Below are 56382 nucleotides of genomic sequence, written 5' to 3'. Positions count from 1 at the left end.
CTCCTGGGGGACGACGGAGACGAACCTGCGGAAGCTCCGCAGGTCGAGCCCGGCCATGTCCTGGCCGTCGAGGAGGACCCGGCCCTCGGTGGGGCGGTGGAAGCCGAGCACCAGGTTGAGCAGGGTGGACTTCCCGGCGCCGGAGCCGCCGACGATCGCGAGGGTGGTGCCGACCGGTACGTCGAGGTCCACCTCGCTCAGGGCGGGCCCGTCGCCGTCGGCGTGCCTGAGGCCGGCGCCCTCGAACCGGAACGTCCCGGCGACCGACTCCACCCGCCGCTTGCCGTCGTTGACCTCCAGGTCGGGCGCCTGGAGGACCTCGCCGACGGACTTGAGGGACTCCACCCCCTTGCCCACGACGGGGGCCAGCGCGAGCAGGCTCGTGACGGCGCCGGTGAGGGTGGAGAAGTAGGCGCTGAGCATGACGACCTCGCCCGGGGTCACCGACGTCCACCCGTAGTAGGCGACGAGCGCCGCGCCCGCGAGGCAGGCCGTGCCGAGTCCGTTGAAGGCGACCCAGGACAGGGAGCCGAAGCGGGCGTTGAGCAGGTCGAGCCGGGTCCCCTCCCGCTGCACCTCGTCGAGCTCGCGTCCGACGCGGCCCAGGGCCGTGCGCTCCAGGGCGTGGGCGCGGGTGATGGGGATGAGGGTGGTCATGTCGCTGACGGAGGCGGACATGCGCTCGACCGAGCGGCGGTACGAGGTGTTCCCCTCCCCCAGCCTCGCCCGCAGGGCGCCGATCAGCAGGACGGCGACGGGGACGAGGACGAGGAAGACCGGCAGGAAGACCGGGGTGACGACGGCGATGACGGCGAGGCCGCCCGCCAGGGTCGCGACGGCGGTGAGGCCGTTGTCCGCCGTCTGCTGGAGTCCCGTCTCCAGCGTCTCGACGTCCCGGACCACCTTGGCGTGCAGCACGGACGAGCTGGTGCGGCTGTGGAAGCCGATGGAGAGCTGCTGCATCCGGGTCACGAGGGCGGACCTCAGGTCGCGGCCCAGCCGGCGGATCGCCCCGTGCGTCCAGCGGACGTACAGCAGGTGCAGGGGCGGGTTCAGGAGGAGGACCGTGAGCATCACGGCGCAGTTCCACCACAGTTCGGCGATCGGCCGGTGCTCGACGACGACGTCGATGACGTTCGCCGTCACCGGGGGGAGCAGCCAGACGGGCGCGTGCTTGGCGAAGAAGACCGCGACGGCCCCGGCGAGCCGTGCCCGGTCGGGGCGGAAGAGGTAGTGGGCGGTGCGGATCGGGTGTTCGCCCCGGTAACGGTGGTCGAGCGGGCTGTGATTCATGGCTTCTGCGGCTTCCTTCGTCGTGGCCGGCCGCGCCTCTCCCCGTGGCGCGCGTCCGGTGGCGGCGCGTGGACCGGGGCGGAGCCCGCCGCGTACGAGGGCCGCCCGGTTCCGCGGCCGCAGGGCGGTCGGGGTCTCCCTGGGGTGAGGACGGCGGCGTGCTCTCGTAGAAGCATGCGGCGCGCGGTCCCTTCGATTCCAGCGTTGACGGTGCCGCTCGGAAGATTTGCGAAACCCTGGCTAAACCACTGATGTCCCTTGCGGGTTCGCCCCGGTCCGGGGTGCCGGGCAGGCACAGGGCGCGGTGTCGTTCCGCTCCGGTTGGGCACGGAAGTTCCTTTTGCCCATGCCCCTCCGAGTGGGGTCAGCGGTCGGCCGGGGCGCGGGACGGGTGACGGGTGACGGGTGACGGGTGACGGGTGACGGGTGACGGGTGACGGTGTGCCCGTGCCCCGGTGGGTGAACCCCGCGCTTCGCGGGAGGACCGGAGCCGCCGGTTGGAACGCGCACGGTTCAGCCGCCGTGTGGTCTCGAAGCGGGCGGTCCACTGGCTGGTCCCCGTTCCCCGCTGGACGTCAGGCTCCGCGACGCGGCCTTCAAGGCGTTCCTGCCCCGCCGTCCCCCGTTCGTGCTGGGCAACGACCTCGCGGGGAAGGTCGTCCGGGTCGGCCCGGCCGTCACCCGCTTCGCGGTGGGCGACGGGGTCCACGGCCGGCCCGAGAAGGGCCGCATCGGCACCTTCGCCGAGCGTCACGCCGTCCACCAGGACGACCTGGCCCTCAAACCGGCCGCCCTCACGATGCCCGAGGCCACCCCGCCCTCCCGGGCCGCCCTGACCGCGTGCAGGCGCTGGTCGAGCGGGCACGTGTGCGGCCGGGTCAGAAGGTGCTCGTCCACGCGGGTGCCGGCGGTCTCGGCTCCGTCGCCGTCCAGCCGGCCAAGGCACGGGGCGCGCACGTGGCCACCACCGCGAGCGCCGCCACGGCCGGTCTGGTCGAGGAGCTCGGCGCGGACGAGGTCGTCGACCACCGCGCCCACGAGTCGTCGCGGGGGCGGAAACGGCCGTACGGCACAGGGCGTCGACGGCTGGTGCCGATAGATTCCCCGGCCGTCCACGTCCACCGGCACGCGGCGGGCCCGAGGAGGGCGATCCGGCACTCGGCCGGTCCGGAGGCGGCCCCCGACGGACGGGCCCACCTCCTCGCCTCGTTCCCGGCACGGGTGTGACAGGCGACGACAGGTTCCGGTCGATGTCGGCAGGCGCCCCACGATCCAGCCTCGCCTTGTGGCTCTCGGTCGCCCCGATCCTCTACCGTCTTGGATTCCAGCAGTCAACGAGCGGCCCAGGAGGCTACGTTGCCCTCGGCACCGCCCTCTACGAGCAGCGGCTCCGACCCGGTCCCCGACCCGGTTCCCGGGCCGGAGCCCGCGCCTTCACGGCGACCGCGCACGGGCAGGGCACGGAGGTGGTTCGGCGGTCTGAGCGAGGCCGGCAAGGTCGCGCTCGTCACCGCTGTGCTCACGACCTCCATCGGCGGGGCGTTCAGCGTCGTCAACGCCGCCACCTCCGCGTGGGGCGGCAAGGGCAACCAGGCCGGCACCGGGACGTCGCCGAAGACCGATCCCGCCGTCACGCCTTCCGCGCGCGACATGACCGACGGCAGGCCGGACGCGTCGGGTGCCGTCCCGTCCGCCCGGTCTCCCGAGTGCGAGATCCGCTCGGACGACCTCTCCTGCACGAATACGGCGGGGATCACGACGTACAGCCAACGCGACCGCGCGTCCCGCCCCGCCTGGCCACTCGGCCCCGAGAGCCTTTTCGTGTGCTGGGGGAGGGGGAAGGGCGGTGAGATCTGGTACTGGGTGGAATTCAAGACGAAGGACGAACCCTGGGGCAATGTTCCGGCGAGGGTGGTGAGTACGGACCCGATCCCCGCCACCGGCCTGAACGAGTGCTAGATCCTGACGTCAGATGTCACGCTCACATCAGGAGTGCGCGAGGGCGACGGCTGCCTCGTAGGACTCGGCGGTCTTGTCGTAGCGGGTGGCGATGCCCCGCCACTGCTTCAACCGGGTGAAGCACCGTTCCGCGGTGTCGGGGTGCTTGTCCCGTCGCAGGCCGAGGAACCCCTGCCGACGGTGATCACGTACCTCGACACAGCGGCGGGCGGGGGCTGGTGACCGACCACCTCCTGTACGCCTCCGCCGGCTACGCCCACCTCGTCGTCGACGGCCGCGGCCAGGGCCACGACGCCCTCGGCCCCCACCCGGACGCGGGCCCCCACCGGGTGCACGGGTACATGACCGGGGGATCGAGGATCCGCACACCCATGGCTACCGCCGACACCGGAACGCCCCGGGCCCGGCGGCCTTTCCGTCCCGGTCGACGGCGACACCTCGACCGTCCCCTCCGCGGAGCGGACGTGGGCGGGGAGGCCCCGCGGGAAGGGGCGGAGCGTCGGGGTCAGCCGGCCGTCCAGCCGCCGTCGAGCGGCAGGGAGGTGCCGGTGAGGTAGCCGGAGTGGGGGCCGCAGAGCCACAGGACCGCGGCGGCGACCTCCTCCGTCTCCAGGAGGCGCTTCACGGGCGAGCGGGCCAGCATCACGTCGGCCAGCACGTCGCCCTCGCTGATGCCGTGCGCGGCGGCCTGGTCGCGGACCTGGCCCTCGACCAGCGGGGTGCGGACGTAACCGGGGTTCACGCAGTTGCTGGTGACCCCGTGCGGGGCGCCCTCGATGGCGGCGACCTTGCTGAGGCCCTCCAGGGCGTGCTTGGCGGCGACGTAGGCGGCCTTGTAGGCGCTGGCGCGGAGCCCGTGGACGCTGGAGACGTTGACGATCCGGCCCCAGCCGCCGCCGTACATGTGCGGCAGCGTCCTGCGCATCAGCAGGAACGGGGCGGTGACCATCACCTTCTGGATCAGTTCGAACCGGTCCGGCGGGAACTCCGTGAGCGGGGCGACGTGCTGGAGGCCCGCGTTGTTGACGAGGATGTCGGCGTCGGCGGGCAGCAGGTCGACGGCGCTCGCGTCGGCGAGATCGGCGACGTGCGCCCGGCCGCCGGTGAGCTCGGCGACGGCCTTCGCCGAGTCGGCGTCCCGGTCGACCACGTGGACGAAGGCCCCCGCCTGCGCCAGGGCGAGGGCGCAGGCCCGGCCGATGCCGCTGCCGCCGCCGGTCACCAGCGCGGTGCGCCCGCTCAGGTCGAGCGCGCCGCCGGGTGACGGCAGCCGGTCCGGGGTGGGAAATGTGTTCGTCATGGCCCGAACAGTAGGGAGGGCTCTCCCGTCGGCCCATGTGCGAGCCATCCACAGTGCCGGGCGGTTCCATGGTGCGATTCCCCATGCAATCGCTCCCGCGCGGAGGCCGCACGGCTCAGGAGGGCACGTGGACGGCCTTCGCGGGGTCGAGCGGGCACTCGTTCGCCAGGGTCACCGCGTCCTGGCCGGCGGGCCGCGCGACGGTGCGCGAGGCGGGCGGGCGGGTTCCGCCGGCGAGCCAGCCCTCCAGGGCCGTGAAGGCCGTGCGGTGGCAGGGCGCGAGCGGCCGGAGGCCGCCGTCCGGGAAGACGTCGACGAGCGAGTCGGTGTGGGTGCCGCCCTCGATGCGGTAGTAGCGGTGCAGCGCGCCCCGCCCGGCCTCGCGCACCATGCGGGCGTACACGTCGGAGTCCCGGCCGATCGGCAGGAGGGCGTCCAGGGTGCCGTGCAGGGTGATCAGCGGCTTTCCGATCCGCCCGGTGAGGGCGATCTTCCGCACGGCCTGCCGCACTTCGGCGGGCCGGGCCGCGTAGTCGTAGTCGGCGTCGCAGGCGGGCGTGCCGGGCAGGCAGTACGGCGTGCCCGCCTCGACGGGGCCGTCGAAACCGGGGTCCAGCTCCTCGCGGTAGACGCGCTGGGTCAGGTCCCAGTAGACCTTGTGGTGGTACGGCCACAGGAACTCCGAGCCGGCCGGGAAACCGGCGGCGTGCAGCTCCCGCCGCGCCTCCTCCGCGCCCGCGCCGCCCGCGGCGTACACGGGATAGGCGCGCATCGCCTTCGGCAGGAAGTCGAGGAGGTTGGGGCCGTCGCTCCGCCAGAGGATGCCCTCCCAGTCGACGCCGCCGTCATAGAGCTCGGGATGGTTCTCCAGCTGCCAGCGGACGAGGTAGCCGCCGTTGGACATGCCGGTCGCCAGGGTGCGGGCGGGAGGCCGGTGGTAGCGCTGCGCCACCACCGCTCGCGCCGCACGGGTGAGCTGGGTGACGCGGTCGTTCCATTCGGCGATCGCGTCGCCGGGGGCCTTTCCGTCGCGGTGGAAGGCGAGGCCCGTGTTGCCCTTGTCGGTGGCGGCGTACGCGTACCCCCGGGCCAGCACGCCGTCGGCGATGGCCCGGTCGTTGGCGTACTGCTCGCGGTTGCCGGGCGTGCCGGCGACGACGAGGCCGCCGTTCCAGCGGTCGGGCAGCCGGATGACGAACTGGGCGTCGTGCTGCCAGCCGTGGTTGGTGTTGGTGGCGGAGGTGTCGGGGAAGTAGCCGTCGATCTGGATGCCGGGCACCCCGCTGGGGACGGCGAGGTCCTTCGGGGTGAGCCCCGCCCAGTCGGCCGGGTCGGTGTGGCCCGAGGCGACGGTGCCGGCCGTCGTCAGCTCGTCGAGGCAGGCGGACCGCTGGTGCTCCGCGCCGGGGACGCGGAGCTGCGCCTGGCGGGCGCAGTGGGCTCCGGTGGCGGCGGGGGCCGGGGCGGCCTGGGCGGCGGGGACGGCGGTGAGGGCGAGGGCGGCCACGGCGAGGGCCGTTTGTACGCCGCGCCGCCGGGGGCGTGGTGAGGAGCGGAAGGTGGGGCGACGACGCATGGGTGCGTACCTCCGGGGTCGGGGACGGGACCGGCGGGGCCCGCCGGGCGAGGGACCGGTCCGTGGCGGACTCGCGGGAGGCTATGTCGCCCTCCGGCCGCCCGACATGGCTGCGCGGCCCACCGTCCCGGGCCGTGCGGTGGGCGCCGGCACCACCCTCCCGCCCCGGCGACGCGGCACGGGCCCGGCGTACGGAGGCAGCGGTGGGCGACATGAGGGAGGGGGGAGGTGTGTGCACGACAGCCATGGTCGCCGCCGACGCCCGCTCCCTAGGGTCGGTGCCTGTCGCTGGTACCGGCACCGGTTCCGACCTGCGAGGTCGTCCGGCTGCCCGAGGGAAGGGATCCGTCCTCATGGGTCTGGACAAGACGGTCGCGAGCGCGGCGGAGGCGGTGGCCGACATCCCCGCCGGAGCATCGCTCGCCGTGGGCGGATTCGGGCTCTGCGGGATACCGGGCACGCTCATCGACGCGCTGTGGCAGCGCGGCACGGAGGGCCTCCGCGTCGTGTCGAACAACTGCGGTGTGGACGACTGGGGCCTCGGCCTGCTGCTGGCCGCAGGCCAGATCGCCCGGATGACGAGCTCGTACGTCGGCGAGAACAAGGAGTTCGCCCGCCGGTACCTGAACGGGGAGCTGGAGGTCGAGCTCGTCCCCCAGGGCACGCTCGCGGAGCGGCTGCGGGCGGGCGGCGCGGGCATCCCGGCCTTCTACACCCCCGCGGGGACGGGGACGCAGGTCGGCGAGGGCGGGTTGCCGTGGAGGTACGCGGCCGGGGGCGGCGCGGTCGCGGTCGCGTCGCCGGCCAAGGAGACGCGGGAGTTCGGCGGGCGTCCGTACCTCCTGGAGGAGGGGATCACGACGGACTTCGCGCTGGTACGGGCGACGATCGGGGACCGGCACGGCAATCTGGTCTTCCGTTCCTCGGCCCGCAACTTCAACCCGCTGGCCGCCATGGCCGGACGGGTCACCGTCGCCGAGGTCGACCACCTCGTCGAACCGGGTGAGCTCGACCCCGACGAGGTCCACCTCCCCGGCGTCTTCGTCCAGCGGGTGGTCCGGGTCACGCCCGGCGACCCGGCCGCCGAGCGGCGCGTCGAGCGCCGTACCGTACGCCGGGAAGGCGACGTCTGATGGCCCTCACCCGCGAGCAGATGGCGGCCCGCGCCGCCCGGGAGCTCACCGACGGCAGCCACGTGAACCTCGGCATCGGCCTGCCGACGCTCATTCCCAACCACCTCCCGCCCGGCATCGAGGTCGTGCTCCAGTCCGAGAACGGCATCCTCGGCGTCGGCCCGTACCCCACCGAGGACGAGCTCGACGCCGACCTGATCAACGCGGGCAAGGAGACGGTCACGACGCTGCCCGGCGCCTCGTTCTTCGACTCGGCGCTGTCCTTCGGGATGATCCGCGGCGGTCACATCGACGCGGCCGTCCTCGGCGCCATGCAGGTCTCCGCCTCGGGCGACCTCGCCAACTGGATGATCCCCGGCAAGATGGTCAAGGGCATGGGCGGTGCGATGGACCTCGTCCACGGCGCCGGGCGGGTCATCGTGCTCATGGAGCACACCGCGAAGGACGGCACGCCCAAGCTCGTCGAGACGTGCGGGCTGCCCCTGACCGGGCGCGGCGTCGTCCAGCGCGTGGTCACGGACCTCGCCGTCGTGGACATCGCCCCCGACGGCTTCCTCCTGGCCGAACTGGCTCCGGGGGTCACCGTCGAGCAGGTCGCGGCGGCGACGGCGGCGCCCCTGCGCGTGCCACCGGGCCTCACTCAGGGAGCCGGCCCGGCTGCCTGACGGCGCTTCGGGTCCTCCAGGGGGAGGGGGCTCCGGTCGGTGTTCCGGGGGCGGTACGCCGGATGGATCCGGGTGAGCGCCTCCGCGAGCCGGTGCCGCCGTTCCACGGGCCGGCCGCGTCGGCCGCCCGCCGGCATGCCGGCCGGAAGCCCGCTCCGGTCCGGCACGCGGGCGGCCTCGGCGACCGACAGGTGGTGGTGGAGCGTGCCCGGGACCCGCCGCGTCCGGGATCCGCCGCGTCGGTGCCCGCCCGGCCGCGGCCTTCCCGCGGTACCGCGGTCCGGCGGGCCGGGTCACCCGCGGTCCCCGGCGCCTCGGCGAGGCCGCAGCGGGCGAACGGGAGGCCCGGCAATCCGCTTGACCGCGGCCCGTCCGGCCGTGGCACCATCCGTGGGATGTCCCCCTCCCTCCGGATCGGCCCCTACACCGTCATCGCCCTCACGGACGGCGAAGGCCCCTTCTTCTCCCCCAGGGCGGAGGCGTTCCCCGACGCCACCGCCGCACAGTGGTCCGCGGCCGACCGGTTCGATCCCGGTGCGCTCGACGCCGAAGGGCGCTGGTGGCTCCGGTTCCGGGCGTTCGCGATCCGCAGCGACCGGGGTGTGACGCTGGTCGACGCGGGGATCGGGCCGGCCGGCAGCCCGGCGGCCGCGTGGGCGCCCGTGCCCGGAGTGCTTCCGGCGGAGCTGGCCGCGGCGGGCATCGAGCCGTCCGAGGTGGACACCGTGGTGCTCACGCACCTCCACACGGACCACGTGGGATGGGCCGTCGTCGGCGGCGAGGAGGCCCGCCCCTTCTTCCCGAACGCCCACTACCTGCTCCAGCGGGCGGAGTTCGACGCCCTGGAGCGGATCAACCCCCCGCTGCGATCCCGCGTGATCGATCCCCTCCGGTCTGCCGGCCGACTCCGGCTGCTCGACGGCGAGGCCGCGCTGCACAGCGGCGAGCGCCTGATCGCCACGCCCGGTCACACACCCGGCCACCAGAGCGTCCTCGTCGAGTCCGGAGGCGAACTCCTGGCCGTGACCGGCGACTTGCTCGTCCACGCGATCCAACTGCTCCACCCGGAACTCGCCTACGCCCACGAGATGGACCCCCACCGGGCCAGGGCCTCGCGGGAGCAGGTGTTGCGCGCCCGGGCCACGCACACCCTCCACCTGGCGACACCGCACCTGACCGATCCGTTCGTCGTGGCGGGGCGCTGAGTCCCCGGTCGCCCGACCGCGGATCAACACCCCTCCCACCGGAAGAGCGCGGAGAGGCGGTGGTCGTGCTCGTAGGCGGGGTGAGGGGGCTGCCCCAGCCGCCCGATCGCGTCCCCGGTGCGCGGATCGCCGCGCCTCAGAAGCCCGTAGGCGGCACTGAGCCGGGTGTCGAAGTCGTGGTCGTCCAGGAGGGCCGCGAGGGCGTCGGCGAGTTCCGGCGAGCGGTCGTCGCCGGCCGCGGCGGCTTCGGCGACGCCTGCGCGCACCTGGACCTCCGGATCCCGGAGCAGCCGCGCGACGACGTTCGTGAACGCGGCACCGCCGTCGTGTTCCGCGCCCATCACCCGGCCCGCGGAGGTCCGTACCGCCCGGTCGTCGTCCCCGGCGAGTACGAGCAGGGCGGCGCGGACCGCCGCGTCGGGAGGCGCGGGCGGGGTGGCCCGGCTCCGCAGGAGCGTCGGGACCCGGGCTCGGACGCGCGCGTCCGGGTGCGTCGCGTAGCGCAACCCCAGGGCGTCCGGTTCCTCGCAGTCCGTCTCGTCGAGGACGCGGAGAACCTGGGCCAGGACTCCGGGGTCGTCGTCTCCGTCCCGCGCCCAGGCGGTGAGCAGTTCCGTCACCTCCGCCTCGTAGGAGTTCATCCAGCCCCCGAAGGAGACGAGGTGGCCGAAGGCGACGTCCACGACGAAGCTCCGGTGCTCCGGACGTGGGCTGTGCCGGTACGCCGTCACCGCGGTCCACGTCTCCTTGCTGCGGCGTTCGCTCAGGATGAAGCCGGCGGCGGACCGGTCGACGTGGTCCGGGTCCGCGACGACCGCGACCGGCGCCGGGTCGTGCTGCGCGTCGAACCGGAGGCCATCCGTCTGGGGCAGGACTTCTTCGGCCCCGTCATCGACGGGCTGCTGGACGTGCTGGATTCCTTCGACCCCGTCGAACGGGACGCCGTACGACGCTTCCTGACGGCCGCCCACACCGCCCTCGGCCCGCAGCGGGGGCGATGATCGTCGCACAGGCCCCGCCCTCCGCCCGTCCCTTCACCACCGCCCACGGTGGCTCCGGCCTGTGACAACCGCCTGCCCTCCCGCACGGCATGGGGCAGACGAGGCCGACGTGTCACGACACCACGTGAAGACGCGCAGGTCGCGGCCCGTCCGGATCGGGCCCGTCGACGCCCGGCGGGGGAAACCGCCGAGCCGCGAGCGGATTCCCGCCCGGCGGAACGCCGGAACCGGCGGCGGGTGGCCCCGACCCGTCGCGGGTCGCCGGACGCGTAGGGTGCCCGGATGATCGATGTGCCCGAGGAGTTCGTACACAGCACCGTCGGCCGGGAGGGCGAGGCCGGGGTGGCCTGGCTCGCCGAACTGCCGGGCCTCATCGAGGATTTGCTGGGTCGGTGGCACTGCGCTCCGGACGGTGCGGTGATGCACGGGGGTGTCGGCGTCATCGTTCCGGTGCGACGGGGGTCCGGGGAAGGAGCGGTGCTGAAGGTGTCGTTCCCCCATCCCGGGAACGTCCATGAGCCGGACGCGTTCGTCGCGTGGGGCGGGCGCGGGGCCGTGCTGCTGCACGAGCGCGACGACGAGCGGTTCGCGATGCTCCTGGAACGGGCCCGGTCGACGACCCTGGCGGAGGTGGAGGACGGTGACGAGGTCGCGGCGGTCGCCGGTCGGCTCAATCGCCGCCTCGCCGTTCCCGCGCCGCCCGGTCTGCCCCGGCTGCGCGAGCAGGCCGACGCCTGGGAGGCCCGGCTCCGCGAGGACGCGCGGCGGTTGCCGCACGCGATGCCTCCGCGCGTACTGCACGCCGCCGTGGACACCGTCCGGGAACTGGGCCCGGAGCAACCGGACACCCTCGTCCACGGCGATCTGCACGGACGGAACATCCTGCGCGCCGAACGGGAGCCGTGGCTGGCCGTCGACCCCAAGGGACGCGCGGGCGATCCCGCCTACGACGGCGGCACGCTGCTGAAGTCCCGGGCACTGACGCTCCTCGGAGCGGACGACCTGCGCGGGGCCGCCGACCGGGTCCTCGACGTCTTCGCCGAGGCAGCGGAACTCGACCGGGAACGGGTACGCCGTTGGGCGCAGTTCCACGCCGTCGAGGCCGCGTTCTGGGGTCGTCGACACGGTTTCCGCGTCGCCCGCGGCGGTCCGCGGCTGGACTCGCTCACCGAGTTCGCGGAACGCTTGGCCGGGTTCCTCACCGAAGGCCGGTAGGGGCGAGGCGTCCCCCGTACGGTTCCAGAGGCCGGTCGGGGACCCGCCGGCTCAACCGTCGGCGTCGGTCAGGTCCGCGGTGATCCGGGAGCAGAGCAGCATGTCGCGTCGTTCACCGCCCACCGACCGGTAGCCGCGGAGGTGGCCTTCATGGGTGAAGCCCGCGTGGACGGCCGTCTTGCGGGAGGCGGTGTTCCAGGGTTCGACGTACAGCTCCACGCGCGCGAGGGCGAGGTCGCGCAACGCCCAGGCCGCGACCGCGCGCAGGCCCACCGTGGCGATGCCCTTGCCACGGGCGGAACCCGCCACCCAGTAGCCCACGGAGGCACGGCCCTGGCCGCCTGCGTCCGGCCAGAGACCGATCGCGCCGAGGCCGCGGTCTCCCGCCGCCTCGGCCATGACGAACGGGTAGCCCGTGCGGCTGAGCGCCCGGTCCTCCTGGCGGGCGATGAAGGCGACGCCCTCGGCGTGGGTGTAGGGGCTGGGCACGGTGGTGACCAGCGGAATGTACGCGTCCTCCGCCGCCTCCCGCACCAGCGGCAGGTCGTCGAGGCGCCAGGGCCTCAGCACCAGGCCGTCGCTTGCGGCGATCCGGGGAACGATGAAGGGTGTCGACACGCTCCTTACCATGCCCGCATCAGGGCACGCCGGCGCAAGCCGGACCGCCGGAACGCGCCATCGCCACCGCCCCAGTACCCGGACCGGCACCGGCACCGGCACCGGCACCGGCCCTACGCTCGGTCGACGCTGCCCGTCATCGACCTCAAGGAGCTCCCCCATGACCACGCATCCCGATGTCGCCGCGCTGCTCGATCTCGTGCCGGCGGAGTTCGCCGGCGGCGAGCGGATCGACTGGGACGCGGCGGAGGACGCGCTGGGGACCGCGCTGCCGGGCGACTACAAGGCCCTGCTGGACACGTACGGTGTGGGCGACATCGGTGACCTGGTCATACTGCCGCCGCTCCCCGGTGACGTGCGCGGGTGGGAGGGGTGTCACATCGGGGCCAGGACGGAGGAGCTGCGCGGGCTCTGGGCGGAGGACGCGGGAGTTCCGGGAGTGGCGTCGGGAGCCGACGCCGTGTTGCCGTGGGGCACGGGAATGAACGCGAACGAGATGGGCTGGCTCATGAACGGCCCGGACCCGGACGAGTGGCCCGTCGTGGCCTGGCGGCGGCACCACGCGTGGGGCGAGTCGCCGTGGGCTCTGTTCGACCGCACCATGGTCCAGTTCCTCACCCGCATGATGCTGGGCCGGTTCGACGCCTGTCCGCTCGGGGACGCGTCGCTCTGGAAGCGGACCGGCGCTTTCGTGAGCCGGCGGGAGCAGGAGCGACGGTTCAGGGCCGGCCTGGATCCGTTCACGGGCGAACCGGACCCCTACGCCCGCATGTTCCCTGCCGTGGAGGATCCGCTCCGGTAGCGGGGTGGCGGGCCCTGGCACGGCCGTCTCGCCACGGAACCGCGGGAGCCTGCTTCTTTGCGCCGGTGAATGGCCGGGTCCGTCCGCCGAGTGCCGTCGCCGGCGTCGGAGGGACGGGCGGCGACGGGCTCCGGACCGGCGGCCCTCGACCTTCGGCCTCCGGCCTTACGCGACGACGAAGTTGTGGGCCGGGACGATCGTGGGCCGGACGTCGGCGTGGCCGAGCTCGGCCAGGATCGGACCGAAGGCCTTCGCGTGGGTTTCCAGGGCCTCCTGGCTCTCCCAGACCTCGGTCACGCGGAACACGCCGTCGGCCGTCCCCGCCGCGTGCGAGACGAGACCCACGACCGGGAGGTCCGCGAAGCGGGTGAAGCCCCTGCCGTTCGTCATCCGCTCGACGACCGTGTCGTAGAGCTCCTGTCCGGCGCCGGGGAAGTCGAAGGTGACGATGATGGCCATCGGTGCGTCCCTCTCTCGGGCCGCCGCACGGTCGCGGCGGCAACGCCCGCGATCCTAGCGGTGGGTGATCGCGTGAACGCACAGAGCGAGGCGTGACGGTGAAGCGGCCGCCGGTCGTTGACGGTCGATTGTCAGTGCCCGCTGAGATGCTGGTCCGAGAGTCGCCCCCCGGCCCTGTCGCGTTCGGGGCGGGGCGGCGTCGGCCGTCGCGGGAAGGGGCCTGCTTGAGGATCATGCTGGACAACAACATCTGGTCGTACCTGGGGGACGAGCAGGCGGGCGACCGGTTCAAGGCGCTCGTCCGCTCCCTGGGGCACCGTGTGGTGACCCCGCCGGGTGTCCTGCTGGAGGTGCTCCAGCACCCCCGGCCCGACAAGCGGGAGGCCATCGTGAGGGCCCTCGTGACCGGTACCGACGAGCGGTTGCGGAGCGAGGCCGACCTGGAGGCCGAGGAGGTCGTCGGAGAGGTACGGCGCCTGCGCCCGGAGTGGGCGCGTGCGGTGCCCGACACCGGCCGCGAGGCGAGCCTGCGCACTTTCTGGACGAAGACGGTCTGGCGGCGGGCCCTCGACTCCCACGACCTCTTCCGCGAGATCGCTCCGGCCCGGCACGCGGACCGTACGGCGAAGCACCTGGTCGACGTCCAGAAGACGCAGCAGAAGGAGTGGCGCGCGGGGAAGTTCGACGTCGGCGACCTGTCCCGCATCACCGCGTTCCCCTCCGAGGAGACCGCGCCCGGGCCGCGGCTCGGGTGGCGGCCCGGCGACCGGATCGCGGCGTGGCGGCCGCTGACACAGGAGGTGTACTGGCGTTACTTCGCCGTGGGCCGCCGTTCGGTGCTGACGCACGAGGACGCCACCGGCGCGGACTGGGTCGGGGCCCGTGTCGACCTGCGTGCCATGTGCGCCTCCCGCGAGGAGTTCAACCGCTTCTGGCTGTACGGGGTGGATGCCGCGAACATGCCCCGCAACTGGCTCCGTTGGGCGGCCCAGACCGTCCAGACGGACATGAAGGTCACCGGTGGCAATCCCCGCGACGTGCAGCACGCCTCCCATCTGCCGGACTGCGACGTGTTCCTGACGGCCGACAAGAACTTCGCGCGGGTCCTGGACCGGATCGGGCGGCAGGCGCCCGTGCCCGTGGGCCGTGGCCTTCGGGTCGCCCCGGCCGCCCACGGAGGCGTCGTCGAGGCCGTCGAGGCGGCGCTCCGCACCCTGTGAAGCCGTCGCCGGTCGCCGTTCCTCGGACCGTGCGCCTGTGCGGAGCGGCCGGTCGGGCCACCCGACTGCTTTGCGATGGCGACGGGTTAGGGTGCTGTGTCCTGCCGTCGATCAAGGTCTGGTGTTCCGCGTGTCGCAGCAACCGATGCCGCCCGTGCCGCCGTCGCACTCGCACTCTCCCTCTCACTACGGCTCGTACCCGCCTCCGTTCCCTCCCCCTCCGCCGTCGCAGCCGCCCGGTCCGTCTCCCCGGCGCGGGTGGCGGCGGCCGGCCGTGCTGGTCGGAGCGGCGGCGGTGGCGCTCGCGGTGGTGGCGGGCGGTCTCGTGTGGGCGACGGGCGGTTCGGGAACCCGGGACGACTCGGGGAAGGGTTCCGTCCCGCCGTCGGCTTCGAGCGCGCCGACGTCCGCGTCGGCGTCGCCGTCGCCGACGCGGCCGAGTACCGAGGGGAAGGTCGCCTGGAAGATCGGCGCTCCGGCAGCCGAGCGGGACGGACGGAGGGTGTCGGCGCCGGGGGCCTGGCTCTCGGGGACGACGTACGCGACCGGCGTGTCGGACGCGGTCACGGGCTACGACGCCGCGACCGGCCGCGTGCGGTGGTCGGTTCCGCTCGACGGCGACATCTGCGGAGCCTCCCCCACGCAGTCGGCGAACGGCCTGGTCGCGGTCGCGTACCGGAGCGGCAAGGAACCGAAGAGCCCCTGCACCCGCTTCGCCGTCATCGACATCGCCCGGGGCGGCGTCGTCTGGCGCACGGCGCTGAAGACGTCGCTCCGGCCCCTGGGGCTGGGCCTGACGGTCGCCGTCACCGATCAGGTGGCTGCCGTCGGCTGGCCCACGATGGGTGACGAGGCCGCCGCGGCGGGTGGCTCCTTCGGGTTCCGGCTGTCCACGGGGAAGCCGGTGTGGACCGCGCCCGCCCAGGGGTGCTCCGGCGAGGAGCACAAGGGCGGCAAGGCGCTCGTCACCCACGCCCTGTGCGGAGGGGACTGGAAGGGCGGCACGCACCGGGTCGGCCACCGCGACCCTTCGACCGGGAAGGCGAAGTGGCTGTACACGGCGTACGCGACCGACCTGTGGATCGCGTCCGCCGACCCCCTGGTCGTCGGCGTCAACCCGGGCCCTTCCGACGCGTACGCCCCCGACCGCCTGGTCTCCCTCTCCCCCCAGGGCAGGGCGCGCGCCACCTGGAAGGTCAAGGAGACCCACGCGACCGGTTGCGAGAACTACCAGCGGCGCTGCGGCGGCGTCCTCGCCACTCGCGACACCCTCTACCTGGTGGCGACCCACGACGCCGGGGAGTCCGACTCCCTCGAGGCGTTCGACATCGCCACCGGCAGGCGGAAGTGGTCCTTCTCCCCGCCGGAGAAGAGCTGGCGGAACCTGTCCCCGGTCCGGGCCGACAGCGGCGGCCTCACGGTGTACATGCAGCCCTCCAGCATGCGCGGCAGCAAGGTGCTGCACCTCTCGGCCGCGGACGGCGAGGCGACCCGGCTCATGGAGATGCCGGACCAGGGGATCCACACCGCGCCGGACAAGGAGATGGTCGACGCGGCCATGGAGGACCCGTTGCACTACGCGGATCAGAGGCTGTTCCTCCACCGTCGCGGCCAGTTCAACTACGCCATCGAAGCTCCCATGACGCTGGTCCTCACGACCCGTTGACGTCACCGCCGCGGCGAGGCCCCGCACCCGGGGCCTCCGCGCGGAGGGGCGTGGAGTGCGCCGCGGACGCCTCCGCCTCGACGGCGGTGTAGGCGGAGGCGAAGGTGAAGGCACGGGGGGAAGGGCCGTGGGCGCGCAGCTCCGCCAGGCGCTCCAAGGCCTCCTCCGTGGTCGGGCGGTGGCCGGCGGGGACCCACCAGAGGACCAGGTGGGCCTCGACGTGCCGCGCGAACCACGCGCGGCGCTGCCGCATCACTTCCAGGTGCCCGCTGCGGTAGGTGAAGTCCCACAGGGCTTCCCGGGTCTCCCAGACGGTGAGGTTCACGATGACGTCCTCGCCCGCGGGACGCGCGCCGGTGGCGTCGGCCGTCCCCTCCTCCACGAACCGCCAGACGAAGCCGGGCGCGCCGTCGGCGGCGGTGTTGACCGGTTCGAGCATCTCGACGAACGGGGCCATGCGGGGATCGTCGAGGGGGTGGAGGAGCGTGGCCACGTTGAGCTGGGCGAGGTGGTGGGCACCGGCGGGCGGGTGCGGGGATGCGGTCATGGCCTCATCCCAGCACGGCGCCCATTTCTATGTCAATGATCGTTGTTTTTAGAAGGTTCGATCACGACGCAGCACTCCCCCGGCCTGGCGTCCATCCGGGCGCGGAGCGCGTCCGACCCACCCAACAGCCCCTCCAGGAGGGCCAGGTTCATGCCGCAGACGAGCGGCGGGAACCGCTCGGCGACGGCGTGGAAGGGGCAGTTGCGCATGCGGATGACGGGGGCGGTGGACGTGGTACCGGCGGCGCCGCCGGTGGCGGTGACATCGGCGGCGGAGCCATCACCGGAACCCGCGTCGGCGTCGCCGCCTTCGAGGCGCGGCTCGTAACCCCGGGCCGCCAGCAGCTCCATGGCGTCCTCGAGGCTTCCGCACGGCCCGGCCGTCTCGCGCAGGGCCTCGCCCCGGCGGCGGGCCGCCGCGCAGAGACCGGCGTCCAGGCCGGCCAGTTCGGCGGCCTCGGCGAGCAGTTCGGCGGCGGTGCGGTAGTCGCGGGCGGGCAGCGAGACCGAGCGCTCGCCGGGCGCCCTCCGGTAGACCTTGGCGGGGCGGCCCGCTCCGGGGCCCGAACGGCCCGTGAGGCGGCGGCTGCCGCTCTCCAGCAGCCCCGCCTCCGTCAGGCGGTCCAGATGGTGCGCGGCGAGCGTGCGCGCCACGCCCGCCGCCTCCGCGGCCTCGTTGCGCCCGACGTCACGGCCCTGCGCCGCCACGTACTCGTACAGGCGACGGCGTACCGGATCCTGCAGCGCCGCGATTGCTTCGATGTCCTCCATCCGGCCATTCTAATGACAATGGAAGTTGGAGATAGAGAAGGCCGGAGGGGAAACGGCCCGGTCAGGCGATCGTCGCCATGCGGTCCTTGTCGCCGACGGCGGCGGGCCGGTGCGTGGCGGCCAGGGACCGTTCGAGGAGGTCGAGGCTCTGCCGCATCTCGGCGATGCGCTCCGCCAGGTCCGCGGGACGCGGCTCCCCGGGGGCCGTCGCGCTCGCACTCACGCCCTCCTTCTCGGCCGCGCCGCCGCGGGAGTTCCGGCCGTCGGCGTCCAGTGCGGCCCTGTCGAGTTCGCGCGCCTCGTCCAGGCTGTTCAGGACCACCCCGATGAGGACGTTGACCAGGACGAACGAGGCGAGCAGGACGTACGAGCCGTAGTAGAGGAGGCTCAGCCGCGAGACGGCCAGGCCGTTGTAGATGGCGTCCTGGAGGCCCTCCAGGGTCATGAGCAGGAAGAGGGTGAGCAGGGCGCGGCCCAGGGAGCCGAAGTGGGCGGGGTCGTGGGAACCGAAGCAGACCCAGCCGATCATGGCGTAGACGTAGAGGATGACGGCGCCGACGAAGAGGAAGCTGACGGTGCCGGGCAGGCTGCGCGAGACCGCGATGAAGAGGACGCGCAGCTGGGGAAAGAACCGGGCCGTGCGGAGGACGCGTACCAGCCGGAGCAGCCGGAGGACGGTGGAGTTCTCGCGCACGAAGGGGATGTAGGCGCACGCGACGACGATCAGGTCGAAGACGTTCCAGCCGTCCCGCCAGAACTCCTTGGGCCGGTCGGCGTGGGCGCCGACGCGCAGCACCATCTCCAGCGTGAAGAAGGCGAGACAGGCGAGTTCGGCCCCGTGCAGTCGGGCCGCGTGCTCGCTGACGAAGCCGCGGTAGGTCTCGGCGCCGAGGAGGACGGCGTTGAGGAGGATCACGGCCAGGACGACGAAGGAGAAGGCGGGGGCCTCGGTCACGGCGCGGCATGCTGCCGCGATCCGGACCCGGGTGGGAGCCGGGGCGGTGGTCATGAGGGTCTCCGGGGGCGCTTGCGCCGGGCACTGGCTCGGGTGCGGGCGCGCGACGGGATACGGGGGTGGGAGGGGAGCCGAGGGAGTGGGTTTCCTGCTGTCCTAACGGGCCGGGAACACGTCGGGCTGCGGGATGGGCGCGAAATGGCTGAACGATTCATCCGCTGCGGGGAAAGACCGCGCATTGGGTCCCCTCCGGGCCGCCGGGTCCGTGACCGGCCCCGCCCAAGATCGTTAACTCCGGTCCCCCGGCGCGGGCTCCCCCGGCACGGACTCCGACTCCGTGCGGGCGACACCCGCCGGCCGGAGGGCGATACCTCCCGGGCAGAGGACGACATCCGCCGGGCGAAGGGCGAGATCCACCGGATGGAGGGCGACACCCCCGCGGCCGGGGGCGACGCCCGCCCGCCTCACGGCGCCCCCGCCCGACGGGGGCGCCCCGCAGGCGACCTCGACCGTCCGCCCGTCGAGCCCTTGCCCCCTCGGGGCGGAGCCCGGCCGTCCAGGAGGCGCGCGTCGGCTGCCCCTGAATCGCCGTCCGCGATGTCGACGGGCGCGGGTCAGTAGACATCGCGGACGTAGCGCTTCTCCGCCGCCAGCTGCTTCACGTACGCGGCCGCCTCCTCCTCGGTCATCCGCCCGTGGCGGGCGACGACCTCCCGGAGGGCGCGGTCGACGTCCTTCGCCATGCGGGCGGCGTCGCCGCAGACGGCGACGTGGGCGCCGTCCTGGAGCCAGGACCACAGGGCGGCGCCGTGCTCGCGCATGCGGTCCTGGACGTAGACCTTGGCGCGCTGGTCGCGGGAGAAGGCGGTGTCGAGGCGGTCCAGGTGGCCGCTCGCCAGGTGGGCTTCGAGGTCCTCCCGGTAGTAGAAGTCGGTGGCCTCGCGCTGTTCGCCGAAGAAGAGCCAGTTGCGGCCCTTGTGGCCGCGGGCGAGGCGGTCCTCCAGGAAGCCGGCGAAGGGGGCCACGCCCGTGCCCGGGCCGACCATGACGAGCGGGGCGGCGGGGTCGGCGGGCGGGCGGAAGTGCGGGGAGCGCTGCACGAAGACCTGCACCGGGCCGTCGTCGGCGTGGTCGGCGAGATACGCGGAGCAGACTCCCGTGCGCTCCCGGCCCCGGCCGTTGGCGTAGCGGACGACGGAGACGGTGAGGCTGACCTCGCCCGGCTGCGCGAGGGGGCTGGAGGAGATCGAGTACAGGCGCGGCTGGAGCCGTTTGAGGACCCCCGCCCACTCGGCGGCCGAGGCGCGGACCGGGTGGGCGGCGAGGAGGTCGGGGGCCTGGAGTCCCCAGCTCCACTTCGCGAGTTCGTCCTTGTGGCCGGGGCGGAGCAGCCGCCTGAGCTCCTGGCTCCCGGTGCGCTCGGCGACGAACCTGAGCAGGTCCGGGGTGATGCGGGTGATGTCGAGACGGGTCCGCAGCGCTTCGGCGAGGGGCAGGGTGTCCGCCTCCGCTCCCGTGCCGGTGCCCGTGGTCACGGGTTCGGCGGGGTCGAGGCCCGTGAGGGCCAGCCACTCCGCGACCAGTTCCCCGCTGTTGGCCGGCCAGACGCCGAGGGCGTCGCCCGCCTCGTACGCCAGCTCGCCGCCCCGGGTGTCGAAGGTGAAGCGGCGCACCTCCTTCTGCGAACCGGGCAGGCTCAGCAGCCGGTTGCCGACGAGGAGCGTCGCGAACGGCGAGGACTTCGAGTACGCCGGGGGGTCGGTGCGCGCGGCGGAGGCCGGCACGGGGACGGTGCGGGGCCGCTCGACGGGTATCGGTGCGCAGGCTTCCGCCGCCTCGGTGGGCAGCAGCGGCAGGAGGGCCGTGAGCCAGGCTCCGGAGGTCTCCTCGTGGTCGGGTTCGCAGTCGGTACGGGGGAGGAGGCGGCCCGCGCCGAGTTCCGCCAGGCGCTCGTCCAGCCGTCGGCCGTGGCCGCAGAAGTCGTCGTACGCGGAGTCCCCGAAGGCGAGCACGGAGTAGCGCAGGCCGTCGAGGCGCGGGGCGCCGGGCGCGTTCAGGGCCGCCCAGAAGGCGGCGCCGTTGTCGGGGGCGTCGCCGTCCCCGAAGGTGCTGGCCACCACCAGCAGATCCGTGTCGGCGCCGAGCTCCGCGAGGTCGGCGCTCTCCATCGGGAGGAGCTCCGGCCGGTGACCGGCGTCGGCGAGCCGGCCGGCGGCCGTCGCGGCGAACTCCTCGGCGGTGCCCGTCTGCGAGGCCCAGAGGATCAGGAGCCGGCGGGTGGAGGGGGCCGGCCGCCGGGGGTGGTCCTCCGAGGCCGCCGGGGCGATGGAAGCCCGCGCCGGGAGCGGCGCGGACGCGTCCGCCGGGGTCCGGGAGAACATCCCGGCGAGGACCCCGTCGACCCAGAGGCCGTGGTCGGGGCTGAAGGGGGCGGTGGCGGGCAGGACCGGGACCTGACCGTCGGCGGGGGCGGCGGCGAGCCCGGAGAGGTATCCGGCGAGGTAGCGGCGCTCCGGTTCGGTGAGCGGCGGCGGTACGAGCTCCGCGACGCCGAACAGGGCGGCGAGGGCCGTCGCCGCGGGCCCGGTGCCGGGGTCCGCCTCCGCGGCGGGCTCGGTGGCGGATCCCGCGGTCGGCGCCGGGACCGGCACCGGCGCCGCCGTCCTCGTCAGGCTCACGGCGCACACCTTGAACTCGGGCTGGAAGGAGAGGGGGTCGACGGCGTCGTTGGTGACGGCGTTGACGCTCAGGTACTCGCCGAAGAGGTCGTTCCAGTGGAAGGGGGCGAAGCAGGTGCCCGGCAGGACGCGGTCGGTCACCACGGCGGGCAGGACGGCGCGGCCGCGCCGGGAGGCCATCTCCAGGTGGTCGCCCTCGTGGACGCCGAGGGCCGCCGCGTCGTCGGGGTGGACCTCGACGAACGGTCCGGGGTTCAGCTTGGTCAGCTTGGCGACCTTGCCGGTCTTGGTGAGGGTGTGCCACTGGTGCGGGAGCCGACCGGTGTTGAGGACGAACGGATAGTCTTCGTCGGGGAGTTCGGCGGCCGGGAGGTACGGCCGGGCGAAGAAGCGGGCCCGGCCGTCGGGCGTCGGGAAGGCGAGGTGGGGGCGGGTGCCGTCCGGGCGCTCCAGCAGGGTCTGGCTGACGCCGTCGTTGAGGTAGCGGATCGGGTTGCGGGCGGGGCCTTCGGCGCGGGGGGCGGGCCACTGCACGGGGGTGGCGCGCAGCCGCTCGTACGTGACGCCGCGCAGGTCCCAGCCGGTCTGCGGGTTCCAGGCCTGCTTGAGCTCCTCGAAGACCTCCTCGGCGGAGGTGTACGTGAACGCCTCGGCGAACCCCATGGCGCGGGCGACGTGGGCGATGAGCTGCCAGTCGGGGAGGGCCTGGCCGGGCGGGTCGACGACGCCCCGGACGAGGGTGAGGTTCCGTTCGGAGTTGACCATGACGCCGTCGGACTCGGCCCACAGGGTGGCGGGGAGGACGACGTCGGCGTACGCGTTCGTCTCGGTGTCGGCGAACACGTCCTGGGTGACGACGAGTTCGGCCGCTTCGAGGGCGGCGATGACGGTCTTGCGGTTGGCGACGGAGGCGACCGGGTTGGTGCAGATGATCCAGCAGGCCTTGATGTCGCCGGCCGCCATCCGTTCGAACATCTCGACCGTGCCGCGTCCGGCGTCCTCGCGGAGCGAACCCGCCGGTATGCCCCACAGGTCCTCGGTGAAGGCGCGGTCGGCGGGGACGAGCACCGACCGCTGCCCGGGCAGGCCGGGGCCCATGTAGCCCATCTCCCGTCCGCCCATGGCGTTGGGCTGGCCGGTGAGGGAGAAGGGGCCCGCGCCGGGTCGGCAGATCGCGCCGGTGGCGAGGTGGAGGTTGACGAGCGCGTTGGTGTTCCAGGTGCCGCGGGTGGACTGGTTGAGCCCCATGGTCCAGCAGCTCGTCCAGGCGCCGGCCTCGCCGATCCAGCGGGCGGCGCGCCGGATGTCGTCCTCCGGGATGCCGGTGAGCTCGGCGACCCGCGCGGGCGGGTAGTCGGCGAGGAAGGCGGGCATGGCGTCCCAGCCCCCGGTGTGCGCGGCGATGAACTCCTCGTCGAGCCGGCCGTCCTCGGCGAGGAGGTGCAACAGGCCGTTGAGCAGGGCGAGATCGGTGCCGGGCCGGATCTGGAGGAAGAGGTCGGCCTTGTCGGCGGTGGCGTTGCGGCGGGGGTCGACGACGATCAGTTTCGCCCCGGCCGTCCTGATCCGGTCCATCATCCTGAGGAAGAGGATCGGATGGCAGTCCGCCATGTTGGAGCCGATCACGAGGAAGACGTCGGCGTGGTCGAAGTCGTCGTACGAGCCGGGCGGGCCGTCGGCGCCGAGCGACAGCTTGTAGCCGGTTCCGGCGGAGGCCATGCAGAGCCGGGAGTTGGACTCGATCTGGGGGGTCCGCACGAAGCCCTTGGCGAGCTTGTTGGCCAAGTACTGGGCTTCCAGGGACATCTGGCCGGAAACGTAGAACGCGAGGGCGTCGGGGCCGTGTTCGTCGAGGAGGGCGCGGAGGCGGCGGGCCACGTCGGCGACGGCGGTGTCGACGTCGGTGGCGACCGGTGCCGCCTCGCGCTCCGGCCGCACGAGCGCCGTGGTGGCCCGCCCGGGGGCGGCGAGCATGTCGGCGCTCGTGGCCCCCTTGGTACAGAGCCGCCCGGCGTTCGCGGGGTGGGCCTTGTCGCCGGACGCCTTCACGGCCCGGCGGCGCCCCGTCGCGGGGTCCGTCACGACGTCGAGGACGATCCCGCATCCGACCCCGCAGTACGAGCAGGCCGTACGCACCGTTCCGTCCTCCGCTTCCGGCGACCCCACGTGCACCCCTCCCACCGGTACCGACACCGTCTCCGACATGGGAACTCTCCCATGGGCAAGACGTTAGGAAGATCCGGTTTCCGGCCGATCACGCCCTCCGGGCGGGACGGGTTACGCGGGCCGCACGCCGGCCCCCGGCGCTCGGTGAGGGCCCCGCTCCGCTTCCGCGGGACCCCGGGGCCCCGCGCCCGCACGGCGCGTTCCGGTGCTTGTCGACGGTCGGCGCGGGCACGACGATGTGCCCCTGGAGCGAGCCGTACGTCCTCGATGGGGAGGCCGACTTGAGCGAGGCGTCGACGCGGTGGAACGTGCGGTCCGGCGCGGGACCGCGGGCGGTGGTGGCGGAGTCGTGGCGGCGGTCCGAGCGGGCGCGGGTCAGCCGGGAGGGGGCGGCGCCGACGGAGCTGGACGAGGAGGAGCTGGCCGCGTACCGGGCGGGGCATCCGCTGGCGGCGGCGATGCCGGTGATCAGGGAGCTGCTCGGCGCGGACGCCCGGGACGGCGGGCATCTGCTCGCGGTGTGCGACGCGGCCGGGCGGCTGCTGTGGGTGGAGGGGGATCCGGCGGCGCTGCGGCAGGCGCGGCGGATGAACTTCGTCGCCGGTGCGGGCTGGGCGGAGACGGCGGCGGGGACGAACGCGCCGGGGACGGCGCTCGCCGTCGGCCGGCCGGTGCAGGTGGTGGCGGCGGAGCACTTCCGGCCGCCGGTGCGGGCCTGGACGTGCGCGGCGGCGCCGCTGCACGATCCGCGCGACGGGCGGCTGCTGGGCGCGGTCGACCTGACCGGCGGCGCGGGGCTCGCCCATCCGCACAGTCTCGGGCTCGTCCGGGCGGTGGCGCGGGCGGCCGAGGCGCAGCTGGCGCTGCTCGCCCCGGAGCCGGCGCCGGGGCGGCCGCGGTTGACCGCGCTGGGCCGGGACGAGGCGCTGCTCGTGGTGGACGGGCGGCGGCTGCGGCTGAGCCGCCGGCACAGCGAGATCGTGGTGGTCCTGGCGCACCGGCCGGAGGGGGTGGGCGGGGAGGAGCTGCTGTCCCTGTTGTACGAGGACGGGTCGGTCACCCCGGTGACGCTGCGGGCGGAGCTGTCCCGGCTGCGGTCGCTGCTCGGGCCGGAGGTGCTGGCCTCGCGTCCGTACCGGCTGGCCGGACCGGTGGACGCCGACTTCGCGCTGGTGGACCGGCGCCTCGCCGCGGGGGCGGTCGCGGCGGCCGCCGGGGAGTACGCGGGCCCGCTGCTGCCGGGGTCGGCGGCGCCCGGGGTCGTACGGCTGCGGGAGCGGCTGGCGGGCCGGCTGCGGGCGGCGCTGGTGGCGCGGGCGGATCCGCTGCTGCTGGCGGACTGGGCGCACAGCGCGTGGGGCGAGGACGACCTGGAGGTGTGGCGGGCGCTGTGCGCGGCGGTGCCGGCGGCGCAGGCGGCGCCCGTACGGGCCCGGCTGGACGCGCTGGAGGCGGAACTGTCGGCCGGTGCAACGGGGCTGCAACGTCCGCTCCCCCACACTCGGCGGTGAGAGCGCCGGTCGGGACGACGGGCCCTCTCTCCGTCCCCGGCCGCTCGCGCGCCCGCCGTCCGGCGGGTCCCGGCGGCCGGATCCGTACGACCTTCAGGGAGGTCTGCCGATGACCCGCTACGCCGCACCCGGTACCGAGGGCGCGCTCATGGCGTACCAGCCGCGTTACGACCACTGGATCGGCGGCGCGTACGTCGCCCCGGCGCGCGGCCGGTACTTCGAGAACCCGAGCCCGGTCGACGGCCGGCCGTTCACCGAGATCGCCCGGGGCACCGAGGAGGACGTGGAGCGCGCCCTGGACGCGGCGCACGCGGCCGCGCCGGCGTGGGGGCGGACCTCGGCGGCCGACCGGTCGGCGGTGCTGCTGCGGATCGCCGACCGGATGGAGGCGAACCTGGAGGCGCTCGCGGTCGCGGAGACCTGGGACAACGGCAAGCCGGTCCGCGAGACCCTCGCCGCCGACATCCCCCTCGCCGTCGACCACTTCCGCTACTTCGCGGGGGCGCTGCGGGCGCAGGAGGGGTCGCTCAGCGAGATCGACGAGGACACGGTGGCGTACCACTTCCACGAGCCGCTGGGGGTGGTGGCGCAGATCATCCCGTGGAACTTCCCGATCCTGATGGCGGTGTGGAAGCTGGCGCCGGCGCTCGCGGCGGGCAACGCGGTGGTGCTGAAGCCGGCGGAGCAGACGCCGGCGTCGGTGCACTACTGGCTGAGCCTGGTCGCGGACCTGCTGCCGCCGGGCGTGCTGAACGTCGTCAACGGCTTCGGCGAGGAGGCGGGCAAGCCGCTGGCGTCCTCCCCGCGGGTCGCGAAGATCGCCTTCACCGGCGAGACGGCGACGGGCCGCCTGATCATGGAGTACGCCTCCGCGAACCTGAAGCCGGTGACGCTGGAGCTGGGCGGCAAGTCGCCGAACATCTTCTTCGAGGACGTGTGGGCGGCGGACGACGACTTCCGCGACAAGGCGCTGGAGGGCTTCACGATGTTCGCCCTCAACCAGGGCGAGGTCTGCACCTGCCCCTCGCGCGCCCTGGTGCAGCGCGGCTGCTACGGCGCGTTCATGGAGGCGGCGGTCGCGCGCACGGAGGCGATCGTGGCGGGCCATCCGCTGGACCCGGCGACGATGATCGGCGCGCAGGCGTCGGCGGAGCAGCTGAAGAAGATCCTCTCCTACCTGGAGATCGGGCAGCGGGAGGGCGCCAAGATCCTGACGGGCGGTCAGCAGGTGGGTCTCGGCGGGGACCTGGAGGGGGGCTACTACGTCCAGCCGACCGTCTTCGAGGGCGACAACCGCATGCGGATCTTCCAGGAGGAGATCTTCGGCCCGGTCGTCGCGGTCGCCTCCTTCACCGACTTCGACGACGCCGTCCGCACGGCGAACGACACCCTGTACGGGCTCGGCGCCGGCGTCTGGACCCGCGACGCGAACACCGCGTACCGCGCCGGCCGCGCCATCCAGGCCGGCCGCGTCTGGTCCAACTGCTACCACGCCTACCCGGCCCACGCCGCCTTCGGCGGCTACAAGCAGTCGGGCATCGGCCGGGAGACCCACAAGATGATGCTGGAGCACTACCAGCAGACGAAGAACCTGCTGGTCAGCTATTCGCCGAAGAAGCTCGGATTCTTCTAGGACCGTGTCCTATGTGGTGAGGCGGACGAGTCGCTTGTAGCAGCAGATGGCTGCGGCCAGGCCGAGGAAGGCCAGGTAGTTGCGGGGGTGTCGTTCGTAGCGGTGGTTGAGCCGGCGGTAGCCGGTCAGCCAGGACATGGTCCGCTCGATCACCCGCCTGCGGCGCCCGAGGCGTTCGGACGACTCGATGCCCTTGCGTGCGATGCGGACGCCGATACGTTTCCCACGGAGCCATTTCCGCAGTTCAGGTATGTCGTAGGCCTTGTCGGCGTGCAGACGCTGGGGTTTGAAGTTCCGGCCCCGGTGAGGGTCGTGTCTCGTTTGGTGACCGAGCATCATGGGCTTCAGGGCCTGGCTGTCGTGGGTGTTGGCGGCCGGGAGGCCGACGAGGAGGGGCGGGCCGTTCGCGTCCGACAGGGCGTGCGTCTTGGAGCCCGCCTTGCCCCGGTCCGCTGGGCACGGTCCGGTGGGTTCGCCCCTTTTTTCGCCCTCGTGTGGGCGGAATCGAGGACCGCGCGGGACAGGTCGAGCAGGCCGGCGTCGTCGAGGCGGTGCGGGATCTCCTCGTGCAGCCGGCCCCACACCCCGGCCCTGGACCAGATCAGGAACCGGCGACGGGCGGTCGACTTCGAGACGCCGAAACAGGGCGGCAGACCCCGCCAGGCGCAGCCGCTGACCAGGACGTGGACGATCGCGGCGAACAGCGTCTCATCAGGCGTGTCCTGCGTCCCACCGCCCTGCGGCCGCACCCGAGAGGGCGGGATCAACGGCTTCGCGATCTCCCACAGCCCGTCCGGAACGATCCGACTCCACGTACCCCGCCCCATGACAACCCCAACGACCACCTCACCACGTAGGACACGACCTAACGAGTTGGTGCGTGATAGCGGGCGAGGCGTGTTCGCCCTGTTCACGGCGTCCGTCAGGTGGTGGTGTTGCGGTCGGAGACGAGGCCGGCGATAGCGCGGTAGGTATCGGGGAGGCGGTCGCGACGGTGGATCCAGCGCTGGAGCTGCTTCCAGCGCTTGTGGTCGGCGAGGGCGTGTTCGACGGTGATCCGTTGTGAGGAGTGCTCGTGTCGCTGGCGTTCGTTGTGTTCGAGGAAGGGAAGTGTTGCGCCCGGCCGTAGCTTGCGCGGCTGAGTGAGGGCCTTGCCGCGATGGTCTCTGCTCAGGCCGAGGTAGCCGTCATCGAGGAGGACCTGGACCAGGTCGAAGGTATGGAAGCAACTGGCGATGCCGGCCGTGCGGGCGGCGGTGGCGTCGTGCATGCGGCCTGGCCGCAGGGCGTCGGTCCACAGGGTACGGCCGTGGTGGTCGGCGATGACGGTGGCCTTCATCGTGTTCTGCTTCTTCTTGCCCGACACGAACGCCCGCCGTCCGCCCCGGCCCGCGGTGGGCCTGCGGACCTGGACCTCGGTGGCGTCCAGCCGCAACAGGACCCCTTCGGCCTGGGCGTAGGCGAAGACGTCTTCCAGGGTCCGCAGTCGCAGCCCGGGCCGCTTGGGGACGGCAAATCCTCTCCCGGCCAGCAGACGGCGCACCTCACCGACCGCCCGGGTCATGGTGGAACGGTCCACTTCGTAAAGGAGGGCCAGGGCCCCGTGCGGGAGGTCGTGACGCAGGTGGATGAGCGTGGCGACAAGCCGGTCCACGAACACCAGCCGATGGCGGGCACCCGCTCCCGGCGCCCGCTTCCTGGCCCCGCCTCGAGCCTGGTGCCGGCGGCCTTCGACCCCGGCCACCCACGGCCCTGCCAACTCCGCGATCAGCGAAGACAGATGACTCCTCGAGACACCTGTGAACAACGGATGCGCCAGGACCGAACGGTCCACCATGCTTTTCACCAGCAGAGCATGCCCACCCGCTATCACGCACCAACTCGTAAGAGTAGATCTTGCTGTGCTCGCGCCTTGCTGAGCGCATGGGACCACCCCCGCGGGCGCGGGGAGCAGGTCATCCGCCTCAGCCGGATCGCCCTGGCCAAGGGGCCGTCCTCACCCATGGCGTCGCACGGGCGGCCCGCTCGCTGGTCTTCTTCGGCGCGTCTACCACCGTCTCCTTGCGCCGATGCACTCGCCGCCTTCCGCCATGACCTCGCGAGCCGTCGTCACCCCGTCAGAGGAAGGTGTGCCATGTGATTGGCCTGTTTCACCCATGAGCCCAGGACGAATGAGATTCACTACGAATACGAGCGTGTGCAGTCAGTGACGGAGGCTTTGATGTCCGACCCGATGACGGTCCTGGCCATGACGGGGGCCACCACTGTCGTGGCCGCGATGGCCACCAGCGTGTGGGAAGGCACACGGGACCGAGTTGTGGACCTGTTCCGGCGCCGTGACGAAGACCAGAGTGCGGTGGTGCGCGCCCAGTTGGACGGTGACGCCGAACTCGTCTTGGGCGAGGGGGATGACACCGACGGTGTACGGGACGACTTGGTACGGCCCTGGGCCCGTCGGCTTGCCGCACTGCTGCGGGATCATCCCGAGGCCGCCGAGGATCTGCGAGCTCTGGTCGAGGACGGTGCCCGGACTCGGGGCGGGGACACGTGGTCCCAGCACATCATTGCGCGCGCGGGCGGCGCCGCGTTCGGGGCACAGGGCCCCGGCAGCAGCGTCCACGTCCACCACCACCGGCCGACCCCCGGTGACGCCCCGGCATGAGCGGGCGGGACCCTTCCGCACGCCAGCGCGTCAGCGCCGAGGGCGGCTTCGCGTACGCGGTGGTCGACGGTGACATCCATGTCTACGTGGACGGACTGCCCGTCTACGTCCTGGAGAACTGGCGCGCCGTCCCGGAAGCCGATCCGGAGTGGCTGCGCGAGCTGCCCAGTCGCATGCTCAGCGCCCGGCACGAGATCGTGCCGTTCACGGGGCGGGCCGAGGAACTCGCCGATCTGCGCGCCTGGCGCGACTCCGCGCGCAGACTGGCTGTCCGGTGGCTGCAGGGCCCCGGAGGGCAGGGCAAGAGCCGTCTCGCGGCCGCCTTCGCACGGGAGACCCTCGCCGACGGCTGGAAGGTGGTCAGGGCGGTCCACGGCCCCGGCAACGTGCTGGCTCCGCCGACCGCCGACGAGAGCGTCGACCTGCGGACCGACGGCGCCCCCGGGCTCCTCCTCGTCGTCGACTACGCCGACCACTGGCCCCTGCCGCACCTGACCTGGCTGTTGAGCAACCGGCTCTTGCACCGGCCGGCTCTGCCGACTCGTGTGCTGATGCTCGCCCGTTCCTCCGACACGTGGCCGGCCGTGCAGGCCACGCTCAGCGACGTCCAGGCTGCCACCTCCACCCAGCTCCTCGGACCGCTGCCGGGCGGTGACGGCAGCGAACCTCGGGCGGAGATGTTCCGCGCCGCCCGGGACGCCTTCGCCGCCGTCCACGAACCGGAGCATGGTCCGGCCTTCGCCGCGCGGGTATTACCGCCGATGCCCCTGGAGGACGACGACTTCGGACTGACGCTCAGCGTCCACATGGCCGCCCTGGTGGCGGTCGACGCGCAGGTGAGGGACGAAGTTCCGCCCACGGACGCCGCGTTCCTGGTCACGTATCTCCTCAACCGGGAGAGGGCGCACTGGGCCCGGCTCCACACCCAGGACGCGGGCCGCCGCTCGGCCGCGGTCGGGCGGGTCTGGGCCACTGCGCCCGAGGTGATGAACCGGACGGTGTTCGCCGCCACCCTCACCGGTCCGCTCCCCCGGCAGACCGCTCTCGACGTCGTCAGCCAGGTGGCCGCGAATGCTCCGGCCGTGACGCACCCCGCCGAGCGGACCGTCGCGGACCACACCGTCTGCTATCCGCCTGCCGGTCCCCACCGGGGCACCGTCTTCGAGCCGCTGCTGCCCGACCGGCTCGCCGAGGACTTCCTCGCCCTCACCCTCCCCGGGCACACCGCGGAGACCGCCTACCCGTCCGCGCCGTGGGCCCCAGCGGTCCTCGGCGCGCTGCTGCCGCACGGCCTGGACGAGCGGCCGGCGCCGTGGGCACCGCGGGCCCTGACCTTCCTGGCCGCCTCGGCCGCGCGCTGGCCGCATCTGCGCCACGGCCATGTGTACCCGCTGTTGCGGCAGGCCCCCTGGCTCGCCGTGGCCGCCGGGGGGCCGGCGCTCAGCACCCTGCTGGCCCTCGACGACATCGATCCCGAGCTGCTGGAGGACATCGAGGCCAAGCTGCCCAGGCACGAGAGCGCCGAGTTCGACCCGCCCCGTACCGTCCTCGTGGAACGACTGTTCCCCCATTGGATGGCCACCTCTGACGACCCGGACCGGCACGCCGCGGCGTACGAGTCGCTCGCGTTCGCGCTGACGGGGGCCGGACGGCTGCCGGAGGCGCTCGCCGCCACCGAGAAGGCCGTCGCCCTGTACGAGACCCTCGCGGCGCGGCATCCGGAGGTGTTCACACCGGACCTCGCGAGGGCACTGCACAGCCTGTGCGGTCTTCTCAACCACCTCGACCGGCTGCCGGAGGCGGAGGAGGCGGGCCGCCGCGCGGTCGAACTCCGGCGCAGACCGACACGGATCCACCACCCGGACGATCAGCGCTACTGGTTGTCCGGCGCCCTTGCCAGCCACGCGGCCGTACTGCGCCAGTGCGGACGGGACATGGAGGCACTGCGCGCGCAGACCGAGGCGCTGGAACTGGTCACCGAACTCGCCCATGAGCACCCCGGGGCCTACGAGGACACCCTGGGCCTCCAGTTCCTCAACCTGGGCGTCACCCTGATGGCAGCGTTGAGGGAACCGGCCGCCCTCGCTGCGACGCACGCAGCGGTCCTCCTCCTCGACCGCAAAACCCGCAAGGGGCTTCCTGCACGCGAGGGCCCTTTGTCGACCGCCCTGACCAACCTGGCACGTTTCCTGCTGAGGATGAGCCCGCAAATGCTGTCCGAGGTCGACTGGCGAAGGTGGGCGGTGGGGGCGAGTGCCCGCGCGGTGGACATCAACCGGCGGCGGGCCAAAGCGAATCCGTTCCCGCTGACGGATGACCTCGTCCAGTCCCTGCGTGTCCACGCCGCCGCGCTTGAGGCAGCGGGCCGTCACTCGGCCGCCCGTACGGTACGGGACGAGGTGGACCAGCTCGCCTACAAGCCGCCGGCCACCAACCGCCATCTCCCTTACGTCGAGTACGACCGGCGGGAATGGGCGGAGGTCGTGGACGCCGTGGAACTGGCGGTGTTCCGTCACATGGCCCGCCACGACGCGCGTGGATACGGCGCCCATCTCCTGCCTCGCCTCGAAGCCGCCCTGCGGCGGGAAGGCGCGGCTGAAATCCCCTTGCTGGAGGAGATCGCCGATCTGCACCGGCGCATGGTCCCCTATGACAGAAGGCAACGGTACTGGCTGAGCAACACCTATGTGCTGCTCGGTCTGGCACATGGGCGGGCTGACCGACGGCTGGAGGCCGTCGGAGCGTTCGAGCGCGCCGTGGAGGTCGACCGGCAACTCGCGGCATCGGACCCCGGACAGTACCGCGATCACCTCATCGACCGCCTCTACATGCTGGCAACCCGCCAGAAAGCGGCCGGCCTGCGCCACGAGGCGCGTGCCAGCCGACGTGAGGCCCGACGTCTCCGCTGGGGCCTGCGCAGGAGGACAGCCGTGCCGTCACCTCGATGACCCGCCATCCCGTACGGGCCGGACACCTCGATCAGGTGCACCTGGTGCGCTCGGTGACGGGAGGGCGGGCCGCCATAGCCAGACCACAGGTGCCGGGCCGGCGTACATCGAACAGTGCACCTGCGAGACTGGTGCTCAGCCGAATACCGTGCGACGTCGGTGGGCGTCTACGTGGTGGCGCCCATGGAGTCGTAAAAGACCCGCCACTGCTGGTGCGTATTACCACCGCCGCAGCGGAAGGTACGGAGCCCCCCGCCCAGACTGTCGTCCAGACACAGACCCGTGGCCGCGTTGAGATACTCGTTGCCCTGCTCCCAGATTCGGGGCTTCCAGGACTGGAACGTCGTGCCGCCGTTGCACTCGTACGAGCGCAGCTTGAACGCCTCACTGTCGTCCAAGCAACGCCCCGTCGCCGCGTTCTGCAGCACGTCGCCGTGCTCGGACGGCAGAACGCGCCACTTCTGGAAGCTGAGCTGGTTGCACTCCAGCGTACGCAGCCCCCCACCATGACTGTCATCGAGACACCTGCCCGTCTCGACGTTCTCCAGCCAGACAAGATCCTCTGCGGCCTGCTCCCGTGCCTGACTCGTCGGCGCGCCGGTCATCGCCAGGCCTACCAGTGCCGCCAGACCGACGACCGTCCTACTGCCCCTGAAGCGCATGTGGGGTCCCTCCTGCACGTGAATATGGCTCGCATTCGATAACAGGACTGTCAGCGCAATTACTGCTCAAATAGGGAATTCAACCTTAATCAAATGATCAGTTCCCTTTTGCGCCGTTTCATACTCCAGCCACCGTACCGGTGGTGTGCGGTTGGTCGTGTCGGTGGCGGGTGGGGTGGTTCCGAGCTTTCCGCCGGGGTCGTCGGCTGCGAGGCGGTGGGCGCACCAGGTCGCCATGGAGCAGCGGCCCGGTCTGGTCGCAGGCTGCTGAAGGTGCACCGGTCAGCGACAGTGCGAAGGCCCCTGGAAACCGCCCGTGCCCAGGGGCCTCTTCGCCTGACTGCTACCCGTAGCAGCGGGGAATTCCGGGAAGTTGGTGATGTGGGGTGTCGAGCAAGTCGACCGGTACGAAGCCGTAGGCGTAGGCCGCACCGCTTCCCAGGGCCCACCAGTTGGTGCGTCCGTACTGCTCGCCGGGCTGCTGGCAGACGATGTCGAACAGGTCTTCTCCCGCCATCATGAGCCGTACCAACGGGCAGTTGTTCAGACTGGGGTACTCGAAGCAGCCGCGACCCGTATCGACCATCGGCGTGTTGTTGAGCCGAATCCGGTACGAAGTGGGTGCGGCGGACGGCGCGTGCCCCATATGAGACCCGCCGGTGACGGGCATCTGTTCGACGACGCTACCCCGGGCCGACATCTCCCCGGCAGCAGGGGAAGCAGGCGCGGCGGTAACCGCGGAGGGAAGTGCCAGTGAGGTGAGGACGAGGGAGAACGTGGCAACGCCGCGCAGCAGGTTCCTGATCACGAACGCAGAGATACCAGCCGACCGACCTGCGGCGGAGGTGGTCTCGCCAACGCCTCGACCGCATGGGGGAACAGAATCACCGCAGAAACGGTCCGTCTGGTGAACCGGCCAAGGAGCCCGGCCTTCCTCCGACCGAGCGCATAGCGGCATACGTAGCTGCGCTTCTGGAACGGTGGTGCGACCTCACGGAGGACGAGGAAGCCGCGGAGGTAGACGTCGCCTTCGAGTTCGAGGCGGAAGCCCTGAGCTCGGTGCCCTGTCCGGCGGCGAGGGAGGCGAGGGTGGCGGCGTAGCAGCCGGTGAGGGCCTGGAGCAGGTGCTCGGCGGGCGAGACGGCGGTGTCGGTGCCGAGGAGGGCGGCGGACTCGTCGCTGCTCATCGCGTGCTTCGCGACACGGGACTCGTCCCGCTCGTCGGCCTGGGTCAGCGCGCCCGTCTGTGCGGTGAGGCGGCAGCCGCCCTGCCAGGCGCCGTCGACGGAGAAAGTGACCTGGCCGAGCTGGAGGTTGGCCGCGACGGCGGCCGTGGTGTCCTTCAGGGCATGGACGTCGATGTCGTCGACGACGGTCATGGGTGTTCGCTCCTGGGGCGAGTTGCCGGATGCGGAGAAGGGGCTGGTCTCAGATCACCGTCTCGGGGCGGTCGGGGTGGGACCAGTGGGTGTGGAAGGTTCCGGGCGGTAGGTGCGGGCGCCGGAGTGGTCGCGCTGCCCTGGAGGAGGGCGGCGGGCAGGAGGTCGGCGCGCAGGGTGTCGTAGTGGGCGAGGGCGGCTTCAATGGCCGGGGTGGGGATGCTACGGCGGACGGCGGAGGCGACGACCTCGTGCCAGGGCACCTGGGCGGCTGCGATCTCACTGCGAAGGTCTCCTCGGCCAGGAGGCCGACCAGCTCCGGGTCGGCGGCGTGGGCGGCGCGGATGCGGTCTGCGGCCCACCTTCCTGGCCGGCCGTGGTACGCGCTTTCGGGCTCGCACCAGCCTGTCCGAAATCAAGGCGACGGTGCAGCAGTGGATGTACCTGGCCACGTAGCTGGAGGGGCAGGGCTTGACCTCTCTGGGCCAGCACACCAGTGACGTGTGGTGCCGCTACGCGCAGCACCCCGCCGCGAGCGGCACCTCCCATGACCGGATCGAGGACATCTTCACCTCACTGACCCGGCTACGGGCGTTCGATCTGCTCAGCGCCCACCGGTCCGGGATTACCCAGCCACCGTGGGACGAGTCGGGCAGCGACGCATTCCTGCCGCCGGCCACCTCGCGCGGCGGGGAGAACGAGGCCGAGCCGATCGCGGAAGCGACCATGGGGCCGCTGCTGGTGTGGGCGATGGGGATGGTCGACGGCTTCGCCGAGGACACCCTGGCTGACCACGCCGAAACCGAGCGCCTCACCTGCGGCTGCCCGTAGCGACCCCACCACCGACCACGGGCAGGCCGCCTTGTGCGCCTTCCTCGATCCGCTCCTGGTCGGCGGCATGCCACCGGGACACGGTGTTGTACGCCGTGGACGCTGTGAGCCTGGGGCACCAGCGATACAGCGTGTGCTGGAGGTTACAGCCACTTGGCGGGGGTGCATCCGACGATCGTCGGATGGCCGACGGAAGGCATGGGCTTCCAGGCTGGCGGCATGACAGAGCGTGCGCGGAAACTGGAGCCGCCGTTTCCCATCGGCCCCCGGCCGGAGCAGGGGAACGTCGGGCAGCGCAGAAGCGCGCTCTGAGAGTTCTTCGGCATGGCGCTCGTGGCGAGTGGCCTCCGCATGGCTGTCCTCAGCCCTGACCTGCGCGCTGTACTTGTGCACACGATCGCCGCGACGGCCGGCCGTCACCCTGGGTCAAGCGCCACGGCTCGATTCGACCGATGCCCGCCGCTGCTGACGCGCTGCGCGGCAGGTCACGTACGAAAGGAATCTTTGTGAACACCCCATCCGCCCCGGAGGCGACGGGTGCCGAGTCCCTGCGCGTCCGCGAGACGCTCAAGGCGCTGTACGAGTACGTCCGCCCGCACCGGTGGACCGTCGTGCTCGGTCTGCTGTTGGCGCTGGTGGGAGCGGCCGGCGGGCTGCTGCAGCCGCTGGCCACGAAGGCGCTCGTCGACCGGCTCTCGTCCGGTGGCACGCTCACCACCATCCTGCTGGCCCTGACCGTGCTGGTGCTGCTGAGCACAGTGGCCGAGGCGTTCGGCGCCCACGTCCTGGAGCGGACGGCGGAGTCGGTGGTCCTGGCCGCCCGCCGCAGCCTCATTGGCAGGCTGCTGCGGCTGCGGCTCTCGGCCGTGGACCGGATGCAGCCGGGCGATCTGATGTCCCGGGTCACCTCCGACACCACGCTGCTGCGGGCCGTCAGCACACAGGCGGTGGTCAATGCCGCGACCGGGGCGCTGACGCTGATCGCGGCGATCGTGGTGATGGCCTTCCTGGACGCCGTCCTGCTCGGCGTCACCCTCGCCGTGGTGCTGGTCGTCGGTGTGGGCGCCGCCCTGGTGATGCCGAAGATCGGGCAGGCCGCCGAGCGCTCCCAAGCCGCGGTCGGGGAGATGTCCACCGGCCTGGAACGGGTCTTCGGTGCGTTCCGCACCGTGAAGGCGTCCGGCGCCGAGGAGCGGGAGACCGCCCGCGTCGAGGCGTCGGCCCGACGGGCGTGGCGCCACGGCGTGCGCGGCGCGAAGTGGGAGGCCCTGCTGGGAACGGCGGACAACCTCGCCGTCGAGCTGGCGTTCCTCGCGGTGCTCGCGGTCGGCGGGGCGCGGGTGGCGTCCGGGGACATCCCCGTCTCCACGCTCATCGCCTTCCTGCTGTACCTGTTCTACCTGATGGAGCCGGTGTACAAGCTGGTCGACGCCGCCTCCGCGTACCAGGAGGGCGCGGCCGCGATCTCCCGGATCAAGGAGGTGGACCGTCTGGCCGCGGAGCCGCCCGCCACGTACAGGCCGGCGCGGACCGAGGCGCGTCCGGCGTCGGTCCGCTTCGAGGACGTGTCCTTCCGCTACGGGCCCGGGCTGCCGTACATCCACCAGCGGGTGGACTTCGAGGTGCCGGGCGCCGGGATGACGGCCTTCGTCGGGCCTTCGGGCGCGGGCAAGTCGACGGTCTTCTCGCTCATCGAGCGGTTCTACGAGACGACCGGCGGGCGCGTCCTGGTCGACGGCACGGACATACGGCAGTGGCCGCTGTCCGAACTGCGCTCCGTCATCGGGTACGTCGAGCAGGACGCGCCGGTGCTGGCCGGCACGCTGCGGGAGAACCTGGTCTTCAGCGCGCCCGGCGCGACGGACGGCGAGATCCGCGCCGTCCTCGCCCGGACCAGGCTCGACACCCTCGTCGAGCGTCTCCCGCACGGACCGGACACCCTGGTCGGGCACCGCGGCTCGAAGCTGTCCGGCGGCGAGCGCCAGCGCGTGGCGATCGCCCGCGCCCTGCTGCGCAAGCCCCGGCTGCTGCTCCTGGACGAGGCGACCTCGCAGCTCGACGCGGTCAACGAGCTGGCGCTGCGGGACGTCATCGCCGAGACGGCTCGCGAGACCACCGTCCTGGTGGTGGCGCACCGCCTGTCCACGGTGACGGACGCCGACCGTATCGTCGTCATGGACGCCGGGACGGTCCGCGCGATCGGCACCCACGAGGAGCTGGTGGCCGAGGACGAGCTGTACGCACAGCTGGCGACGACCCAGCTCCTGGTGCCGGCCGAGCGCCCCGCCGTGTGAGTGGAGTGCCCGGCCGGTCTGCCCCCGCCATGCGGCGGGGGCAGACCGGCCGGGTGGCGGAGCGGCGCCAGACAGCCGTCGGATACCGGCGCACCGGACGGCGCGTGAGGCTGAGGACGGCGCCGCACGTCACCAGGCGGTTCGCTCCTGCACGCTCTCCGTCCGCAGGCTCATCTGGAGTCCCCGTGCCCGTCCACATGACCAAGGGCCGGTAGGTTCCCCTGTGCACAGCGGACGGCCGCCCGCTCAACCTGATGCGGATGGGGACCGGCTGGCGGTCCGCTCCGCGTCCCGGTTCCCTCGCGCCATGCCTGCACGGCCGCCTCGGCACCTTCGCCCTGCTGTACGACCAAGGCCGGTTCCTCGACGCTGTGTTCGCCGAGAACTCCGCCCACCCGGACGGCTCCATCGAGCACCTCTCCGGCCCGGTGGCGGAGAACATCGCGGGCGAGGGAGACGACGAGTCGTTCGTCGCCCGTCTGTCCCGGCTGCCTCCCCACACGGACCGCGTCGTGTTCGCCGTCAGTTCCTTCGACGGCAGCACCTTCGAGACCGTACAGAGCGCACACTGCCGGGTTGTCGACGAGAGCCTGGGCCACGAGCTGGCCCGGTGCGTGCTTCCCGCCCGCTGCCTCCACACGGCGCTGATCATGGCGGACGTGACCCGCGCCGGCGGCGCGTGGACCATGACGGCCCTCGGCGAGCCGGTGGCGTGCACCACCTCCGTCGACCTCCTCCGGGCCGCCGAGGCCCGGCCGGCCCACGTGCTCAGCGATCCATTTCCAGGCTGACCGGGGAGGCGGCGGGGGCGGTGAGCAGGCGAGCGAGGGGCGTCGAGCCGAGGCCGTGGAGCAGGACGCTGCCGAGCACGGTGATGGTCATGGCGTACAGGGCGGTGTCCGCGGAGGGGCCATCGGGGAGCGCGTTGAAGGCGAGCAGGCGAACACGATCGAGGTGGTGCCGCGTGGGCCGAGGGCTCCGATCATGAGCCGTTCACGCCGTGTGAAGTCCGAGCCGAGGAAGGCGAACAGGATCGGACCGACGCGTACGACGGTGAGCGCGGCGAGGCAGAGCAGCACGGTCGGCACGTCGATGCCCTCGCTCAGGGCGAGCACGGTGGCGTTGCCGAAGAAGAACCACATGCACATGGTCATGATCGAGCTGGTGTCCTCGACGAGCCGGAAGTCCGAGGCGTCCGGGACACGGGGCTCGTGCCGCCGGGCCGGGGTCTGCCGGACGTACCGGAAGGCGATGCCGCAGACGAACGCGGCGACGAAGCCGTTGCCGCCGACCGCCACCGTCACGGTATGGACGAGAAGCGGTGTGACCAGGACGAGGATCCGGCGGGACTGCCCGGTCATCCACTGCCTGCGGTCGGCCGTGATCATCAGCCATGCGAGCAGGGAACCGAGGGCCATCCCCGCCGCCAGGGCCTTCACGGCAAAGGGCACGGCCGTGCCCAGTGCCTGCATGGGGGGGTGCGCCTGTGAGGTGGAGCCCGCCAGGATGAGGGCGAAGAGGAAGACAGGCGAGATGATGCCGTCGTTGTAGCCGCTCTCCACGTTGAGGACGTCGCGGACGCGCGCCGCGATGCGGGTGTCCCGTACGAGGGTCTCGGCCGGGGCGAAGTCAGTGGGGACGATGATGCACGCGATGATCAGGAGGATCACCGCGGGCAGGCCGGGGAGCGTCAGCGTGCCGAGCAGGACGACGGCGGCCAGGCTCAGGGGCAGCGCCACCAGCAGGGTGCGGGCGGCCGCGCCGGGGTCTTTGCCGAACAGCCGGCCGCCCGGCAGTTCCGTGGCGTCGACGAACAGCAGGACCGCCAGGATGACCTCGGCCACGTGCTGGGCGATCTCGGAGTTGAGCGTGACCGCGATCTGGCTGTGCGTGAACACCCCGGTGACAACGCCCGCGAGGACCAGCACCACGGGCGCTCTGACGTGCCCCCGCTCAAGCCCACGGGCGACGAGCGCCCACCCGGCTGTCACTGCGGTGATCACGATCAGGACGAAGGTCGTGTGGATTCCGGTTCCGGGGCGACAACACGTACGAAGCAAGAAGAGCCGGCCCTGCCGCTCAAGAAGCACGCTCCGCAGGGCCTCGTGAGCCCGGCCGGAGCGCCGCCGCATCCGACCCTAAGATCCACCGTCCGTGGAGTGCGGCGTCGAGCGCTCCTGTCCGAGCGGCTCGGCCCTGTTTCAGCCGTTCGGCGGGGTGCCGGAGTGTCGGACCGGACGGTCGATGTGAGCGGGCCGCGAGGGCCGTCGGAGCCGGGGCGGGCCGTCAAGGACCGCCCGCCCCGGCCAGCGTCACCGCACGTACTTCGCCGGCTTCGTGGCGGTGTTGAGCAGCGCCTCCAGCGGTCCGCGGCGGAAGAACCGGGACCAGACCGCGGCGAACGCGATCGCCCCGAGGATGAACGCGAGCACGGGGATCCAGGACGTCTGGGTGCTCTCGCCGGCCGATACGCCGAGCAGGGACTGGGCGAGGAAGTGGCCGACGTAGGCCGTCAGGGACATGGTGCCCACGGCGATGACCGGCTTCGCCAGACGGCGCAGGCGCGCCACGCGGTCCATGAGCACCGTCGCGCCGACGATCATGAGGATGGCGACGCCGACGCTGCCGATGATGTCGAAGGTGGTGCCGCTGTGCGGTCCTGCGGACAGCAGTTCCGAGGCCGCCCGCTGCGGGGCGTCGAAGGATTCGCTGCCGAAGGACGACACCTTCTCGAACCCTGCGGACGACTTGCCGTCCTCCGCCATGCTGCGCAGCGCGTTCGGGCCCGCAAGGAGCAGGGACAGGCCGTACGCGCCGGCGGTGAGGGCGGCGCCGAGCACGGCCAGGCGGCGCTGGACTGAGACGGCCGACAGGTCCAGGCGCGCCAACGCCATGCCGGCGACGACGAACGACATCCACGTGATCGCCGGGTAGAAACCGGCGAGCAGCAGGTCGAGCACGCCGACCTCGCTGATCTTCTTGAGCGGGTCGTAGGCGTCGATGGTCTGCTGGACGGACTCGCCGAGCCCCGAGTTCAGGACGAACGCCAGCTGGGGTGTGACGAGCGCGAGCCCGGCGGCGATGATCGTCAGGGCCTTGGCGGACAACCGCAGCAGGGGCAGGGCGAGGAGGAAGTAGACACCGTAGAAGCCGAGGATGATCACGCCCCCGTACTCCATCGCCAGCACCGTGCCCAGGGCCAGAAGCACCACGGCGCGGATCGCGATCCGGGCCTTCGCCTGCCGGCCGGCCAGGCCGGTCTTCGGCTCACGGCGGCCGGCGATCAGCATCAGCGAGAACCCGGCGAGGGTGGCGAACAGGACCGACGAATGCCCGTCGGCCAGGTACCGGACCCAGGTGCCGACGCCGTGCGTGGACGAGAGCACCGGGCCGATGTGGACGATGTACATGCCGAACACCGCCAGCGCGCGGGCCAGGTCCACGCCGACCAGGCGTCCCGTCGATGGGCCGCCCGAAGGTTTCCCGGCGGAGCCGGGCGAGGCTGCGGGCACGGGAGACGCGTTCTCCCGCGCAGCTGACGTCGCCTGCGGCGGCTGTATCTGAGTCATACGAGGAATCTCCCGGTGCGGTACGGCCGCGGACCATCCGGCAGGCTTCGGTGGCACCCCCGCCGACCGGCGGGCCGGGCGGACGGGATCAGAGGTGGCGGTCGATGGCGGGCAGGAGGTCCTGGAAGGTGGTCCCGGAGGCGGGTTCGCCGATGGCGGTCAGTTGCCACGCCCCGTTGATGCGGGCGATCTTGGCCATGATCTGGGCGGTATGGTGGCCGCCGCCGGACAGGGTGCACCGGGCGAGTTCGGCCCCCGTCGAGTCGTCCACCAGGCGGCAGTAGGCGTTCTCGACCTCGTCGAAGGTCGCGCCGGTGAAGGAGTTCACGGTGAAGACGATCTGGTCCACTTCCACCAGCATCCGCGTGAAGTCGACCGTGATGGCCTCGTCGTCCCCCGGCCCGTCGCCGGTGCGGTTGTCGCCGGAGTGCTTCACGGCACCGAAGATGCCGGTCAGGTGCTGGAAGCAGACGACCTCCACGACCCTGCGGCCCGTGTACAGGACCGCGGAGGCGCCGAGGTCGACCGCTGTGGGCCCCTCAGCCTGGCCGGGCATGGCGGGACGGTCCTCGAAACGGTACGGACATCGGCTGCGGCCCTCGGACTCGGCGCGGGGCCACGGACCGATCCCACGGTACGAGCACGGCGGCCGCCATCCGCCGAGCCTCGCCCGCCGACCTGCCGGAGCGCACCCCCGAACGGCTGGAGCCGACCCGCCGGGTGTCCGGAGTCGGTGGGCGATCACACCCCCACGTACCCTGCCGGACGTACGGTCGACGTCAGGCGGACCCGTACGGGCACGCGGGACCCCGAACGTACGGGTCGCCGAGCAGCGGGACAGCGCAGACGAGAGTGTGAGGCGGGACGCCGGTGATCCGGGTAGTGGTGGTGGACGACGAGGCTCTGGTGCGGTCCGGTTTCCAGATGATCCTGAACGCGTCCGACGGCATCGAGGTCGTGGCGACCGCCGAAGGCGCCCAGGCGACCGACGTGATCCGGAACGAACGGCCGGACGTCGTCCTCCTCGACATCCGCATGCCGGACGTGGACGGCCTGACCGTCCTGCGGCAGATCCAGACGCTGCCCGAACCACCGCACGTGGCCATGCTGACCACCTTCGACACCGACGAGTACATCCTCACCGCCCTGCGCTCGGGAGCCTCCGGCTTCCTCCTCAAGGACACCGAGCCCGAACAGCTCGCCCAGCTCGTCCGCACCCTGGCCGCGGGCGGCGTCGTCATGTCACCGAAGGCATCACGCGCGCTACTCCGCAGCCACCCGGGGGCCGGAGCACCCCACGACGCGGACGTCGCACGCGTCGGCCTCCTCAGCGAACGGGAACGCGACGTCCTCGTCCTGGTCGCCGAAGGGCTCTCCAACGCCGACATCGGCACCCGCATCCACCTGAGCGCGGGCACCGTCAAGGACCACGTCAGCTCGATCCTGACCAAGCTGCGGGTCACCAGCCGCGTTCAGGCAGCACTCCTCGCCGAGCGCGCCGGACTACTCACCCACAACGACGACAACGCGGCACGGGACGACAGCCGATGAGCACGGGCCGGGCCCTGTGGCGGCGACTGCCGCCCTGGGCCGTCGACACGGGGCTCGTGGCGCTGGCCGCGCTCGACGCCTGGATCAACCTCGTCGGCGAGGGCACCCCCGTGATGTGGGCCTGCGCCGCCGCGGGCTCCGTCGGCCTGTTCCTCCGTCGGCGCTTCCCGCTGGCCGTCTTCCTGCTGACCCTGCCCATGACCCTGTTCATGGACGTCGCGGTCGCGCCGATCGCCGCCCTCTACACACTCGCCGCGTCCATCCGCAACCGCCCGCTGCTCGCTGGCTGCGCCCTGCTCAATGCCACCGCCGGCACCCTGCTGGGGCCGTTGCCCGACGCGCTCGACGGAGACAGGACCTGGACGCTCGTCCAGTTCGTCTACACGCTGGCCACTGCCTTCGCCCCCGTCCTCTTCGGCCAGCTCGTGCAGGCCAGGCATGACGTGGCCCGCCGGCTCGTCGAGGTCAAGGAGGCCCGGGAGCACGAACGCGCCCTGTACGCCCAGACCGTCCTCGCCCGCGAACGGGCCCAGCTGGCACGCGAGATGCACGACGTCGTCTCCCACCAGGTCAGCCTCATCGCCGTACAGGCCGGAGCCCTGCAGATGGCCGCCAAGGACCCCGACGCCCGCGACGCCGCCCGCACCATCCGCACCCTGAGCGCGAACACCCTCGACGAACTCCGCCACATGGTCACCCTGCTCCGCGCCTCCGGCGGCAAGGCGACCGAACTCGCCCCCCAGCCCACCCTCGCCGATCTCCGGCAGCTCGTCGCCGACAGCGGGATCGAGACCACCCTGACCGGAGAGCTTCCTCCCGGCATCAGCACCACCGCCCAGCGCACCGTCTACCGCACGGTCCAGGAAGCCCTCACCAACGTGCGCAAACACGCCCCCGGAGCCCGCGCCGACGTCCACCTGTGGCACGACCCGCACCACTTCGGCGTCACCGTCACCAACACCGCCCCCACCCGCCCGACCGTCGCTCTTCCCAGCGCCCGCCACGGCCTCATCGGCCTGAAAGAACGCGCCGAACTCCTCGACGGCGCCCTCACCTCCGAACCCACCCCAGACGGCGGCTACAAGATCGAACTACGAGCTCCCGCCCGGCCCGACTGACCGCTTCAACATGCCGGACCTGATAGGGAACCCCGTCGGTGAGGGGCTCTGGCACGCCACCGTCACCGCCGGCACTCCCGTGCCCCTCATCCGCGCAGCGCTCCAGTACCTGGGCGCCCCGCCCCCCACCACCGCGAGCCGCCCGGAGGAAGTCCTCCACGACGCCGCCTTGCACCCGGCCAGCCACCTCGCCGGAATCGCCTGGACAGCACCGGACCGGACCATCGTCTTCGAGTCCACCCCGCACGTCGCAGCGGACCGATGAACGCCATACGACGGGGAGGACCTCGACCGAGCAGCGTGGACCGTCCGCCTCTCCGCCAGCGTTCCCCGGACCCTCACCCCCAGGTCGGCGAGGTGACGTGCGACTGCGACGTCCGCCTCGTCGTGTACAAGCTGGCCGCAGGTTCCGCCGATGCAGAGAAGTCGGAGTTCCTGCGGGTCACGAACGGCGCCCGCGCCGACGACTCCTCACCCGGGCGCGGTCCGTTCTTCACGCCATAACGATCGGGCCAGCCGAATGGCGGTGGCCGGCCTGCTCCCTGCGAGGCGCCTGCGATGGGCTCACGCTCTGGCTGCACTCATCAGGTCCCTCCACCGAAGTCTCATCGCTAGGCACTCGTAGTGGACTGCTCCGTGGCCTTCCACCTACGCCGGCTTCGAGCCTCGTCAGCTCGAATCGACCGCGCAGACCCGGTGGTCACTCGTCTTCATCCTCGGCCAGGTGCTCCGTGAGTCGCTCCAGGGTCTCCGTTGAAAGGGCCGGAGTCCGTTGCAGCCAGCGATCAAGCCATTCCGCCTCCGTCATCACGCCTGGTCGACCACCTTTCACGCCTACGGACTTTCATCAAAATCCGCCCACGCCGCCTTCGGCGGCTACAAGCAGTCGGGCATCGGCCGGGAGACCCACAAGATGATGCTGGAGCACTACCAGCAGACGAAGAACATGCTGGTCAGCTACTCGCCGAAGAAGCTCGGGTTCTTCCAGGGGCACGCGGGACGCGAAGAGAGGTGCCTGAGCCGGGTTCTGCCCATCGAGCGCCTCTCGACAGCCTCATCCGGCCCACCGGCGGTGGCCACGCCCCGGTGGTCCCGGCCCCGCCCCCGCCCCCGACGTGGGGCGCCACCGCCGCCCGGGCACGCCCCCGGCGCGTACGGCGGTGGCGCCCACGCCCGGTCCTCTGTCCTTCCGCGCTCCGCTGCGGGCCCCGCCGCCGATCCGTCGCTGACGGGGTGAGAATCAGAACGGCGAAACGGTGATCACCTGGTCCGGTCGAGCACGTACGTGAACAGCCTGTCCAATTGCTGTACGGCGGTGTGCGTGAGGGACGCGTCGCGCAGCGCGCGGCGGGCGGTGTCCAGGTGCCGGCGCGCTTCGTCTCGGGTCGCGGTCCGCCCGCCCAGCTCCTCCACGAGCGCCGCGACTTGTGCGGCGACCTCGTGGTCGAGCGGCCGGGGAGGGTCGAGCAGCGCCGCCAGCTCGTGCGCGGCCCGGCCTCCACCGGCCAGTGCGGCCAGCATCGGGTAGGTCTTCTTGCCCCTGCGCAGGTCGGCGTGGACGGGTTTGCCGGTCACCGCGGGGTCGCCCCACATGCCGAGGATGTCGTCCACCGCCTGGAAGGCGAGGCCGAGATGACGGCCCGCCCGTTCGAGCGCGTTCACGGTCCGGTCGGGGGCGCCGCCGAGGACCGCGCCGAGCGCGATGGCGCAGCCCAGCAGGGCGCCGGTCTTGTGTTCGGCCATCGACCGGTACTGCTCCGGTCCGACCGCGCCGGGGCCGTACCACGAACGGCGCTCGAAGCGCAGGTCCTGCGCCTGGCCGGACACCAGCGCGTTCAGGGTCCGGCAGAGGCAGCGGACCGCGGACGCCGCGTGCCGGCCCGGGGCCTCGGCCAGGGTGGTCACGGCCCGGGCGAGAAGCGCGTCGCCCGCGAGAACGGCCGGTCCGGTCCCGTACGCCTTCCACACCGCAGGCCGCTGCCGACGCAGGGCGTCGCCGTCCATGATGTCGTCGTGGAGGAGCGAGAAGGTGTGCACGAGTTCGACGGCCACGGCACCGGGAACGGCCTCCGCGCCATCGGCCCCGACCGCCTCGGCCCCGAGCACGGCGAACGCCTGGCGCACTCCCTTGCCCTCGGATCCGCCGGGGTCCGGTGTACCGACCGTGTCGGACCAACCCAGCGCGTACGCCGCCATCTCACCGGTCCACGGATGGAGGCTGCCCACCGCCTCCACCAGCGCGGGTCGGACGAGTTCACGACAACGCTCCAGGACACGGACCGACGCCGCGTCATGATCGACGTCGTCATCCGTCTCGCGATCAATGTCGTGATCACGAGACGAACGCACCGTGGCCACGACTGCGGCACCCGGCGAGGACGGTGTCGGGACGGCGCTCACCGCAGGCCCTCCACATCGGCGGCCTGAAGCGCCTCGGCCCCGGCCGGCGGCAGCACGGGCCTCGCGGCACCCTGCTCGTGGCCGCCGTGGTCCGGCAGCGGCCCGATCCCCAGTTCGGCCGCCGCCTTGTCCACCATGTCCCGGGCATGGCGCAGCCCGATACGGTCCAGCGTCGAGCGCAGCTCGGCCAGGTCCACGGCCGTGTGCGCGGCGTCGCGCCCCAGACGGGCGGAGGCCTTGACCAGCCCCAGGCGCGACAGCGCCGTCCCGCGCGGCTCGTCCATCTCCTGGAACTCCTCAAGGGCCAGCGCGTACATCGCACGGGCCTGCTCGTAGCGGCCCGCCCGGTACAGCACGTTGCCGCGCATCTTGTGGTTGTAGGCGAGCGCGCTGGAAAGCCGCATCTCCCGGCAGGCCTGCTCCGCCTGGGACAGCAGCGACAGGGCGCGTTCCACGTCGGCGTCGCGCACGGACACCACGTCCGCGATGCCGCGCAGCGCCCATGCCCACCCGCGCCGGTCCTCGGCTCGGAACGCCGTGTCGGCCGCCTCCTCGAACAGGGCCAGGGCCTCGTCGTATTCTCCGGTGTTGCGGTGCATCTGCGCGATGCCCTCCAGCGCCCACACCGTGTGACGGGCCTCGCCCCGGCGGCGGGCCTCGGCGAGCAGCTGCTCGTGCAGCCTCCTCACCGCCGCGTAATCGCCCTGGATGCGCCCGGTCTCGGCGAGCCCCGCCAGTGAGTAGCCGCGCACGACGACGTCCCCGCCCCGCTCGCCCGTCTCGGCGGCCAGCCGCAGCAACCGGTACGCCAGCCTGAACGCACCCCGCTGTCGGGCCAGCGTGCCGCCGCTCCACAGGGCCCACGCCATGGCCCCCTCGTGACCGGCCGAACGCGCCGCTCGGTAGCTCGCCTTCCACGCCCGGTCGGCCTCCTCGACGCGTCCGAGCCTGCGGCAGGCCTCCGCCACGGCCAGCCCGCAGCGCGCCTCCTCCCGCCGGTCCCCGGCCCGTTCGGCCGTCCGCAGCTCCTCCATGCCCCGGGCCAGCACCTCGGGCAGCGAGGCGTTCACCGACAACGATTCGAGAGCCCCCTGGTACTCCGGCGCCGACGCCTTCGCCCGCCTCGTCCTACGCACCTGACCTGCCATCACACCCTCCTCGTGTCGACTCGACGATCAAGCCGACACGAGGACGAAGACGGCGACCGCAGGCCGAGGTTCCCTCCCGGTCGAGAAGTCCGCCTCCCTATGGACGCGGGATCGTCCTCAAGTGCTACGCGGTCGCCGACGACTCGTCAGCGGGATGTACACCCGGCGGTACCCACCCGGTCTGCTCGACGGATTCGCCACCGGGGCAGGACGAGCCGGCCGCGGCGGATGGGACGGACGCGGCCCGTGGCGCTCCTGGCACGGCTGGCGGACGGGCGCCCGCCGGCGCCGGGTCAACGCCGGTAGTACGTCACGATCGGGACGCGGGCCTCGTCGAACAGGGCCGGGCCGTCCTGTACGACGGCGGGCCAGGCCCCCGAATCGGGGTTGAGCTCCACGAGTTGCGCGGTGGACAGCGCGTGGACGACCCGGCCGAGGCCCGAGCGGACGATGGCGCCCGCGCACATGCCACAGGGCTCGCAGCTGGTGTACAGGGTTGTGCGGGCAGCCGTGTCCGGGTCGAGTTCACGCGCCGCCCAGCGGGCCAGCTTCAGCTCGGGGTGGGCGGTGATGTCCTCGTCGCGCCGCACGGTGTTGTGGGCCTCGGCGAGAATCGTGCCGTCCGGCCCGGCCAGCAAGGAGCCGTACGGGGCGTCGCCCAGGCTGACGGCGTGCGCGGCGATCTCGACGGCGCGCCGCAGGAGTCCCTCGTCGGTGGGGGTGATCACAGTGCTGTTCTCCGATGGTCGGCCACGGCGGCAAGGGTCTTCCAGGCGGCGTGCGGCCGACGGGTCTCCTCGGGGTCGCCGTGGTACGGGTCGAGTACGACGCTTTCGGCGCCGAGACGCGCCAGTTGGTCGAGGTCGTCCAGGATCTGTTCGAGGGTGCCGACGCCTGCGGGCCGCTCGGGGCCGTCGACCGGCGCGGCGGTCTCCTTCAGGGCGATACGCGGCGCGAAGCCCGGCAGTTCGTGCCGGGTGACGACCGAGCGCATCCAGGGCAGGGTGCCGCGCAGCGGGTGCCAGGCGTCGCCGAAGCGGAGGGCGCGGCGGATGCCGGCCTCGCTGTTGCCGCCCACCCAGATCGGCACCGCTCCCCCGTGCGTCTGCCAGGTCGCGCGCAGGGCGGCCAGAGCGTCGTCGGTCAGTCGGCCGCGCGCGGCGAACGGCACACCGAGCGCGTCGAACTCCTGGCGCGCCCAGCCGATGCCCACGCCCAGCACGAAGCGGCCGCCGCTGAGCCGGTCGAGTCCCGCCGCCATGCGGGCGACGAGCAGCGGATGCCGGTACGGCAGGACGAGCACGGTGGTGCCGAGCCGCACTCGGGTGGTGAGGCCGGCGAGCCAGGAGAGCGTCGTGAACGGTTCGTAGAACGGCTCCGGATACCGCTCGGCCACGTCCGGGGTGACGGTCACGTGGTCCGAGACCATGAGGAGGTCGAAGCCGAGGCCCTCCACGGTCCGTGCCCAGTCGCGGAGCGCGCCGGGATCGGTCCCGGGGCCGAAGTTGGGGACGTTGACGCCGATTTGCATGGTCGGAGGCTATCCCCGCGATCATGAGGGGCTGAAGAGAACTCTCCTTGTATTCCGCGGGTTTCGCCGCGGCTTTCCCGGTAGTCTCGCCGGATGACCGTGAATCTTGACGACGTCGACTGGGCGATCGTCCGGCAGCTCCAGCAGGACGGCCGAATCTCCCTCAGCGAGCTGGGACGGCGGGTGAGCCTGAGCCCGTCGGCCACCACGGAGCGGGTGCGCCAGCTGGAGGCGGCGGGCGTCATCACCGGCTACCACGCGGAGGTCGACCTGACGAAGGTCGGCTACCCGGTGCTCGCGGTCGTCCGGCTGAAGTACCCGGGCAACCGGCACGAGCCGCTGCGCCGACTCCTCGCCGAGCGCAGGGAGTTCCTGGAGTGCCTGCGTACCACCGGAGACGACTGCTACGCCCTGAAGGTGGCCGCCACCTCCATGGGGCACCTGGAGACGCTCGTGGACGAACTGGCCGGCTTCGGTTCCACGACGACGAACGTGGTCTACAGCCGGACCCTGCCGTGGCGCGGCCCGGACCGGCCGCGCCGGGGGCCCGACGACGGCCGGCGGCCGTCCGGAGGCCGGTGACCGTCTGGTCGGCGCCGGCCGACACCGGCTGACGGCGGCCCCCCGGCTCTTCACCCTCCTCGAGGGTCTCCCGCGGCGCTCCCCGCGAGTGATCGACGGCACCGAATGACACGACTCGCCCGCCGTGCGCCAAGAAGCCATCGACAACGTCCCCGAGGCCGCGTTCTCGCCCGACGCCCACCGCTGGTGGAGCGCCCAAGCAGCCGGGCGGCTCCCCCGCCTCCTGTCCACGGCACGCGCGGACGCCGCCTCCGCACGACAACGGGCGCAGCGCGTCCGGGCGCCTTGGCGGCCGGGTTCGCGTCCGGAGCGTGTCCCTTCGACCGGGCGGCCGGTCGGGGGTGTCCGCCCGGTGGGTGGTCACCGCTGGGACGGGGGGCCGGATCGGGCCGCCGGTGCCGGCCGGTCCGGTCCGCGGCCCGCGGGCGGGCCGCCCTGTCCGGAGCCGCCGTTCCGGTGGGGCCGGGGGGACGGGGCCCAGGACGGGCCGGGCGGCGCCGCGAGCCCGAAGTGGGCCCAGGCTGCGGGCGTCGCGACCCGCCCCCGGGGCGTCCGGGCCAGCAGTCCCTCGCGTACCAGGAAGGGTTCGGCGACCTCCTCCACCGTCTCCCGGTCCTCCCCCACGGCGACCGCGAGGGTGGCCAGGCCGACGGGGCCGCCGCCGAACAGCTTCAGCAGGGCGTGCAGCACGGCCCGGTCCAGACGGTCGAGGCCACGGCGGTCGACCTCGTAGACCCCCAGGGCCGCGGACGCGATCTCGCGGGTGACCACGCCGTCGGCGGTGACCTGGGCGTAGTCCCGCACCCGGCGCAGCAGCCGGTTGGCGATGCGGGGGGTGCCGCGGGAGCGGCCGGCGATCTCGGCGGCGCCCGCGGGCTCGACCTCCACCTCCAGCAGCCGGGCGGAGCGCTGGACGACGCGTTCCAGTTCGGCCGGGTCGTAGAACTCCATGTGGGCGGTGAAGCCGAAGCGGTCGCGCAGCGGCGGGAGCAGCAGGCCGGCCCGGACGGTGGCGCCGACCAGGGTGAACGGCGGCAGGTCGAGGGACAGGGCGGTCGCGTCGAGGCCGGTGCCGGCGACGATGTCGACGCGGAAGTCCTCCATCGCCAGGTAGAGCATCTCCTCGGCGGGCCGGGACATGCGGTGGATCTCGTCGAGGAAGAGGACCTCGCCCCCGGTGAGCGAGGTCAGGACCGCCGCCAGGTCGCCCGGGTGCTGGATGGCGGGGCCGGAGGTGACGCGCAGCGGGACTCCCATCTCGGCGGCGATGATCATCGCCAGGGTGGTCTTGCCGAGCCCCGGGGCACCGGAGAGCAGCACGTGGTCGGCGGTGGCGCTCCGCTGCCGCGCGGCCGTGAGGACGAGGTCGAGCTGCTCGCGGACCCGTACCTGGCCGATGAACCCGTCCAGGTCCTTGGGGCGCAACGCCGCGTCGGTGACCCGGTCCTCGCCGTCGGCGGGGGCCGCGACCGGCCGGCGGGCCGGCTCCGCCGCGGTGGGCCGGCCGGCTGCGTCCCCGCCCGGGGCCGGGGTCTCGTCCCGGGGCGTGGCGGCGCCGGGGAACACGGTGCCGCGCCGGTCCACCGGCGTTCGCCCCGCGCCGGAGTGAGGGAGCGGCCGGCTGGTCTTCACGGCCCGGCCGGAGTGCCGTCGAGGAGGACGCGGGGGGCCGGACCGCTCGGGGCCGACGGGGCCGTCCCGGTGGAGCGCGGGCCGGTCGGGGCCGGGTCGAACGGCACGGTGCCGGGTGCGGCCGCCCGGTTCGCCCCGTCCGCCGGCCGGGACTCCGCCGCCGGGGCCTCCGGATGCGTCCCGATGCCCAGTCTCTCCCTGGTCTTCTTCTCGATCTCCTCCGCGAGGTCGGGGTTGTCCTTCAGGAAGGCGCGGGCGTTCTCCTTGCCCTGTCCGAGCCGGTCGCCCTCGTACGTGTACCAGGCGCCGGACTTGTGGACCAGGCCGTACTGGACGCCCAGGTCGATCAACTCGCCCTCGCGGCTGATGCCCCGGCCGTAGAGGATGTCGAACTCGGCCTGCCTGAACGGTGGGGCGACCTTGTTCTTGGCCACCTTGACGCGGGTGCGGTTGCCGACCGCCTCGGTGCCGTCCTTGAGGGTCTCGATCCGGCGGATGTCCAGGCGGACCGAGGCGTAGAACTTCAGGGCGCGGCCGCCGGTCGTGGTCTCCGGCGAGCCGAAGACCACGCCGATCTTCTCGCGCAGCTGGTTGATGAAGATCATCGTGGTTCCGGAGTGGTTCAGCGCTCCGGCGATCTTCCGGAGGGCCTGGCTCATCAGCCGGGCCTGCAGGCCGACGTGCGGGTCGCCCATCTCGCCCTCGATCTCCGCGCGCGGCACCAGCGCGGCGACGGAGTCGACGACGACGAGGTCCAGGGCGCCGGAGCGGATGAGGGTGTCGGCGATCTGCAGGGCCTGTTCGCCGTTGTCCGGCTGGCAGACCAGCAGGGCGTCGGTGTCGACGCCGAGCCGCCCGGCGTACTCGAGGTCGAGGCCGTACTCGGCGTCGATGAACGCCACGATGCTGCCCGTCTTCTGGGCGTTGGCCATGGCGTGCAGGGCCAGGGTCGTCTTGCCGGAGGACTCCGGGCCGTAGATCTCCACCACGCGGCCGCGCGGCAGGCCGCCGACGCCCAGGGCGAGGTCCAGGGCGATCGAGCCGGTGGGGATGGCCCCGATCGGGGCCTCCGGTTCATCGCCCAGGCGCATCACCGAGCCGGTGCCGAACCTTTTTTCGATCTGGGCGAGGGCGAGTTCGAGCGCTTCCTCGCGGTCCTGTTCCTTCATGGGGTCCGCCTCGGATGGGTGCGGTGGGGGGCGCGGCCGGCGCACGGGTGCGCCCGGCCGTCAGAAGGGGTCCGTCTCCTCTCGGGGGGCATGCCGTCCGCCCGCGGCGGGGGCCGGCTGCCCGCCGCCGGGCCGGGGGAACGGGTCCTCGGCGGGAGGACGGGGGCCGTTGCGGGAACCGGCGGGGACGCCGGTGTGCGGGGGTTTGGTGACCGTCACGGCGGCGAACCTCAGCGACGGGCCGATCTCGTCGGCCTCCAGCTCGATGACGGTCCGCTTCTCGCCCTCCCGGGTCTCGTACGTCCGCTGGCGCAGCCGCCCCTGGACGATGACGCGGGTGCCGCGGGACAGGGACTCGGCGGCGTGTTCCGCCTCCTGCCGCCAGACCGAGCAGCGCAGGAACAGCGTCTCGGCGTCCCGCCACTCGTTGCTCTGCCGGTCGAAGGTGCGGGGCGTGGACGCGACGGTGAAGTGCGCGACCGGGTCGCCGGACGGGGTGAGGCGCAGTTCGGGGTCGTCGGTCAGGTTGCCGACGACGGTGATGACGGTTTCACCGACCATGGCGGCTTTCCTCTCGTGCGACGGGTGGTCCCCCACCCGTGCCGGTTCGGGTGCGACGGGCGGCCTCGTACCGGTGGTGGGGGCGCCCGGAGGGGAGGCCGCGTCGCTCCGGCCCGGTGCGAGGGGCGAGCCGGGCGACGCGGGTCTCCAGGGGAGTCTCGGCGGCGGGGGACGGCAGGGCCGCGGCGCGGCGGTCCTTCGTCGCGTCGGGGACCATCGGGTTCACCTCGCTTCCCCCTCCCGCCCCGGCCCGGGTTCGGCGAGCCCGGCCGCGACGAGCCGCGCCTGGTGGGCGGGGGCTCTCCTGAGCGGGGTTCCGAGTCGGGGGACGGTGCAGGGGCGGCCCGCGGCGGCCCCGCACCAGGGACAGGGCACGCGGAGGGAGCGAGCGCGCGGGTCGTGCTGCGCGCCGGCGGGGCGGGAGGGCGGGCCGGCCGGGGCGGCGGGCGCGCGCTCGACCCGCCGTCCCGAGGCGATCGCGGTCACCAGGTCGAGGAGTTCCGCGCGATAGCGGCGCGGGTCGTCGGGGTCGCTGTCCGGAAGCGGCAGCGGGTTGCGGGCGAGCCGCTCCTCCCGGATCGCGCGCACCTCGGCGCGGATGTCGGCGGCGGCGATGTCGGGCCGCTGCCTGCCCAGCCGGATCACGGCCGCCCGCACGTCGGCGACGTCCAGGTCGGCGAGCAGCAGGTGCCAGGCGTCCGTCGTGGTGCCCTCCAGGTGCATCGACGGGCACATCGCCGCGACCAGGGCGACGAGCTGGGCCGTCTCGGCCGGCAGCATGCGTTCTTCCCTTCCGCGGGGGAGCGTCCCGGCCGACGCCGGCGTGCCGCTTCCCGCCGCATCCTCCGGCTGCTGGTACGCGTACAGGACGGCCCCGCAGGCGCACCGCAGCCGCTTGTCGTCCTCGCACGTCCAGCGGCCGCAATCGAGGTGATCGGCTCGGGAGACCAGGAACCACACCGTGCCGAGCGCGTCCCGGCCGGGGCGGGCGGTGACGGCGCTCATGGATCCTCACCACCCTCCAGGGGGATCAGACGGCTCAGGTCGAGCGTGCCGGTGTGCCAGGCGCGGGCGATCCGTTCCCGCCCGCCGGGCAGGGGGCGCAGGCTGAACGACCGCGGTTCGGGGGCCGACAGCACGCCCAGCCCCGGGATCGCCTCGCCGGTGTACGGGTCGGCGACCGGGTCGAGACAGCTCAGCCGGGCGAGGAACCGCCGCTGCCAGCCGGGGCGCACCCGGACCAGCGTCTCCACCTCGCCGGGGTGGTTGTCGGCCACCCAGGCGGTGAAGGCCTCCTCGTCGGCGACCACGACCGCCGGTCCGGGATCGACGAGGGTGAGGGTGGCGACCGGTGTGCCGTCCGGCAGGGCCACCCGGACCGACTTCAGGTTCAGTTCGGCGCGGGCCGCGCGCAGCTCCTCGAGGACCTCGTGGCGCTCGGCCTGGTACTCGGCGTCGACGGCGTCGCGCAGCACCCGGAGCGCGGCGACCCTGGTGGCGTGCTCCTTGAGGCTCATGCGGACCTGACCTTCCGCTCGGTCCCGTTCTCCCGCTTGGCCCCGGCCTCGACGTCCTCGGCGACCCTGTTCCTCGCCGCCGCGGTGCCGTGGCGCACTATCAGCTGGCCGAGCGTGTGGGTCTCCCCGGTGTCGTCCAGGACGGCGGCCCCGAGCAGGTTGTGCCGGCGGGCCTCCTCGTACAGGGCGCGCAGCTCCTCGTGGCTGGCGTCCGGCGCGGTGGCCGCCGTGACGTAGTCGGACACGGAGGGGGCGGGCCGGCCGGTCTCCAGCCAGCCGAGGACGGCCTCGGCGAACTCCGGGCCGGGCCGGTGGAGCACCGTCCCGGACAGCAGCTTCGCCCGGGACTTGGAGATCACCAGGGTGTTCTCGTGGTCGAGGTCGCCGACGATGTCGAATTCGTACTCGATGCCCTCCCGCTGCTCGGGCTTGAGCCCGATCTTGCGCGGCACCTTGCGGCCGCGCTCGTCGGCCTCCACGACGTATTCGGTCTTGGTGCGCATGGTGACGATGAGGTGGCCGGGGTAGGCGAGCAGGGCGTCGATCATCGCCCGCTCCTGGGGGCGGGCCTCCTTCCAGCCGGCGAAGCTGCCGCCCGCCCCGAGGCGCTTGGCCGCGTTGTCGACCTGCTCCAGCATTCCGCCGGTGCCGGACCAGAAGTGGCTCAGGGAATCGACGATCATGACGTCGTAGCCGTCGTGGGCGGCCACTGCGAGCGCCTCGACGAGGGTGGTGGGCTGGAACGTCGAGAGCGGGAGGGTGTCGAAGACGAACTCGTCGGCGTACTTGGCGGCGCTGCCGTGCTCGGTGTCGATCAGGGCGATCCGCTCGCCGAGTCCGGTGGCGGTGACCAGGGCGGTGTAGGTCTTGCCCGACCCGGTGGGGCCGGCGAGCGCGATACGGGCCTTGGCCTGTTCCTTGGTGGCGGTGGTGAAGGTGAGGTTCACGCCGTGCTCCTGGCATCTGCGACGGCGGTTCCGGGTGGGCCTGGCCGACAGGGGACGCGGTCCTCGTCCGGCAGGACGTGCCCCCGTGTGGCCGCCGCTCGGATCGAATATGTATTCGAATTACTGTCTGCGCCCAGACTAAGCACTCAAGAAGTGACAATCCACCCTTTTCACCAAAAAAATACAGGAAAAGAAGAAATGTCAGCAGAGAAGCGTATAATTCCTCCCGCACGCGCGCGGGTGCCGCAGGCCTCCGGCCTCAGCCGGCGTCGGTGGCCGGGTGCTCGCCCTCCCCCGCGACCGGGTCCGTGGCGACGGCCAGGGGATAGGGCGGCGGGGTGCCGCCCCAGGCCGGGCACAGCGCCCGGTAGGGGCACCAGTCGCACACCCGGCTCGGGCGCGGGGGCCAGTCGCCCGTCCGTGTCGCCCGCCCGATCGCGTCCCACAGCGCCAGCAGCTTGCGCTCCACGGCCCGCAGATCGGCCTCCGTCGGGTCGTAGGTGAGCACGTCCCCGCTGCCCAGGTAGACCAGCTGCAGGCGGCGTGGCACGGTGCCCCGCAGCCGCCACAGCACCAGGGCGTAGAACTTCGGCTGGAACAGTGCGTCCGCCGCGTACTCGGGCGGGGGCGCCCGACCGGTCTTGTAGTCGACGATCCGTACCTCGCCGGTCGGCGCCACGTCCACCCGGTCGATGATCCCGCGCAGCCTCAGCCCGGAGTCCAGCGTCGTCGTGACGAACGACTCCCGCTCCGCGGGCTCCAGCCGGGCCGGGTCCTCCAGGGTGAACCACCGCTCGACCAGCTGCTCCGCCGTGGCCAGCCACTCCGCGACCCGTTCCGGGGCGGGCGCCCCGCCGTCCCGCGCGAACAACTCCGCGAACTCCGGCCGCGCCGCCCTCAGCCGCTCCCACTCGCCCGCCACCATGGCCCGGGCCCGGGCGGCCGTGCGCTCCGCCGCCGGGACGTCGAAGAGCCGCTCCAGCACCGCGTGCACCAGGACGCCCCGGGCCAGCGCCGCGTTCGGCTTCTCCGGCAACCGGTCGATCACCCGGAGCCGGTAGAGCAGCGGGCACCGCATGAAGTCGCCCGCCCGCGACGGCGACAGCGACGACGGCGGCGCGGCGGGCCGGGGTGCCGCGGGCGGGGCCGGTGCGCCGGAGGGGTCGATCGGCTGCACACCCCCGACCTTACGCCGGAGACCGGCCCACCGCTCCGACACCGTCCCGCCCGCGGAGGTGGCGGCCGCGCGCCCGCACCCTCGGGACCGCCGAAGCCTTCGGGACCGGGCACCCGCCGTCGAGCGGATCCCCTCCCCGGCCGCGCGAGGAGACCGGGCCACGGGCGGCTGCCGCACAGGGGCTGCCCGGGCCCACCCGCACCGAGGGGCGACAGCGTCCTCCGGCTGCCGTGGCTTCCGACGGGCGCCGGCACCGGCACCGGCTCCGGAACCTTCGCCCCGAGAGGATCGGGGGCATCGGTCCACGAACGCCGGCGCAGGGTCGCTCCTCA

General features: G+C 72.9%; 53 protein-coding genes and 2 pseudogenes (1 of these 55 cut by a window edge). 23 read left to right on the top strand and 32 right to left on the bottom strand.

The features are described 5' to 3' along the window. A protein-coding gene (locus tag IE245_RS26580; RefSeq protein WP_189951937.1) for an ABC transporter ATP-binding protein crosses the window boundary here: on the bottom strand, positions 1-1293 show its 5' portion. It extends 468 nt beyond the left edge of the window; 1293 of the gene's 1761 nt are visible here — the first part of the coding sequence; its start codon is at positions 1291-1293; the stop codon falls past the left edge of the window. A 628-nt stretch (positions 1294-1921) separates the two neighbouring features. On the opposite strand from IE245_RS26580, the pseudogene IE245_RS38135 reads away from it, so the two are divergent. After that, positions 1922-2017, top strand: a pseudogene (locus IE245_RS38135) (alcohol dehydrogenase catalytic domain-containing protein); the annotation flags it as partial. A gap of 26 nt (positions 2018-2043) precedes the next feature. Here the strand turns inward: IE245_RS38135 and IE245_RS38130 are convergent. Continuing rightward, on the bottom strand, positions 2044-2322 hold the full coding sequence (locus IE245_RS38130; protein WP_373305404.1) for a hypothetical protein: 279 nt from the start codon (positions 2320-2322) through the stop codon (positions 2044-2046). 486 nt (positions 2323-2808) lie between these two features. Here IE245_RS38130 and IE245_RS26570 point away from each other — a divergent pair, with 486 nt between their 5' ends. Together IE245_RS26570 and IE245_RS37235 are read left to right on the top strand one after the other, a co-directional pair. Next, a complete protein-coding gene (locus IE245_RS26570; protein WP_189951935.1) occupies positions 2809-3252 on the top strand; it encodes a hypothetical protein in 444 nt (147 codons plus the stop codon). Positions 3253-3467: 215 nt separating this feature from the next. After that, a complete protein-coding gene (locus IE245_RS37235; RefSeq protein ID WP_373305403.1) occupies positions 3468-3809 on the top strand; it encodes a hypothetical protein in 342 nt (113 codons plus the stop codon). Here IE245_RS37235 and IE245_RS26560 read toward each other — a convergent pair. Next, entirely contained in the window at positions 3758-4552 is a 795-nt protein-coding gene (locus tag IE245_RS26560; protein WP_189951933.1) for a 3-hydroxybutyrate dehydrogenase, read from the bottom strand. The two genes, IE245_RS37235 and IE245_RS26560, sit on opposite strands and share 52 nt — an antisense overlap. 115 nt (positions 4553-4667) lie before the next feature. Further along, positions 4668-6128 carry a tannase/feruloyl esterase family alpha/beta hydrolase gene (locus IE245_RS26555; protein WP_189951931.1) on the bottom strand — a complete coding sequence of 487 codons (1461 nt, stop codon included), beginning with the start codon at positions 6126-6128 and terminating at the stop codon, positions 4668-4670. 353 nt (positions 6129-6481) lie between these two features. Here IE245_RS26555 and IE245_RS26550 point away from each other — a divergent pair, with 353 nt between their 5' ends. The 3 genes from IE245_RS26550 to IE245_RS26540 all read left to right on the top strand — a co-directional run bounded on the left by IE245_RS26550 (position 6482) and on the right by IE245_RS26540 (position 9131). Next, on the top strand, positions 6482-7261 hold the full coding sequence (locus IE245_RS26550; protein WP_189951929.1) for a CoA transferase subunit A: 780 nt from the start codon (positions 6482-6484) through the stop codon (positions 7259-7261). Beyond that, on the top strand, positions 7261-7926 hold the full coding sequence (locus IE245_RS26545; protein WP_189951927.1) for a CoA transferase subunit B: 666 nt from the start codon (positions 7261-7263) through the stop codon (positions 7924-7926). The genes IE245_RS26550 and IE245_RS26545 overlap by 1 nt, the downstream gene beginning before the upstream one ends. A gap of 395 nt (positions 7927-8321) precedes the next feature. Beyond that, positions 8322-9131 (top strand): MBL fold metallo-hydrolase, encoded by an 810-nt coding sequence (locus IE245_RS26540; protein WP_189951924.1) that lies wholly within the window; start codon positions 8322-8324, stop codon positions 9129-9131. A 23-nt stretch (positions 9132-9154) separates the two neighbouring features. Here the strand turns inward: IE245_RS26540 and IE245_RS26535 are convergent, their stop codons facing one another. Beyond that, positions 9155-9862 carry a HEAT repeat domain-containing protein gene (locus IE245_RS26535; RefSeq protein WP_189951922.1) on the bottom strand — a complete coding sequence of 236 codons (708 nt, stop codon included), beginning with the start codon at positions 9860-9862 and terminating at the stop codon, positions 9155-9157. 63 nt (positions 9863-9925) lie between these two features. Here IE245_RS26535 and IE245_RS26530 point away from each other — a divergent pair, with 63 nt between their 5' ends. After that, the gene (locus IE245_RS26530; protein WP_189951921.1) at positions 9926-10132 is read left to right on the top strand and encodes a hypothetical protein; all 207 of its coding nucleotides are present in this window, start codon (positions 9926-9928) and stop codon (positions 10130-10132) included. Between the two features lie 282 nt (positions 10133-10414). After that, positions 10415-11347: an aminoglycoside phosphotransferase family protein gene (locus tag IE245_RS26525; RefSeq protein WP_189951918.1), complete on the top strand. Its 933-nt coding sequence runs from the start codon at positions 10415-10417 to the stop codon at positions 11345-11347. Between the two features lie 51 nt (positions 11348-11398). On the opposite strand, the gene IE245_RS26520 is transcribed toward IE245_RS26525, so the two are convergent. After that, on the bottom strand, positions 11399-11965 hold the full coding sequence (locus tag IE245_RS26520; RefSeq protein ID WP_229851526.1) for a GNAT family N-acetyltransferase: 567 nt from the start codon (positions 11963-11965) through the stop codon (positions 11399-11401). 160 nt (positions 11966-12125) lie between these two features. On the opposite strand from IE245_RS26520, the gene IE245_RS26515 reads away from it, so the two are divergent. Beyond that, positions 12126-12767, top strand: coding sequence for an SMI1/KNR4 family protein (locus IE245_RS26515; RefSeq protein ID WP_189951914.1), 642 nt, complete (start codon positions 12126-12128; stop codon positions 12765-12767). A gap of 165 nt (positions 12768-12932) precedes the next feature. Here the strand turns inward: IE245_RS26515 and IE245_RS26510 are convergent, their stop codons facing one another. Then, positions 12933-13226 (bottom strand): hypothetical protein, encoded by a 294-nt coding sequence (locus tag IE245_RS26510; RefSeq protein ID WP_189951912.1) that lies wholly within the window; start codon positions 13224-13226, stop codon positions 12933-12935. A 224-nt stretch (positions 13227-13450) separates the two neighbouring features. Between IE245_RS26510 and IE245_RS26505 the strand changes: the two genes are divergently transcribed. After that, positions 13451-14446 carry a hypothetical protein gene (locus IE245_RS26505; RefSeq protein WP_189951910.1) on the top strand — a complete coding sequence of 332 codons (996 nt, stop codon included), beginning with the start codon at positions 13451-13453 and terminating at the stop codon, positions 14444-14446. 186 nt (positions 14447-14632) lie between these two features. On the opposite strand, the gene IE245_RS37230 is transcribed toward IE245_RS26505, so the two are convergent. After that, positions 14633-15013: a hypothetical protein gene (locus IE245_RS37230; protein WP_229851542.1), complete on the bottom strand. Its 381-nt coding sequence runs from the start codon at positions 15011-15013 to the stop codon at positions 14633-14635. Here IE245_RS37230 and IE245_RS26500 point away from each other — a divergent pair. After that, positions 14949-16112, top strand: coding sequence for an outer membrane protein assembly factor BamB family protein (locus tag IE245_RS26500; protein ID WP_229851525.1), 1164 nt, complete (start codon positions 14949-14951; stop codon positions 16110-16112). The genes IE245_RS37230 and IE245_RS26500 overlap by 65 nt on opposite strands. On the opposite strand, the gene IE245_RS26495 is transcribed toward IE245_RS26500, so the two are convergent. The 4 genes from IE245_RS26495 to IE245_RS26480 all read right to left on the bottom strand — a co-directional run bounded on the left by IE245_RS26495 (position 16099) and on the right by IE245_RS26480 (position 23267). Next, positions 16099-16659: a DUF3291 domain-containing protein gene (locus tag IE245_RS26495; protein ID WP_189951907.1), complete on the bottom strand. Its 561-nt coding sequence runs from the start codon at positions 16657-16659 to the stop codon at positions 16099-16101. The genes IE245_RS26500 and IE245_RS26495 overlap by 14 nt on opposite strands. Positions 16660-16691: 32 nt before the next feature. Continuing rightward, positions 16692-17429 (bottom strand): helix-turn-helix transcriptional regulator, encoded by a 738-nt coding sequence (locus tag IE245_RS26490; RefSeq protein WP_189951905.1) that lies wholly within the window; start codon positions 17427-17429, stop codon positions 16692-16694. A 61-nt stretch (positions 17430-17490) separates the two neighbouring features. Further along, complete coding sequence (locus IE245_RS26485; RefSeq protein WP_189951903.1) at positions 17491-18438, bottom strand: ion transporter; 948 nt, start codon at positions 18436-18438, stop codon at positions 17491-17493. Between the two features lie 560 nt (positions 18439-18998). Next, positions 18999-23267 (bottom strand): bifunctional nitrate reductase/sulfite reductase flavoprotein subunit alpha, encoded by a 4269-nt coding sequence (locus IE245_RS26480; RefSeq protein ID WP_189951901.1) that lies wholly within the window; start codon positions 23265-23267, stop codon positions 18999-19001. 242 nt (positions 23268-23509) lie between these two features. Here IE245_RS26480 and IE245_RS26475 point away from each other — a divergent pair, with 242 nt between their 5' ends. Together IE245_RS26475 and exaC are read left to right on the top strand one after the other, a co-directional pair. After that, positions 23510-24739 (top strand): GAF domain-containing protein, encoded by a 1230-nt coding sequence (locus IE245_RS26475; RefSeq protein ID WP_229851524.1) that lies wholly within the window; start codon positions 23510-23512, stop codon positions 24737-24739. A 109-nt stretch (positions 24740-24848) separates the two neighbouring features. Further along, positions 24849-26372 carry an acetaldehyde dehydrogenase ExaC gene (exaC, locus tag IE245_RS26470; protein WP_189951899.1) on the top strand — a complete coding sequence of 508 codons (1524 nt, stop codon included), beginning with the start codon at positions 24849-24851 and terminating at the stop codon, positions 26370-26372. A gap of 9 nt (positions 26373-26381) precedes the next feature. Here the strand turns inward: exaC and IE245_RS26465 are convergent. Continuing rightward, a protein-coding gene (locus tag IE245_RS26465) for an IS5 family transposase (protein WP_189951897.1) occupies positions 26382-27199 on the bottom strand; the annotation gives its coding sequence in 2 pieces (ribosomal slippage) (positions 26382-26851 and positions 26851-27199; 819 coding nt in all). 95 nt (positions 27200-27294) lie between these two features. Then, positions 27295-28209: a transposase family protein gene (locus IE245_RS26460; RefSeq protein WP_189952004.1), complete on the bottom strand. Its 915-nt coding sequence runs from the start codon at positions 28207-28209 to the stop codon at positions 27295-27297. Between the two features lie 384 nt (positions 28210-28593). On the opposite strand from IE245_RS26460, the gene IE245_RS26455 reads away from it, so the two are divergent. Together IE245_RS26455 and IE245_RS26450 are read left to right on the top strand one after the other, a co-directional pair. Further along, positions 28594-29034, top strand: a complete 441-nt coding sequence (locus tag IE245_RS26455; protein ID WP_189951895.1) for a hypothetical protein — start codon at positions 28594-28596, stop codon at positions 29032-29034. Further along, the gene (locus IE245_RS26450) at positions 29031-31982 is read left to right on the top strand and encodes a tetratricopeptide repeat protein (RefSeq protein WP_189951893.1); all 2952 of its coding nucleotides are present in this window, start codon (positions 29031-29033) and stop codon (positions 31980-31982) included. Before IE245_RS26455 ends, IE245_RS26450 begins: the two co-directional genes overlap by 4 nt. Before the next feature lie 167 nt (positions 31983-32149). Here IE245_RS26450 and IE245_RS26445 read toward each other — a convergent pair whose 3' ends face one another. From IE245_RS26445 to IE245_RS26430, 4 genes are all read right to left on the bottom strand, one after another. Further along, on the bottom strand, positions 32150-32644 hold the full coding sequence (locus IE245_RS26445) for an RICIN domain-containing protein (RefSeq protein WP_189951891.1): 495 nt from the start codon (positions 32642-32644) through the stop codon (positions 32150-32152). Between the two features lie 343 nt (positions 32645-32987). Further along, positions 32988-33452, bottom strand: coding sequence for a hypothetical protein (locus tag IE245_RS26440; protein WP_189951888.1), 465 nt, complete (start codon positions 33450-33452; stop codon positions 32988-32990). A gap of 76 nt (positions 33453-33528) precedes the next feature. Further along, positions 33529-34023: an OsmC family protein gene (locus IE245_RS26435; protein WP_189951886.1), complete on the bottom strand. Its 495-nt coding sequence runs from the start codon at positions 34021-34023 to the stop codon at positions 33529-33531. Continuing rightward, positions 34020-34286 carry a hypothetical protein gene (locus tag IE245_RS26430; protein ID WP_373305399.1) on the bottom strand — a complete coding sequence of 89 codons (267 nt, stop codon included), beginning with the start codon at positions 34284-34286 and terminating at the stop codon, positions 34020-34022. Before IE245_RS26430 ends, IE245_RS26435 begins: the two co-directional genes overlap by 4 nt. A gap of 208 nt (positions 34287-34494) precedes the next feature. Here IE245_RS26430 and IE245_RS26425 point away from each other — a divergent pair, with 208 nt between their 5' ends. From IE245_RS26425 to IE245_RS26415, 3 genes are all read left to right on the top strand, one after another. Next, on the top strand, positions 34495-34854 hold the full coding sequence (locus IE245_RS26425; RefSeq protein WP_189951884.1) for a hypothetical protein: 360 nt from the start codon (positions 34495-34497) through the stop codon (positions 34852-34854). A 506-nt stretch (positions 34855-35360) separates the two neighbouring features. Beyond that, entirely contained in the window at positions 35361-37148 is a 1788-nt protein-coding gene (locus IE245_RS26420) for an ABC transporter ATP-binding protein (RefSeq protein ID WP_189951882.1), read from the top strand. Between the two features lie 260 nt (positions 37149-37408). Next, positions 37409-37939, top strand: a complete 531-nt coding sequence (locus IE245_RS26415; RefSeq protein WP_189951881.1) for a TerD family protein — start codon at positions 37409-37411, stop codon at positions 37937-37939. A gap of 87 nt (positions 37940-38026) precedes the next feature. Here IE245_RS26415 and IE245_RS26410 read toward each other — a convergent pair whose 3' ends face one another. The 3 genes from IE245_RS26410 to IE245_RS26400 all read right to left on the bottom strand — a co-directional run bounded on the left by IE245_RS26410 (position 38027) and on the right by IE245_RS26400 (position 41273). Next, positions 38027-39151 carry a cation:proton antiporter domain-containing protein gene (locus tag IE245_RS26410; RefSeq protein ID WP_229851523.1) on the bottom strand — a complete coding sequence of 375 codons (1125 nt, stop codon included), beginning with the start codon at positions 39149-39151 and terminating at the stop codon, positions 38027-38029. A gap of 309 nt (positions 39152-39460) precedes the next feature. Next, on the bottom strand, positions 39461-40717 hold the full coding sequence (locus IE245_RS26405; protein ID WP_189951879.1) for a DUF418 domain-containing protein: 1257 nt from the start codon (positions 40715-40717) through the stop codon (positions 39461-39463). 88 nt (positions 40718-40805) lie between these two features. Beyond that, the gene (locus IE245_RS26400) at positions 40806-41273 is read right to left on the bottom strand and encodes a TerD family protein (RefSeq protein WP_189951877.1); all 468 of its coding nucleotides are present in this window, start codon (positions 41271-41273) and stop codon (positions 40806-40808) included. A 314-nt stretch (positions 41274-41587) separates the two neighbouring features. Between IE245_RS26400 and IE245_RS26395 the strand changes: the two genes are divergently transcribed. From IE245_RS26395 to IE245_RS26380, 4 genes and pseudogenes are all read left to right on the top strand, one after another. Then, entirely contained in the window at positions 41588-42268 is a 681-nt protein-coding gene (locus tag IE245_RS26395; protein ID WP_268256592.1) for a response regulator, read from the top strand. After that, positions 42265-43386 (top strand): sensor histidine kinase, encoded by a 1122-nt coding sequence (locus tag IE245_RS26390; RefSeq protein ID WP_189951875.1) that lies wholly within the window; start codon positions 42265-42267, stop codon positions 43384-43386. Before IE245_RS26395 ends, IE245_RS26390 begins: the two co-directional genes overlap by 4 nt. A 10-nt stretch (positions 43387-43396) precedes the next feature. Continuing rightward, positions 43397-43651 carry a hypothetical protein gene (locus tag IE245_RS26385; protein WP_189951873.1) on the top strand — a complete coding sequence of 85 codons (255 nt, stop codon included), beginning with the start codon at positions 43397-43399 and terminating at the stop codon, positions 43649-43651. Between the two features lie 549 nt (positions 43652-44200). Next, positions 44201-44371: pseudogene (locus tag IE245_RS26380) on the top strand (aldehyde dehydrogenase family protein); the annotation flags it as partial. Positions 44372-44646: 275 nt separating this feature from the next. On the opposite strand, the gene IE245_RS26375 reads toward IE245_RS26380, so the two are convergent. From IE245_RS26375 to IE245_RS26360, 4 genes are all read right to left on the bottom strand, one after another. Beyond that, positions 44647-45711 (bottom strand): polyprenyl synthetase family protein, encoded by a 1065-nt coding sequence (locus IE245_RS26375; protein ID WP_189952000.1) that lies wholly within the window; start codon positions 45709-45711, stop codon positions 44647-44649. 71 nt (positions 45712-45782) lie between these two features. Beyond that, positions 45783-46934, bottom strand: coding sequence for a tetratricopeptide repeat protein (locus IE245_RS26370; RefSeq protein WP_189951872.1), 1152 nt, complete (start codon positions 46932-46934; stop codon positions 45783-45785). A gap of 293 nt (positions 46935-47227) precedes the next feature. Further along, positions 47228-47662: a nucleoside deaminase gene (locus tag IE245_RS26365; RefSeq protein ID WP_189951870.1), complete on the bottom strand. Its 435-nt coding sequence runs from the start codon at positions 47660-47662 to the stop codon at positions 47228-47230. Then, positions 47659-48465 carry an LLM class flavin-dependent oxidoreductase gene (locus IE245_RS26360; protein WP_189951868.1) on the bottom strand — a complete coding sequence of 269 codons (807 nt, stop codon included), beginning with the start codon at positions 48463-48465 and terminating at the stop codon, positions 47659-47661. Before IE245_RS26360 ends, IE245_RS26365 begins: the two co-directional genes overlap by 4 nt. A 93-nt stretch (positions 48466-48558) precedes the next feature. Between IE245_RS26360 and IE245_RS26355 the strand changes: the two genes are divergently transcribed. After that, positions 48559-49047, top strand: a complete 489-nt coding sequence (locus IE245_RS26355; RefSeq protein WP_189951866.1) for an Lrp/AsnC family transcriptional regulator — start codon at positions 48559-48561, stop codon at positions 49045-49047. 360 nt (positions 49048-49407) lie between these two features. On the opposite strand, the gene ruvB is transcribed toward IE245_RS26355, so the two are convergent. From ruvB to IE245_RS26320, 7 genes are all read right to left on the bottom strand, one after another. Then, positions 49408-50631: a Holliday junction branch migration DNA helicase RuvB gene (gene ruvB / locus IE245_RS26350; protein ID WP_229851522.1), complete on the bottom strand. Its 1224-nt coding sequence runs from the start codon at positions 50629-50631 to the stop codon at positions 49408-49410. Between the two features lie 44 nt (positions 50632-50675). Continuing rightward, on the bottom strand, positions 50676-51848 hold the full coding sequence (gene recA / locus IE245_RS26345) for a recombinase RecA (protein WP_189951864.1): 1173 nt from the start codon (positions 51846-51848) through the stop codon (positions 50676-50678). 60 nt (positions 51849-51908) lie between these two features. Continuing rightward, entirely contained in the window at positions 51909-52409 is a 501-nt protein-coding gene (locus IE245_RS26340; protein ID WP_189951863.1) for a single-stranded DNA-binding protein, read from the bottom strand. 222 nt (positions 52410-52631) lie between these two features. Continuing rightward, on the bottom strand, positions 52632-53414 hold the full coding sequence (locus IE245_RS26335; protein ID WP_189951861.1) for a zinc finger domain-containing protein: 783 nt from the start codon (positions 53412-53414) through the stop codon (positions 52632-52634). Further along, on the bottom strand, positions 53411-53926 hold the full coding sequence (locus IE245_RS26330) for a hypothetical protein (protein WP_189951858.1): 516 nt from the start codon (positions 53924-53926) through the stop codon (positions 53411-53413). The genes IE245_RS26335 and IE245_RS26330 overlap by 4 nt, the downstream gene beginning before the upstream one ends. Further along, a complete protein-coding gene (locus IE245_RS26325; RefSeq protein ID WP_189951856.1) occupies positions 53923-54873 on the bottom strand; it encodes an ATP-binding protein in 951 nt (316 codons plus the stop codon). Before IE245_RS26325 ends, IE245_RS26330 begins: the two co-directional genes overlap by 4 nt. Before the next feature lie 259 nt (positions 54874-55132). Further along, a complete protein-coding gene (locus IE245_RS26320; RefSeq protein WP_189951855.1) occupies positions 55133-56050 on the bottom strand; it encodes a RecB family exonuclease in 918 nt (305 codons plus the stop codon). Positions 56051-56382 lie beyond the last annotated feature (332 nt).

The sequence above is a fragment of the Streptomyces roseolus genome (assembly GCF_014649855.1).
In the GTDB taxonomy this organism is placed as follows: Bacteria; Actinomycetota; Actinomycetes; order Streptomycetales; family Streptomycetaceae; genus Streptomyces; species Streptomyces roseolus.
This window is presented reverse-complemented; position numbering and strand designations above follow the sequence as displayed.

Coding starts and splice junctions, on each gene's coding strand:
- recA (WP_189951864.1), bottom strand. CDS start 51,848: ATGAAGGAACAGGACCGCGAGGAAGCGCTCGAACTCGCCCTCGCCCAG.
- IE245_RS26525 (WP_189951918.1), top strand. CDS start 10,415: ATGATCGATGTGCCCGAGGAGTTCGTACACAGCACCGTCGGCCGGGAG.
- IE245_RS26390 (WP_189951875.1), top strand. CDS start 42,265: ATGAGCACGGGCCGGGCCCTGTGGCGGCGACTGCCGCCCTGGGCCGTC.
- IE245_RS26405 (WP_189951879.1), bottom strand. CDS start 40,717: ATGACTCAGATACAGCCGCCGCAGGCGACGTCAGCTGCGCGGGAGAAC.
- IE245_RS26490 (WP_189951905.1), bottom strand. CDS start 17,429: ATGGAGGACATCGAAGCAATCGCGGCGCTGCAGGATCCGGTACGCCGT.
- IE245_RS26445 (WP_189951891.1), bottom strand. CDS start 32,644: ATGCGCTTCAGGGGCAGTAGGACGGTCGTCGGTCTGGCGGCACTGGTA.
- IE245_RS26560 (WP_189951933.1), bottom strand. CDS start 4,552: ATGACGAACACATTTCCCACCCCGGACCGGCTGCCGTCACCCGGCGGC.
- IE245_RS26335 (WP_189951861.1), bottom strand. CDS start 53,414: ATGAGCGCCGTCACCGCCCGCCCCGGCCGGGACGCGCTCGGCACGGTG.
- IE245_RS26555 (WP_189951931.1), bottom strand. CDS start 6,128: ATGCGTCGTCGCCCCACCTTCCGCTCCTCACCACGCCCCCGGCGGCGC.
- IE245_RS26450 (WP_189951893.1), top strand. CDS start 29,031: ATGAGCGGGCGGGACCCTTCCGCACGCCAGCGCGTCAGCGCCGAGGGC.
- IE245_RS26435 (WP_189951886.1), bottom strand. CDS start 34,023: ATGACCGTCGTCGACGACATCGACGTCCATGCCCTGAAGGACACCACG.
- IE245_RS26495 (WP_189951907.1), bottom strand. CDS start 16,659: ATGACCGCATCCCCGCACCCGCCCGCCGGTGCCCACCACCTCGCCCAG.
- IE245_RS26360 (WP_189951868.1), bottom strand. CDS start 48,465: ATGCAAATCGGCGTCAACGTCCCCAACTTCGGCCCCGGGACCGATCCC.
- IE245_RS26385 (WP_189951873.1), top strand. CDS start 43,397: ATGCCGGACCTGATAGGGAACCCCGTCGGTGAGGGGCTCTGGCACGCC.
- IE245_RS26480 (WP_189951901.1), bottom strand. CDS start 23,267: ATGTCGGAGACGGTGTCGGTACCGGTGGGAGGGGTGCACGTGGGGTCG.
- IE245_RS26515 (WP_189951914.1), top strand. CDS start 12,126: ATGACCACGCATCCCGATGTCGCCGCGCTGCTCGATCTCGTGCCGGCG.
- IE245_RS26510 (WP_189951912.1), bottom strand. CDS start 13,226: ATGGCCATCATCGTCACCTTCGACTTCCCCGGCGCCGGACAGGAGCTC.
- IE245_RS26460 (WP_189952004.1), bottom strand. CDS start 28,209: ATGGTGGACCGTTCGGTCCTGGCGCATCCGTTGTTCACAGGTGTCTCG.
- IE245_RS26370 (WP_189951872.1), bottom strand. CDS start 46,934: ATGGCAGGTCAGGTGCGTAGGACGAGGCGGGCGAAGGCGTCGGCGCCG.
- IE245_RS26400 (WP_189951877.1), bottom strand. CDS start 41,273: ATGCCCGGCCAGGCTGAGGGGCCCACAGCGGTCGACCTCGGCGCCTCC.
- IE245_RS26550 (WP_189951929.1), top strand. CDS start 6,482: ATGGGTCTGGACAAGACGGTCGCGAGCGCGGCGGAGGCGGTGGCCGAC.
- IE245_RS26485 (WP_189951903.1), bottom strand. CDS start 18,438: ATGACCACCGCCCCGGCTCCCACCCGGGTCCGGATCGCGGCAGCATGC.
- IE245_RS26545 (WP_189951927.1), top strand. CDS start 7,261: ATGGCCCTCACCCGCGAGCAGATGGCGGCCCGCGCCGCCCGGGAGCTC.
- IE245_RS26415 (WP_189951881.1), top strand. CDS start 37,409: ATGGGGACCGGCTGGCGGTCCGCTCCGCGTCCCGGTTCCCTCGCGCCA.
- IE245_RS26330 (WP_189951858.1), bottom strand. CDS start 53,926: ATGAGCCTCAAGGAGCACGCCACCAGGGTCGCCGCGCTCCGGGTGCTG.
- IE245_RS26355 (WP_189951866.1), top strand. CDS start 48,559: ATGACCGTGAATCTTGACGACGTCGACTGGGCGATCGTCCGGCAGCTC.
- IE245_RS26540 (WP_189951924.1), top strand. CDS start 8,322: ATGTCCCCCTCCCTCCGGATCGGCCCCTACACCGTCATCGCCCTCACG.
- IE245_RS26455 (WP_189951895.1), top strand. CDS start 28,594: ATGTCCGACCCGATGACGGTCCTGGCCATGACGGGGGCCACCACTGTC.
- exaC (WP_189951899.1), top strand. CDS start 24,849: ATGACCCGCTACGCCGCACCCGGTACCGAGGGCGCGCTCATGGCGTAC.
- IE245_RS26340 (WP_189951863.1), bottom strand. CDS start 52,409: ATGGTCGGTGAAACCGTCATCACCGTCGTCGGCAACCTGACCGACGAC.